General features: G+C 64.9%; 48 protein-coding genes (2 of these 48 cut by a window edge). 24 read left to right on the forward strand and 24 right to left on the reverse strand.

Features of this window, described 5'->3' with window-relative positions:
* The 5 genes in view from QMZ05_RS06255 to QMZ05_RS06275 are tightly spaced (at most 16 nt apart) and all read left to right on the forward strand, a layout consistent with a single transcriptional unit that may run on beyond the window.
* Window positions 1-804: the 3' portion of an ABC transporter substrate-binding protein gene (locus QMZ05_RS06255; protein ID WP_353699997.1), read on the forward strand. 450 nt of this gene lie to the left of the window's left edge; the window shows 804 of its 1254 coding nt (coding positions 451-1254); the start codon falls outside the window, past its left edge; it ends in the stop codon at window positions 802-804.
* 16 nt (window positions 805-820) lie between these two features.
* Entirely contained in the window at window positions 821-1690 is an 870-nt protein-coding gene (locus QMZ05_RS06260) for a branched-chain amino acid ABC transporter permease (RefSeq protein ID WP_353699998.1), read from the forward strand.
* Complete coding sequence (locus QMZ05_RS06265; protein WP_353699999.1) at window positions 1690-2676, forward strand: branched-chain amino acid ABC transporter permease; 987 nt, start codon at window positions 1690-1692, stop codon at window positions 2674-2676. Before QMZ05_RS06260 ends, QMZ05_RS06265 begins: the two co-directional genes overlap by 1 nt.
* Before the next feature lie 10 nt (window positions 2677-2686).
* On the forward strand, window positions 2687-3436 hold the full coding sequence (locus tag QMZ05_RS06270; RefSeq protein WP_353700000.1) for an ABC transporter ATP-binding protein: 750 nt from the start codon (window positions 2687-2689) through the stop codon (window positions 3434-3436).
* Window positions 3429-4133, forward strand: a complete 705-nt coding sequence (locus QMZ05_RS06275; protein ID WP_353700001.1) for an ABC transporter ATP-binding protein — start codon at window positions 3429-3431, stop codon at window positions 4131-4133. The genes QMZ05_RS06270 and QMZ05_RS06275 overlap by 8 nt, the downstream gene beginning before the upstream one ends.
* Before the next feature lie 251 nt (window positions 4134-4384).
* On the opposite strand, the gene QMZ05_RS06280 is transcribed toward QMZ05_RS06275, so the two are convergent.
* The 3 genes from QMZ05_RS06280 to QMZ05_RS06290 are packed head-to-tail and all read right to left on the reverse strand — an operon-like array spanning window position 4385 to window position 9490.
* A complete protein-coding gene (locus QMZ05_RS06280) occupies window positions 4385-6328 on the reverse strand; it encodes an alkyl sulfatase dimerization domain-containing protein (protein WP_353700002.1) in 1944 nt (647 codons plus the stop codon).
* A gap of 49 nt (window positions 6329-6377) precedes the next feature.
* Window positions 6378-8198 carry an NAD(P)/FAD-dependent oxidoreductase gene (locus QMZ05_RS06285; protein ID WP_353700003.1) on the reverse strand — a complete coding sequence of 607 codons (1821 nt, stop codon included), beginning with the start codon at window positions 8196-8198 and terminating at the stop codon, window positions 6378-6380.
* A gap of 47 nt (window positions 8199-8245) precedes the next feature.
* The gene (locus tag QMZ05_RS06290) at window positions 8246-9490 is read right to left on the reverse strand and encodes an acyl-CoA dehydrogenase family protein (RefSeq protein WP_353700004.1); all 1245 of its coding nucleotides are present in this window, start codon (window positions 9488-9490) and stop codon (window positions 8246-8248) included.
* 103 nt (window positions 9491-9593) lie between these two features.
* Between QMZ05_RS06290 and QMZ05_RS06295 the strand changes: the two genes are divergently transcribed.
* Both QMZ05_RS06295 and QMZ05_RS06300 read left to right on the forward strand, forming a co-directional pair.
* Complete coding sequence (locus QMZ05_RS06295) at window positions 9594-10382, forward strand: IclR family transcriptional regulator (RefSeq protein WP_353700005.1); 789 nt, start codon at window positions 9594-9596, stop codon at window positions 10380-10382.
* A gap of 45 nt (window positions 10383-10427) precedes the next feature.
* On the forward strand, window positions 10428-11408 hold the full coding sequence (locus tag QMZ05_RS06300; protein ID WP_353700006.1) for a tripartite tricarboxylate transporter substrate-binding protein: 981 nt from the start codon (window positions 10428-10430) through the stop codon (window positions 11406-11408).
* Between the two features lie 7 nt (window positions 11409-11415).
* On the opposite strand, the gene QMZ05_RS06305 is transcribed toward QMZ05_RS06300, so the two are convergent.
* The 3 genes from QMZ05_RS06305 to QMZ05_RS06315 are packed head-to-tail and all read right to left on the reverse strand — an operon-like array spanning window position 11416 to window position 15326.
* On the reverse strand, window positions 11416-12519 hold the full coding sequence (locus QMZ05_RS06305) for an ABC transporter ATP-binding protein (RefSeq protein ID WP_353700007.1): 1104 nt from the start codon (window positions 12517-12519) through the stop codon (window positions 11416-11418).
* A 15-nt stretch (window positions 12520-12534) separates the two neighbouring features.
* Complete coding sequence (locus QMZ05_RS06310; protein WP_353700008.1) at window positions 12535-13560, reverse strand: extracellular solute-binding protein; 1026 nt, start codon at window positions 13558-13560, stop codon at window positions 12535-12537.
* A gap of 23 nt (window positions 13561-13583) precedes the next feature.
* Window positions 13584-15326: an iron ABC transporter permease gene (locus tag QMZ05_RS06315; protein ID WP_353700009.1), complete on the reverse strand. Its 1743-nt coding sequence runs from the start codon at window positions 15324-15326 to the stop codon at window positions 13584-13586.
* A 648-nt stretch (window positions 15327-15974) separates the two neighbouring features.
* Here QMZ05_RS06315 and QMZ05_RS06320 point away from each other — a divergent pair.
* From QMZ05_RS06320 to soxA, 8 genes are all read left to right on the forward strand, one after another.
* On the forward strand, window positions 15975-17375 hold the full coding sequence (locus QMZ05_RS06320) for an MFS transporter (protein WP_353700010.1): 1401 nt from the start codon (window positions 15975-15977) through the stop codon (window positions 17373-17375).
* Between the two features lie 153 nt (window positions 17376-17528).
* Window positions 17529-17978, forward strand: a complete 450-nt coding sequence (locus tag QMZ05_RS06325; protein WP_353700011.1) for a (2Fe-2S)-binding protein — start codon at window positions 17529-17531, stop codon at window positions 17976-17978.
* Window positions 17979-17988: 10 nt separating this feature from the next.
* Window positions 17989-20202 carry a molybdopterin cofactor-binding domain-containing protein gene (locus tag QMZ05_RS06330; RefSeq protein WP_353700012.1) on the forward strand — a complete coding sequence of 738 codons (2214 nt, stop codon included), beginning with the start codon at window positions 17989-17991 and terminating at the stop codon, window positions 20200-20202.
* A gap of 55 nt (window positions 20203-20257) precedes the next feature.
* On the forward strand, window positions 20258-21529 hold the full coding sequence (locus QMZ05_RS06335) for an NAD(P)/FAD-dependent oxidoreductase (RefSeq protein ID WP_353700013.1): 1272 nt from the start codon (window positions 20258-20260) through the stop codon (window positions 21527-21529).
* Window positions 21522-21971 carry a sulfur oxidation c-type cytochrome SoxX gene (soxX, locus tag QMZ05_RS06340; protein ID WP_353700014.1) on the forward strand — a complete coding sequence of 150 codons (450 nt, stop codon included), beginning with the start codon at window positions 21522-21524 and terminating at the stop codon, window positions 21969-21971. The genes QMZ05_RS06335 and soxX overlap by 8 nt, the downstream gene beginning before the upstream one ends.
* 8 nt (window positions 21972-21979) lie before the next feature.
* Entirely contained in the window at window positions 21980-22441 is a 462-nt protein-coding gene (locus QMZ05_RS06345) for a SoxY-related AACIE arm protein (protein WP_353700015.1), read from the forward strand.
* Window positions 22441-22761 (forward strand): thiosulfate oxidation carrier complex protein SoxZ, encoded by a 321-nt coding sequence (gene soxZ, locus QMZ05_RS06350; protein WP_353700016.1) that lies wholly within the window; start codon window positions 22441-22443, stop codon window positions 22759-22761. The genes QMZ05_RS06345 and soxZ overlap by 1 nt, the downstream gene beginning before the upstream one ends.
* The gene (gene soxA, locus QMZ05_RS06355) at window positions 22758-23531 is read left to right on the forward strand and encodes a sulfur oxidation c-type cytochrome SoxA (protein WP_353700017.1); all 774 of its coding nucleotides are present in this window, start codon (window positions 22758-22760) and stop codon (window positions 23529-23531) included. Before soxZ ends, soxA begins: the two co-directional genes overlap by 4 nt.
* Window positions 23532-23658: 127 nt before the next feature.
* Here the strand turns inward: soxA and QMZ05_RS06360 are convergent, their stop codons facing one another.
* Window positions 23659-24432: a ferredoxin--NADP reductase gene (locus tag QMZ05_RS06360; RefSeq protein ID WP_353700018.1), complete on the reverse strand. Its 774-nt coding sequence runs from the start codon at window positions 24430-24432 to the stop codon at window positions 23659-23661.
* Window positions 24433-24603: 171 nt separating this feature from the next.
* Between QMZ05_RS06360 and QMZ05_RS06365 the strand changes: the two genes are divergently transcribed.
* Entirely contained in the window at window positions 24604-25800 is a 1197-nt protein-coding gene (locus tag QMZ05_RS06365; protein ID WP_076862622.1) for an amidohydrolase family protein, read from the forward strand.
* Between the two features lie 667 nt (window positions 25801-26467).
* Here the strand turns inward: QMZ05_RS06365 and QMZ05_RS06370 are convergent.
* The 8 genes from QMZ05_RS06370 to QMZ05_RS06405 form a co-directional block, all read right to left on the reverse strand.
* A complete protein-coding gene (locus QMZ05_RS06370) occupies window positions 26468-26923 on the reverse strand; it encodes a MarR family winged helix-turn-helix transcriptional regulator (protein ID WP_353700019.1) in 456 nt (151 codons plus the stop codon).
* Between the two features lie 16 nt (window positions 26924-26939).
* Complete coding sequence (locus QMZ05_RS06375; protein ID WP_353700020.1) at window positions 26940-27644, reverse strand: ABC transporter ATP-binding protein; 705 nt, start codon at window positions 27642-27644, stop codon at window positions 26940-26942.
* Window positions 27641-28432 (reverse strand): ABC transporter ATP-binding protein, encoded by a 792-nt coding sequence (locus tag QMZ05_RS06380; RefSeq protein ID WP_353700021.1) that lies wholly within the window; start codon window positions 28430-28432, stop codon window positions 27641-27643. Before QMZ05_RS06380 ends, QMZ05_RS06375 begins: the two co-directional genes overlap by 4 nt.
* Entirely contained in the window at window positions 28429-30321 is a 1893-nt protein-coding gene (locus QMZ05_RS06385; protein ID WP_353700022.1) for an ABC transporter permease, read from the reverse strand. The genes QMZ05_RS06380 and QMZ05_RS06385 overlap by 4 nt, the downstream gene beginning before the upstream one ends.
* A 181-nt stretch (window positions 30322-30502) precedes the next feature.
* Window positions 30503-31669 carry an ABC transporter substrate-binding protein gene (locus tag QMZ05_RS06390; protein WP_353700041.1) on the reverse strand — a complete coding sequence of 389 codons (1167 nt, stop codon included), beginning with the start codon at window positions 31667-31669 and terminating at the stop codon, window positions 30503-30505.
* 76 nt (window positions 31670-31745) lie between these two features.
* Complete coding sequence (locus QMZ05_RS06395; RefSeq protein WP_353700023.1) at window positions 31746-32330, reverse strand: amino acid synthesis family protein; 585 nt, start codon at window positions 32328-32330, stop codon at window positions 31746-31748.
* A 16-nt stretch (window positions 32331-32346) separates the two neighbouring features.
* On the reverse strand, window positions 32347-33255 hold the full coding sequence (locus tag QMZ05_RS06400) for a UPF0280 family protein (RefSeq protein WP_353700024.1): 909 nt from the start codon (window positions 33253-33255) through the stop codon (window positions 32347-32349).
* Complete coding sequence (locus QMZ05_RS06405; protein ID WP_353700025.1) at window positions 33252-34700, reverse strand: 6-hydroxynicotinate reductase; 1449 nt, start codon at window positions 34698-34700, stop codon at window positions 33252-33254. Before QMZ05_RS06405 ends, QMZ05_RS06400 begins: the two co-directional genes overlap by 4 nt.
* Before the next feature lie 276 nt (window positions 34701-34976).
* Here QMZ05_RS06405 and QMZ05_RS06410 point away from each other — a divergent pair, with 276 nt between their 5' ends.
* The 6 genes from QMZ05_RS06410 to QMZ05_RS06435 all read left to right on the forward strand — a co-directional run bounded on the left by QMZ05_RS06410 (window position 34977) and on the right by QMZ05_RS06435 (window position 43087).
* A complete protein-coding gene (locus QMZ05_RS06410) occupies window positions 34977-35444 on the forward strand; it encodes a (2Fe-2S)-binding protein (RefSeq protein WP_353700026.1) in 468 nt (155 codons plus the stop codon).
* Window positions 35444-38986, forward strand: a complete 3543-nt coding sequence (locus QMZ05_RS06415) for a molybdopterin cofactor-binding domain-containing protein (protein ID WP_353700027.1) — start codon at window positions 35444-35446, stop codon at window positions 38984-38986. The genes QMZ05_RS06410 and QMZ05_RS06415 overlap by 1 nt, the downstream gene beginning before the upstream one ends.
* Window positions 38987-39047: 61 nt before the next feature.
* Window positions 39048-40352: a nicotinate phosphoribosyltransferase gene (gene pncB / locus QMZ05_RS06420; protein ID WP_050426094.1), complete on the forward strand. Its 1305-nt coding sequence runs from the start codon at window positions 39048-39050 to the stop codon at window positions 40350-40352.
* Between the two features lie 45 nt (window positions 40353-40397).
* Window positions 40398-41693, forward strand: a complete 1296-nt coding sequence (locus QMZ05_RS06425; RefSeq protein ID WP_279710206.1) for an O-acetylhomoserine aminocarboxypropyltransferase — start codon at window positions 40398-40400, stop codon at window positions 41691-41693.
* A gap of 5 nt (window positions 41694-41698) precedes the next feature.
* Window positions 41699-42478, forward strand: coding sequence for an alpha/beta hydrolase (locus tag QMZ05_RS06430; RefSeq protein ID WP_353700028.1), 780 nt, complete (start codon window positions 41699-41701; stop codon window positions 42476-42478).
* Between the two features lie 390 nt (window positions 42479-42868).
* Window positions 42869-43087 (forward strand): hypothetical protein, encoded by a 219-nt coding sequence (locus QMZ05_RS06435; RefSeq protein WP_353700029.1) that lies wholly within the window; start codon window positions 42869-42871, stop codon window positions 43085-43087.
* On the opposite strand, the gene QMZ05_RS06440 is transcribed toward QMZ05_RS06435, so the two are convergent.
* The 3 genes from QMZ05_RS06440 to QMZ05_RS06450 form a co-directional block, all read right to left on the reverse strand.
* A complete protein-coding gene (locus QMZ05_RS06440) occupies window positions 43074-43298 on the reverse strand; it encodes a hypothetical protein (protein ID WP_128971638.1) in 225 nt (74 codons plus the stop codon). The two genes, QMZ05_RS06435 and QMZ05_RS06440, sit on opposite strands and share 14 nt — an antisense overlap.
* A gap of 55 nt (window positions 43299-43353) precedes the next feature.
* Complete coding sequence (locus QMZ05_RS06445; RefSeq protein ID WP_353700030.1) at window positions 43354-43596, reverse strand: transcriptional regulator; 243 nt, start codon at window positions 43594-43596, stop codon at window positions 43354-43356.
* Between the two features lie 94 nt (window positions 43597-43690).
* Window positions 43691-43900 carry a cold-shock protein gene (locus QMZ05_RS06450; RefSeq protein ID WP_353700042.1) on the reverse strand — a complete coding sequence of 70 codons (210 nt, stop codon included), beginning with the start codon at window positions 43898-43900 and terminating at the stop codon, window positions 43691-43693.
* A 420-nt stretch (window positions 43901-44320) separates the two neighbouring features.
* Between QMZ05_RS06450 and rpsU the strand changes: the two genes are divergently transcribed.
* Window positions 44321-44596, forward strand: a complete 276-nt coding sequence (gene rpsU / locus QMZ05_RS06455) for a 30S ribosomal protein S21 (protein ID WP_353700031.1) — start codon at window positions 44321-44323, stop codon at window positions 44594-44596.
* 373 nt (window positions 44597-44969) lie between these two features.
* Here rpsU and QMZ05_RS06460 read toward each other — a convergent pair whose 3' ends face one another.
* From QMZ05_RS06460 to QMZ05_RS06480, 5 genes are all read right to left on the reverse strand, one after another.
* The gene (locus tag QMZ05_RS06460; protein WP_353700032.1) at window positions 44970-48323 is read right to left on the reverse strand and encodes an adenylate/guanylate cyclase domain-containing protein; all 3354 of its coding nucleotides are present in this window, start codon (window positions 48321-48323) and stop codon (window positions 44970-44972) included.
* A 306-nt stretch (window positions 48324-48629) separates the two neighbouring features.
* On the reverse strand, window positions 48630-49676 hold the full coding sequence (locus QMZ05_RS06465; RefSeq protein ID WP_353700033.1) for a trypsin-like peptidase domain-containing protein: 1047 nt from the start codon (window positions 49674-49676) through the stop codon (window positions 48630-48632).
* 289 nt (window positions 49677-49965) lie between these two features.
* Window positions 49966-50421 carry a hypothetical protein gene (locus QMZ05_RS06470; protein WP_353700034.1) on the reverse strand — a complete coding sequence of 152 codons (456 nt, stop codon included), beginning with the start codon at window positions 50419-50421 and terminating at the stop codon, window positions 49966-49968.
* Between the two features lie 8 nt (window positions 50422-50429).
* Window positions 50430-52031 carry a GMC family oxidoreductase gene (locus tag QMZ05_RS06475; RefSeq protein ID WP_353700035.1) on the reverse strand — a complete coding sequence of 534 codons (1602 nt, stop codon included), beginning with the start codon at window positions 52029-52031 and terminating at the stop codon, window positions 50430-50432.
* 124 nt (window positions 52032-52155) lie between these two features.
* Window positions 52156-53379 carry a cytochrome P450 gene (locus tag QMZ05_RS06480; protein ID WP_353700036.1) on the reverse strand — a complete coding sequence of 408 codons (1224 nt, stop codon included), beginning with the start codon at window positions 53377-53379 and terminating at the stop codon, window positions 52156-52158.
* A gap of 234 nt (window positions 53380-53613) precedes the next feature.
* Between QMZ05_RS06480 and QMZ05_RS06485 the strand changes: the two genes are divergently transcribed.
* Window positions 53614-55248, forward strand: a complete 1635-nt coding sequence (locus tag QMZ05_RS06485; RefSeq protein WP_353700037.1) for an NAD(P)/FAD-dependent oxidoreductase — start codon at window positions 53614-53616, stop codon at window positions 55246-55248.
* Between the two features lie 197 nt (window positions 55249-55445).
* Here QMZ05_RS06485 and QMZ05_RS06490 read toward each other — a convergent pair whose 3' ends face one another.
* On the reverse strand, window positions 55446-57671 hold the 3' portion of the coding sequence (locus QMZ05_RS06490) for a carboxyl transferase domain-containing protein (protein WP_353700038.1). Its footprint extends 1077 nt past the window's final position; 2226 of the gene's 3303 nt are visible here — the last part of the coding sequence; the start codon falls outside the window, past its right edge; it ends in the stop codon at window positions 55446-55448.

A 57671-nucleotide genomic window follows, 5' to 3' on the forward strand; every position in this document is an offset into this window, starting at 1 on the left:
ATCATCACCGGATCGAGCTCCGACCAGCTCAACAAGGGACGCAGCTACACCTTCACGCCGTTCGCGCGCGCCTCGCAATTCGCCAAGGCGCAGCTGCAGATGGCCAAGCTCGTCAGCGATCAGGCCAAGGTCGCCGTCATCTTCGAGAACACCGCGTTCGGCACCTCGACCTCGAACGGGCTGAAGGAGCTGGCGCCGGGCGAAGGCGTCGAGATCGTGATGTTCGAGCCCTACTCGGCCGGCTTCACCGATGCCAGCCCGCTGATCAACAAGGTCAAGGCCTCCGGCGCCAATACGCTGTTCTCGCTGTCCTACCTCAACGACCTCATCCTGATCGTGCGCACCGTGAAGCAGGTCGGGCTCGACATCGCGATCAATGGCGGCTCGGGCGGTTTCGTGATGCCGGATTTCTACAAGAATGTCGGCAAGGCGGCCGAAGGCCTGCAGGGCGTCGCGCACTGGAACCACGACGTCAACGCGGACGCCCAGAAGGTCAACGCCGAGTTCAAGAAGCGCACCGGCGAATTCGCCTTCGAATATGCCGGCGGCCTGGTCGCGCAGACCTTCATGCTGGCCGATGCGCTGGAGCGCGCCGCCTCTGCCGATCCGAAGAAGGTGCGCGAAGCGCTCTCGACGCTCGACGTCTCCTCCGGCTATGCGGCGATGGCGCCGGGCGGCAAGGTGAAGTTCGGGCCTGACGGCAAGAACGTCTATGGCCGTCCGGTCGGCGTGCAGTGGCAGAACGCCGACCTCGCCAGCATCTTCCCCAAGGAAGACGCCCGCGCCCCGTTGATGAAGACCTGAACCGCGGTCGCATCGCATGTGGGAGACACTGGCCCAGGCTGTGATCAACGGCCTGCTCATCGGCGGCATCTACGCGCTTGTCAGCATCGGAGTCACGCTGATCTTCGGCGTGGTCAAGATCGTCAATTTCGCTCAAGGCGAGTTCGTGATGATCGGGATGTACATCTCGTTCTTCCTCGCCACCCAGTTCGGCATCGATCCGCTGGTCTCGCTTGTTGTCTCGATGCCGGTGCTGTTCCTTGCCGGCGTCCTGATCCAGCATTTCCTGATCCGCAGGGTGCTCGGGCCGAACGACATGCCGCAGATCTTCCTGACCTTCGCGCTGTCGCTCTTGCTGCTCAATCTCTCGCTGATGCTGTTCAGCGCCAATTACCGCACCGTCCATACCTCTTATTCGGATGAAGCGTGGCACATCGGCGGACTGTACATCCCGGTGGCGAAGCTGATCGCCTTCGCGGTCGCGATGGCGCTGAGCGGCCTGCTCTGGGTGTTCCTGCACACCACCGATCTCGGCCGCGCCATGCGCGCTGCGTCGCAGAACCGCGACGTCGCGATGCTGATGGGGATCAATCCGAACCGCGTGTTCGCGGTGGCGTTCGGCACCGCGCTGGCGCTCGCGGGCGCCGCCGGCTCGCTCTTGATGCCGTTCTATTCGGCCTATCCGTTCGTCGGCCAGGTGTTCGTGCTGATGGCGTTCGTCGCCGTCGTCATGGGCACGCTCGGCAATGTGATGGGCGCGCTAGTCGCGAGCCTGATGATGGGCATCGCGGAATCGCTCGGCATCCAGTTCGTCGGCGCCGATTCCGGCCTGATCGTGGTGTTCGGGCTGCTGCTGCTGACGCTCGCCTTCAGGCCGAGCGGTCTCGGCGCCAGAAGAGGCCGCTGATGCAGACCTCAGGCAAAATGAAATGGCTGTGGCTCGTGATCGGGGCGGTCGTGATGCTCGCTCTGCCGCAGCTCGTCACCTCGTCCTTCGCGATCGACATCTTCATCCGCATCCTCTTGTTCTCCTTCATCGGCGTCGCCTGGAACCTGATGGGCGGCTATGCCAAGCAGCTGTCGCTCGGGCACGCCGCCTATTTCGGGCTCGGCGCCTACACCTCGACCATCATGCAGGTGAACTACGGCATCTCGCCCTGGATCGGGATGGTCGCCGGCGGCGTGGTCGCGATGCTGGCGAGCCTGCCGATCGGCTGGCTCTGCTTCCGCCTGCGCGGCCCCTATTTCACCATCGCGACGATCGCGACCGCCCAGGTGCTGATGCTGATCTTCCTCAAATTCCGCGATTTCGCCTGGGGCGCGGAAGGCACCACGATCCCGAATCTCGGCAGCGCGCCGCTGATGATGCAGTTCGAGGAGAAGTCGTCCTATTACTATGTCGTGCTCGGACTGCTCGCGCTCGGGCTATGGATCACCCACAGGATCGAAAAATCCTGGATGGGCTACTACCTCGTCGCGATCGGTGAGGATGAAGATGCCGCCGAAGCAGTCGGCGTCAACGCCCCCAAGATCAAGCGCGACATCTACATGATCAGCGCGTTCCTGACCGCGCTCGCCGGCACCTTCTACACCCAGTACATCTACTTCATCGATCCGGCGACCGCGTTCAGCTTCAACGTCTCGATCGAGGCGGCGCTGGTGTCGATCGTCGGCGGCATCGGCACGCTTTGGGGTCCGGTGATCGGCACCGTGTTGCTGGAGACCACCTCGGCGCTGCTACAAAGCTGGCTCGGCAGCTCGGTGGGCGGCATCCAGCTCACGGTGTACAGCCTGATCCTGATGGCTGTCATCCTGTGGCGGCCGACCGGGCTGATCGGGTTCGCGAGCGACGTCTATCACCGTTACATCCGGCGCAAGCCGGCGCGCGCCTGAGGTCGACCCGATGGCAGAAGCACTGGTCGTCAAGGGTCTCAGCAAGCGCTTCGGCGGCCTGCGCGCCGTGCAGGACGTCAGCTTCACCGTGCAGGAGAACGAGACGGTCGCGCTGATCGGGCCGAACGGCGCCGGCAAGACCACGAGCTTTCATTTGATCACCGGATTTCACCGGCCGGACTCCGGCTCGGTGATCGCCTTCGGTCATGAGGTCGTGGGCCTCAAGCCGCACGATGTCTGTGCGCTCGGCATGGCCCGCACCTTCCAGGTGGCCAAGCCGTTCGGCGCAATGACCGTGCTCGCCAATGTGATGACCGGCGCCTTCCTGCGCGACCGTCACATTGCCGCGGCACGCAGCAAGGCGCTCGAGGCGATCGAGTTCGTCGGCCTCGGTGCCAAGGAGCAGACGCGCGCCCGCGACCTCACCACCATCGACCAGCGCCGCCTCGAGATGGCCCGCGCGCTGGCGACGCAACCGAGGATCCTGTTGCTCGACGAGGTGATGGCCGGGCTCAATCCGGCCGAGATCGACCAGGCGGTGGCGCTGGTGAAGAAGCTTTCCGCCAGCGGCCTGACCATCGTGATCGTCGAGCATGTGATGCGCGCGATCATGGCGGTGGCGCGCCACATCGTGGTGCTGGACCACGGCCAGAAGATCGCCGAGGGCGCGCCGAAGGAGATCGTGGAGAATCCGGAGGTGATCCGCGCCTATCTCGGCTCCTACGTGCATCCGCCGGCGCCGGGAGACGCCCATGCTTGAGCTCTCCCGCGTCAGCGCCAGCTACGGTTCGGTCCCTGCCATCACTGATGTCAGCATCTCGATTGGCGAGGGCGAAGCCGTCGGCCTGCTAGGCGCCAACGGCGCCGGCAAGAGCACGACGCTGCGCGCGGTCTCCGGCCTCGTCAAACTGTTCGGAGGCAAGGTCACCTTCGACGGCGTCGACCTTGCGACGCTGCCGCCGTACCGGATCCCCGAGCTCGGCATCGCGCATGTCCCCGAAGGCCGCCAGGTATTCCCCGACATGACGGTGCAGGAGAATCTCGAGATCGGCGCCTATACACCGAAGGCCAAGGCGGATCGCGGACGCACGATGGAGCTCGTCTACAGCATCTTCCCTCGCCTCGCCGACCGCAGGAAGCAGCTCGCCGGCACCATGAGCGGCGGCGAGCAGCAGATGGTCGCAGTCGGCCGCGGGCTGATGCTGAAGCCGCGCCTTTTGATGCTGGACGAACCCTCACTTGGCCTCGCGCCCGTGATGACCGACGTGACCTTCGAGAAGATCGGCGAGATCCACAAGATGGGCACCGCGATCCTCCTGGTCGAGCAGAATGTCAGCCGCGCGCTGTCACTGGTGCAGCGCGCCTATGTCCTGGAAAGCGGCAATGTGATCATGCAGGGCACCAGCGCCGAGCTCGCCAACAACAAGCAGGTGCAGGCGGCATATCTCGGGATTTGAAGCGGCAATCGGCGACCTTCGCCGTCATTGCGAGCGAAGCGAAGCAATCCACCTCTCCACTCGGGGAAAGATGGATTGCTTCGTCGCTCCGCTCCTCGCAATGACGTGGACACGTCTGGCCACTCCGTCATCCTGAGGTACGAGCGGAGCGAGCCTCGAAGGATGAATCGAGCACCAGCCGGGCCGTCGACCCTTCGAGACGCGCGTTCCGCGCTCCTCAGGGTGACGGTTATGATTCCGCATGCGCGGCGTTACCTCACCACCGTCCGCTTCGGCTCGACGATCTCGAACATCCGCGGGAATTCATCCATCAGCATCATCAATTCACCAAGCCGCAGCGGCTCGCCGGATACCTTGACCTTGCCGGCGGCGACGGCTTCCGGGAACGTGGTCAGCCTGGCGATGACCTCGTCCAGCACGCTGCGCGCCAGCGTGAAGCTGGCGTGCGCATCCGCGGCCTGCGCGCCCTCGATGTAAGTCAGCGCCGAGTTCTCGAGGTTGAGGACGAAGGTCTCGCCCGTGTCGGTGAAGCTCCAGTTCAGCACGATGTGCTTGCCTTCGGCCTTGGGGCCGTTGAGGCGGATGCCGAGCACGTCCCAGAGCTGCCCGGTGCGCAGCGCAGCCAGCGTCTCGCGCGGCATCGGCGAGCGCGGCGGCGTCTTCGGCATGCCCTGCCGCAGCTCCTGCGCGCCGAACAGATAGGCGTTGCGCCAGGTCGAGCTCTCTGCGGCATAGCCCAATTGCTCAAAAGTATCGGCCAGCAATGCGCGGGCCGCCTGGTTGTCGGGCTCGGCGAACACGAGATGGCTGACGGCCTGCGCCACGAAGCGGAATTCACCCTTGGCGAAGTCAGCCGCGGCGCGTTTCAGGATCGCGTCGGCGCCGCCCATATACTCGACATACTTCCTGCCGGCCTCGACCGGCGGCAACGGATCCAGGTTGACCGGATTGGCGTCGTACCAGCCGAGATACTTCTGATAGATCGCCTTCACATTGTGCCTGATATGGCCGTAATAGCCGCGGCCGTGCCAGGCGCCCTCCAGGCTCTGCGGCAGCCGGATCGCCTCGGCGATCTCGGCCGCATTGAGCCCGTGGTTCATCAACCGGATGGTCTGGTCATGCGCGTATTTGTAGAGATCGCGCTGCTCGCGGATCATGGTGTCGATCCGCTCGCGTCCCCACACCGGCCAATGATGCTGGCCGCACATCGCCTCGGCCTTGCCACCCCACATCTGCAACGCTTCGCCGAGATATCTCGACCAGGCCAGCGCATCGCGCACATCGGCGCCGCGGAACGGCAGCAGATTGTGGAAATTGTGCGTGCAGTTCTCCGCGAGGTTCAACAGCTTGTAGCGCGGGAGGAAGAAATGCATCTCCGCCGGCGCTTCGCTGTTCGGCGCCATCTGGAATTCGAACTCGACGCCGTCGATGATACGCTTGTCGCCGGTCGCGATGATCAGATCGGTCGGCCGCAATAGCGCCACGCCGCCCGCCGCCATCGTCTTGCCGAGGCCGCAATCGACATGGCCGCGCACGCCCTTGGCGAGGAACGGCCCGAACTGATATTGCGCCCGGCGCAGCATCGCCGGCCCCGCGATGATGTTCTCGGAGACCGCGTGCTCCATGAAGAAGTTCGGCGCGATGATCGGCACGCCCGCCGCCAGCATGGCGTCGTCGAGCACGCCGCGCGCGCCGCCCCAATGGTCGGTGTGGGTATGGCTGAAGATCACGGCGGCGACCGGCCGCTTGCCGCGGTGCTGGAAGTACAGCTCCATCGCGGCGCGCGCGCCCTCGATCGAGGTCAGGGTGTCGACCACGATGACGCCCTTGTCGCCCTCGATCAGCGTCATGTTGGCGATGTCGAGCCCGCGCACCTGGTAGACACCCGGCACCACTTCGAACAGGCCGTGATGCATGTTGAGCCGCGACTGCCGCCACAGGCTCGGGTCAACCGTCGCAGGCGCCTTCTCCTCGGAGAGGAAGCCGTAAGGCTCCAGACTCCAGACCACCCTGCCCTGGGCCGAGGTGATGCGCGCGTTCTCGATGGTGCCGAGGAAGCCGCGCGCAGCGTCGTCGAAGTCTCTGGTGTCGGAGAACGGCAGCGCCTTCAGCGTCGCCTCGTGCTGCGCGATGACCGGCGCGGATGCCGCCTTCGGACCTTCGTGCGACGTCTCACCTGCGGTTGTCTGGGTCATACTCAGGCACTCCCTCGTTAGGCAGAAATCAGTCCCGATCGCGCACCGCTCAGCGGAATTGCACGCCTTCGAACTGGCCGCTGCGGCGCCACTCGTCGATATATTTGAAATAGGCGAGCGCGCCCGCTGGATAGCCGACATTGAGCTTGGCCGCGGGCCCGGGCTCGCGTCCCTCATTGTTGTAGTAGCCGGGCGTGCAATCGGGACCGCCGATCATCCGGCCGACCGCGGTCAGCAGCAGCTCGACCCAGCGGTTCTCGGCTTCCTTGCTGACTTCGATTTCCTTGAAGCCATTGGCCTGCGCGTGTCCGACCATCAGGGCAATGGTGCGCGCCGCTTCCGTCAGATTATGCGGCACGTTGGAGATCAGATCGGCGCCCTGCGTCGGCTGCACGAAGAACAGGTTCGGAAAGCCATGCACATGGATGCCATGCTTGGTGCGCATGCCCTCGCCCCAATACTCCGACAACTTGATGCCGTCCTGGCCCGTCGCGTCGAAGCCCGCCCGCCGCTTATACTCGGTGCCGACCTCGAAGCCGGACGCGTAGATGATGCAGTCGAGCTTGTACTCCTTGCCCGCGACGACGATCCCGTTCTCGGTGATCTCCTCGACGCCCTTGCCGTCGGTATCGACGAGATGGGTGCCGGGCGTGTTGAACGCCTGCAGATAGGCGTCATGGAAACACGGCCGCTTGCAGAGCTGGCCATACCAGGCCTTGAGGTTTTTCGCCGTGCCGGAATCACGCACGATGGTGTCGACCCGGTTGCGGATCTCCTCCATCTTCTCGAAGTCGGAATCCTCGAACGCCGCCCGCATATTTTCCACGCTGCGCTGCTCGCGCGGCAGCAGCATGATCTTGGCGCGGATCCGCTTCGACAGGTCAGTCCAGCCGTCCTGCACCAGATCTTCCTCGGCCGATCCACCGGCCTGGTTGGCGGTAAAATTCTCCAGCCAGCGCTGTTGCCAGCCCGGGGTCGCGATATCGGCAAACCACGTGGGATCGATCGGCCCGTTGCCGCGCACGTCGACCGACGACGGCGTGCGCTGGAACACGTAGAGCTCCTTGCAGGCGCGCGCGAGATGCGGAATGCACTGCACCGACGTCGCGCCGGTGCCGATGATGCCGACGCGCTTGTCGGCAAGCTTGTCCATCGGCGCGCCCCGGGGATCGCCGCCGGTGTAGTCGTAATCCCAGCGGCTGGTATGGAACGAGTGGCCCTTGAAGCGCTCGATGCCGGGAATGCCCGGCAGCTTCGGCACGTGCAGCGGGCCGGTGCCGATACCGACATATTGCGCGGTGAAAGCATCGCCCCGCGTCGTGCGGATGACCCAGCGCGATTGCGCCGCGTCCCAGTCGAGGCTCGTCACCTCGGTGTGAAACAGCGCATTGTCGTAGAGACCGAACTGCCGGCCGATCCGTTGGCAGTGCGCCAGGATCTCCGGCGCATGCGCGTATTTCTCCGACGGCATGTGGCCGGTCTCTTCGAGCAGCGGCATGTAGACCATCGACGCCGTGTCGCATTGCGCGCCGGGATACCGGTTCCAGTACCAGGTGCCGCCGAAATCGCCGCCCTTCTCGACAATGCGGACATCCTTGACGCCGGCCTCGGTCAGCCGCGCCGCCGTGGCGAGCCCGGCAAAGCCGCCGCCGATGAAGGCGAAGGTGACGTGATCGGTCTTCGGCGCGCGCTCGACGACCGGCGTGTAGGGATCCTCGAGATAATGCGCGAGCTGGCCCTTGATCTGGAGATACTGGTCATTGCCGTCGGGACGCAGCCGCTTGTTGCGCTCCTCTCGGTATTTCGAGCGCAGCCGCTCCTTGTCGATCACGGCGGGCTTTGCGTCTCGGGCTTGCTCGGTCATCGTCATCGGAAGGCGCCTCGTTCGGGGAAATTCGGTGGATACTCTAGCGCCGCTCAGGCGGGATGTGCAGCAAGATAGGGCGAGTTGGCGATCGACCAGTTCGGCATCGGCTCCATCCGGAAGATCTGCCGCAGATGCACCTCGTCGGGCCCGTCGCCGATCCGCAGCAGCCGTCCCCACGCCAGCGCCTGATGGATCGGCGTGTCGTCGGAGCCGCCCATCGCGCCGAACACCTGCATGGCGCGGTCGGCGACCTTCTGCAGCATCGCCGGCACCGCGACCTTGATCAGCGAGACGTCGCGCCAGGCGCCATGATGGCCGGCCTGATCGAGCCGCCAGGCGCAGCGATACGCGAGCAGCCGCGCCTGCTCCAGCTCGACGCGGGCCTCGGCGATCCAGCGCTGCACGGTGTCGTACTGAATCACGGTGCGGCCGAATGCGCTGCGCTCCGCGGCGCGCGCCATCATCAACTCGATCAGCAGCTCGCAGAGCCCGATCGAACGCATGCAGTGGTGGATGCGCGCCGGCCCGAGCCGGACCTGCGCGACCTTGAACCCCTCGCCCTCGGCGCCGAGCAGATTCTCCGCCGGCACCCGCACATTGACGAATTCAAGCTCGCCGATCGGCGCGACATGATCCTCGCAGCCCATCCAGCGCAGCCGCCGCACCAGCCGCACGCCGGGCGCATCCATCGGCACGATGATGCAGGAATGCCGGCTGGTGCGCTCGGCGCCGGCATCGGTCACCCCCATCACGATCAGGAAGCTGCAGCGCGGATGCGCGGCGCCGGTGATGAACCACTTCCGCCCATTGATGATGTAGTGGTCGCCGTCGCGCACCATCCTTGTCGCGATGTTGGTGGCATCGGACGAGGCGACATCGGGCTCGGTCATGCCGAAGGCGGAACGCGTCTCGGCGTTGAGCAGCGGCGCCAGCCAGCGCTTCTTCTGTTCCAGCGTCGCGCAATTCTGCAACGCGATCATGTTCGGCACATCGGGCGCCTGGCAGTTGAACACCTCCGGCGCCCAGAACAGCCGTCCCATGATCTCCGCCAGCGGCGCGTAGTCGAGATTGGAAAGCCGCGTGCCCGGCTCATCATCGGCGAGTTCAGGCAGGCCGAGATTCCACAGGCCGGCGGCGCGGGCTTTCTGCTGCAGCTCGGCCATGAAGGGCGGCGTGTCGCTCTGCGCGCGGACGTGGTCGAGCCAGGCGCGATGGCGCGGCAGCACCTCCTTCTCGAAGAAGGCCGACAGATCCCGCCGCCAACACTCCGATCGTTCGGACAGATCGAAATCCATACTGCCTCCCGCCCTTTGGGCGAGAGATAAGCCTATCTCGAAACGATTTGCAAATTCATTTCGATATATTGACATTTCTGTCTCTTTAGGACCAGTATTTCGTATGGCGGCATTGTCCTCGCTCGAACCCCAGACCGATCCGTCCTTTGCGACCACCCTGGCGCACGGGCTCGACGTGCTGGCCGCGTTCCGCAACCACACAGGTCCGCTCTCGAATGCCGAGCTTGCCGAGCACACCGGCCTGTCGCGGCCGACCGTCTCGCGCCTGACCTACACGCTGGAGCAGCTCGGCTATCTCAGGCGCGACCCCAAGGGCCGCTTCATGCTCGGGCTCGGCGTGCTCGCCGCCGCCTATCCGGTGCTGTCGTCGCTCAAGGTCCGCCAGCTCGCGCGTCCGCTGATGCGCGACTTCGCCGCCTACACCGGCGGCACGGTATCGATCGCGATGCCGTTCGGGCTCGACTTCATCTATGTCGAGACACTGCGCACCACCGACGCGGTGCCGCACGTGCCTGACGTCGGCTTCGTCTCCTCGCTGGCACCAACCGCGGTCGGGCGCGCGCTGCTTTCACTGTTCACCAAGAACGAACGCGACGCCTATGTCGCGCGCGTCAAGGCCGAACGTCCCGAGGAGCTCGACTATGTCGAGCGGCGCACGCTGCCGGACATCGAGCTCTGCAACGAGCGCGGCTTCGCCGTCTCGCTCGGCGAATGGCGGCGCGAGATCTTCGGCGTCGCCGCGCCACTGTATCGCACACCCGCCGGCGAATGCCTGTCGGTCAATTGCGGCATCCCCTCGTTCCGCTTCAGCGCCGAGCAGATCGAGCGCGAATGCGGGCCGCGCATCCTCGGCCTCGCCCGCAGCATCCGCTCGCTGGTGACGAATTACTAGAACACGCATCGCAACGAACGATGCGGCACATCTGGGGAGGGAGACGTGCGTGGCATCACGACCGCGATCGCCTTGCTCGTGGGCGTCATCACGGCGCTGAGCGGCAGCATCGATGCACGGGCGCAAGACAATTATCCGAGCCGGCCGATCCACATCATCGTGCCCTACCCTGCCGGCGGCATCGTCGATATCGTCGCGCGCGCGGTGACCGAGCAGGTCGGCCGCGACTGGAAGCAGACCGTCGTGGTGGAGGCGCGCCCCGGTGGCAACAGCAATATCGGCACCGCTGCGGTCGCGCGCAGCGAGCCGGACGGCTACACCTGGCTCGTCACCGGCCCCGCTTTGCTGGTCAACCCCGACCTCTACAAGGACGCCGGCTGGAACGCGGCCAAGGACTTCACATGCGTCGGCCTAGCGGTCTGGAATCAAAGCGTGGCGCTGGTGCATCCGTCGATGCCGGTGAAGACGATCGGCGAGTTCGTCGAGCTGGCGCGCAAGCAGCCCGGAGAATTCAACTTCGGCAATCCCGGCACCGGATCGTCGATCGACCTCAGCGCGCAAAAACTGTTTCAGGTCGCCGGCATCAAGCTGACCAATGTCGGCTACAAGGGCCAGCCGCAGGCGTTGATCGACCTGATGACCAACTTGATGCATTTCGAGATCGTTTCGCTCGAACTCGCGCTGCCGCACATCAAGGCCGGCAGCGTCAAGCCGCTCGCGGTGTTCACCGACAAACGCGTGCCCGACCTGCCCGACGTCCCGACGATCGCGGAAGCCGGCTTCGCGGAAGCCGCTTACGTTCCCTGGTACGGCATCTACCTGCCGGCCGCGACGCCGGCGCCGCTGCTTGCGAAGATCAATGCGGCGATCAACAAGGCGTTGCAGAACCCCGACGTGCAGCGCCAGCTGTCGCTCGCCAACATTCCGGGTAAGCCGATGTCGCTCGACGAGCTCGCCGCGCTGATGAAGGTCGATCGGCAGAAGCTGACGACAGTGATCAAGACATCTGGAATGGCGTTACAGTAGATTCAAGTCAGTCCTGCGATGCCGGCCCGGTGTCGCGATAGGCCCACAGGCATTCGCGCGGCAGCGCAACCTGGGCCTCGACGCCGACCTGATGGCGCGCGGCGGTGCCGAGCTCGATCGCTTCCAGCCGTTTGCCGAACAGCTCGATGCCGTAGGCGGTCTGCGTGCCCTGGTAGCGGCGGTCGAGCACCTTCGCCGAAAATGTGTTGGCGCCGTCGGGCCGGCCGATCGCGATATTCTCCGGCCGCAGCGCGACGCGGACCTTCTCGTCAGGCGCCAGCGCCTGAAACAGGGCCACCTCGCCCTGTCGGCCGTCGCCGAAATCGACCGTGCCGTACTTGCCGTTGCACGCGACGAGCGTGCCCGCGAGCTCGTTGGTCGCGCCGGTGAAATTGGCGACGAACAGATCGGCCGGGCGGTTGTAGATCACATCGGGCGTGTCCATCTGCAACAGCTTGCCGTCGCGCATCACGCCGATCCGGTCGCCAAGCACGACCGCCTCGGCCTGATCATGGGTGACATAGAGCGCAGTCATCCCGGTCTGCTTGAGGATGACGCGGAGATCGTCGCGCAGCCGCAGGCGCAATTTGGCATCGAGGTTCGACAACGGCTCGTCGAGCAGCAGCAATTGCGGCCGGTACACCATGCTGCGCGCCAGCGCGATGCGCTGCATCTGCCCGCCCGACAGCGCCACCACCGGCCGGTCGGCGTAATCAGACAGCCCGACCAGCGCCAGCGCCTCCTCGACCATGCGGGCGGCATCGATGCGCCCGATCGTTCGGTGCTTCAGCGGATAGATCACGTTCTGCCGCACCGTCATGTGCGGCCACACCGCATAGGACTGGAACACCATGCCGAGGTTACGCGCGCGCGGTGGCACCAGGACGCCGCGCGCCGGCGACGACACCACCCGCCCGGAAATGCTGATCTCGCCGCCGGTCGGGTGCTCGAGCCCGGCGACGCAGCGCAGCGTCGTGGTCTTGCCGCAGCCCGACGGCCCGAGCAGCACCACGATCTCGCCAGCCGGCACGCCAAAGCTGACGCCATCGATCGCCGGGCGGCCGATCGCAAACTGCTTCCTGAGATCGGTGACTTCGAGCGTTGCCGTCATCGCCTGCCTCGCCGCCTATTGCCGGTAACCAAACGTCTTGTCCCAGTCCGCGACCCACGCGGCGTGCAGCTTCACGTAGTCGTCGAACTTCGGATACCAGAGCTTGACCACCTTGGGATCGAAGCCTTCAGGAAATGCCGGCGGCTGCTTCAACGAGGTGAGATTGCCGAGCTCCTTGACCATGAAGGTCTGTCCTTCCTTCGACAGGCACCAGTTCAGGAACAGCTTTGCTGCATTGGGATGCGCGGCCGTCTTCGGAATGCCGCTGGCGTAGGGATTGACCGGAACGCCCTCCGGCGGAAAGAAGATCTCGACCGGCGCGCCGTCCTTCTTCTTCTGGTAGATCACATTGTAGAGCAGCGGCCCCATCGCGATCTCGCCGCGCACCAGCGAGTCGGCCATCGGCGCGCCGGAGGGATACAGCACCGGATGGGTGGCGGCCTGCTTGGCCCAGTAGTCCTCGCCGAGCACCTGGCGCTCGAACATGATCCGCGTCCAGGTGGTGCCGCCGGACTGCGCAAACACCTGGCCCGTCAGCTTGTCATATTGCGGCTTGGTCAGGTCCATCCAGGATTTCGGCGGATCCTTCACCAGCTCGGTGTTGTAGGCGATCGACCAGGCGATGGTGGCGCGCGGCCACAGCTTCGCGGAGACCAGCGCATCCTTGCTGTAATCGGCCGCGTTCGGCGGCGCGTAATCCTGAAACAGATCCTCCAGCGGCAGCATCAGCGCACGATCCGAGTGATCGACGATGTCGGCGATCAGCTTGCCGGCGGCGGCTTCCGTTTTGACGCGGGTGATGAGCTGGCCGCCGGGCGCGCGCACCATCTCGACCTTGATCTCGGGGAAGCGCTTGTTGAACAGCTTGATCACCTGCTGCTCGATCTCGGCGTAATTCGCGGTGTAGAAGACGAGCTTGCCTTCGGCCTTGGCGGCGGCGATCAGCTCGGGCGAGCCGAATTCGTCCGCTCGCGCCCGCGGCGCTAGCGCAAGTGTCGCTGCGCTCGCCAAGGCCAATTTGCAGAAGGTCCGTCTGTCCATCGCAATCCTCCCCTCGTTTATTGTTATCCGGTCCGTGCCGCGCTGCGCTGCGCGGATCCGCGCGACAACCAATTGGCGCCGCCGATCAGGACGCCGAGCAGCACGGTCTGCACCAGGCTGAACGCGGCGGTCTTGCCGACATTGCCGCCCTCGTAATAGTCGAGCAGCAGCACCGACATCACCATCGTGTTGCTGGTGTAGAGGAACAGCGATGAGCCGAGCTCGCGGATCGCCAGCACGAACAGCAGCGTCATCGACGCCAGCACGCCCGGCCGCGCCAGCGGCAACACGATCGACGTGATGGTGCCGAGCATGCCCCGGCCGCAGACCCAGGCGGCCTCCTCGAGCTCGCGATGGATCTGCAGGAACGAGGTCGACAGCGCCTTCACGGTGTCGGGCATGAAGCGCGCGATGAAGGCGAGCGCGAGAATCCAGATCGTGCCGTAGAGCCCGCCGGGCACGCCGATCCAGGCCCAGAGATAGGCGACGCCGACCACGAGCCCGGGGATCGCGACCGGCAGTGTCGAGATCAGGTCGATGGCGCCGCGTCCGGCGATGCGGGTGCGATGGATGGTGTAGCCGATCGCAAAGGCCAGCGCGCCGCCGACGACAGCCGTAATGATTCCGACCTCGATGGCGTTGTAGATTGATTTCAAGGTCAGCGGATTGTCGAAGATGCTCTCGAAATGCATCAGCGAGTATTGCCGCGTGTCGAACAGGCTGGCCGCGTCGCGGATGAACATGAACTTGCGGAAGGCCGCGACGATCAGCGCCAGCGATGGCAGCACCACGACGACGAGCAGATAGACGATCCCGAGCGCGAAGGTCAGCCAGCGCCACGGCCCGAGATCGAGGCTGCGCGGCCGGAACGCCTTGCCGGCGACGGTGGTGTAGCTGCGCCCGCTCAGCAGTTTCTGCTGCAGATAGACCAGCAGCCCCGTGACCACCATCAGGATGATCGCGACCGCGGCGGCGGTGTTGTAGAGCGGCGGCGACCAGTTGGTGAGCTTGAAGATGTAGGTCGTGAGCACATTCAAATTGGTCGGCGCGCCGAGCACGGCCGGGATACCGTAGATGCCGAGCATCACGATGAACGACAGCAGCATGCCCGAGACGATCGCCGGCATGATCAGCGGGAACGTCACCGTGAACAGGGTGACGAACGGGCTGGCGCCGGAGATTTCCGCGGCCTCCTCCAGGCTCGGGTCCATGTTGCGCAGCGCCGACGAGGTGAACATGTAGACATAGGGCGCGTAGTAGATGCCGAACACGAACACCAGGCCCCACATCGAATAGAGATCGATGCGGAGGTCCGAGCCCATCCACTTGAACATCGTGTTAATCAGCCCGGTCTTGGGCGAGCCGAGGATCGCCCAGGCCACGCCCGCCACCAGCGGCGGCGCGAACAGCGGCAGGATGCTGGCCGCGGCGATGAAGCCCTTGAACGGGGTGTTGGTGCGAACCACGATCCAGGAGAACAACAGCCCGATCGCGACCGCGATCAGCGTGCCGCCTCCGCAGGCGATCAGCGTGTTGAGCAGCGCTTCCCCCACATTCGGATTGGCGAGCACGGCAAGGAAATTGGCGATCGACAGATGGCTGAGGCTGAGACGGATGCCGTCGACCACCGGATTGGTGTCGGTGAGCGCGCCGAGCAGCAGCATCAGGACCGGATAGATGACCAGGAAGCTGAGGATCGCCAGCAATGCTGCGACCCAGAGGCCGGTGAATGCACGGCGCCGGGTTCCCTCGCTGGCGCTTCGCATGGCTTCGCTGCGCCGGTCGGCCTGTCCGTGCAATGCGCGCTTCCCCTCTTGCGGCGCGATCTGACGTCGCGCCTGCTTGTATACCAAGGGTAGTCGATCGCGCCTGTGACGCAAGCTATCCGAAAGTCGTCTGCGTGCGGTTGTGTGACACAGCACGGGAACATGAATTCGGCGGCGTACTGGATCGCCCGGTCGAGTGCCGGGCGATGACGGGCGTTGGTAGAGACAAGACTCTCTCCCCGCGTCGTCCCGGCGAAAGCCGGGACCCATACTCCGCGGCAGGTGTTGTGAAACGGACTCGTCGTTCCAGCTTCGTTCAACAATGAGCATTTGTGGTTATGGGTCCCGGCCTTCGCCGGGACGACAGCGAGCGTGGGTCTCGATTCAAGATGTCAAACAACGCGGTGTCATCACCCGCGAAAGCGGGTGATCCAGTATTCCAGAGGCCGCAGCGCTTGAACCGAAGGGCCGCGGCGTACTGGATCGCCCGGTCGAGCCGGGCGATGACAGTTTGGGTGGGGACGCAGTTTCGCATTCTCGTGCCGGCGCGTCCCCGGCAAAGCCGCTTCGCATACGCATCATGCAATGGCGCGGCTGGGGAACGGGATGCCGGCGTAGTACATGGCGATCCCGGAGACATTTTCAGGCATGCTCGAGAAGACCCCGATCACCGGCGCGGCAGCCGCGCCGATCACCGATGGATTGCCTTGGGAACGCCGCCGCTGGGCGGTGGCCGCGATCTTCACGGCGTTGGCGATGGCCTCGCTCGACACCGCGATCGCCAACATCGCGCTGCCCGCGATCGCCAACGATCTGCATGTCAGCCCTGCGGAAGTGGTCTGGGTCGTCAACGTCTATCAGATCGCCCTGGTCGCGACGCTGCTACCGCTCGGTGCGCTCGGCGAAATCGTCGGCCATCAGCGGATCTATCTCGGCGGCCTCCTGCTGTTCACATTGGCGTCACTCGGCTGCGCGCTGGCGTGGTCGCTGCCGAGCCTCCTGGTCGCGCGAACCCTGCAGGGGCTCGGCGCCAGCGGCCTGATGAGCGTCAACACCGCGCTGGTGCGCTTCGTGTATCCGAGCCGGATGCACGGCCGCGGCTTCGGCCACAATGCGCTTGTGGTTGCGACCGCGTTTACATTGGGACCAACTATTGCCTCCGGCATCCTCGCGCTCGGGACCTGGCCCTGGCTGTTCGCCGTCAACCTTCCCTTCGGTATCGTCGCATTGCTGATCGGCCTGAAGACGCTGCCGACGACGCCGCGCGCCAAACACACCTTCGACTTTCTCGGCGCAGCGCTGGCCTGCGCCTGCCTCGGCCTGTTCATCATCGGCATCGGCAGCGCCGCCCATAAGGCCGCGCCCGCGCTTGTCATCGCCGAGTTGGTCGGCGCGCTGGTGTTCGGTTGGATCCTGACCCGGCGGCATGCCGATCATCCGGCACCGATGCTGCCGATCGACCTGTTCCGCCGCCCGATCTTCGCGCTGTCGGCTGCGACCGCGGTCTGCTCATTTGCTGTGCAGGGCCTCGCCTTCGTCTCCCTGCCCTTCTACTTCGAGGACATCCTGCACCGCTCGCAGGTCGAGACCGGCTTCTTCATGACGCCCTGGCCGCTGGTGGTCGCCTTCATGGCGCCGATCGGCGGCCGGCTGTCGGACCGCTATCCGGCCGGCATCCTCGGCGGCATCGGCATGCTGCTGCTCGGGCTTGGCATGGTGCTGCTCGCGACCCTGCCGCCGGAGCCCAGCGTCGCCAACATCGTCTGGCGAACCATGATCTGCGGCATCGGTTTCGGCTTCTTCCAGACCCCCAACATGAAGGCGATCATGTCAAGCGCGCCGTCGCATCGCAGCGGCAGCGCCAGCGGTATCGTTGCAACCGCGCGGCTGATCGGGCAGACCACCGGCGCCGCACTCGCCGCGCTCTGCTTTGCGTTGGCCGACCGTGAGGGCGCGACGGTCGCGCTGGCGCTTGGTGCCGGATTTGCCGCGCTCGGCAGCGTCATGAGCTTCCTGCGCCTGGCCGTCGCCTCACCGCAAAAGACATGACAGGCATGTTGGGCGTGCAGTACGCGACCAAACACCACAGCATCAACTTTCTTCCGCGCTGCAAACGCATTTTCTTGATTTGAACCGTTCCAGTTTCAAGGCCAACATCGCGCTGGAGTCTGATCGGAGGATCGGACCATTCAGGGGACCGCGATGGCAAACCTCAAAATCAACGGCAAGACAATCAATGTAGACGTCGAGGACGACACGCCACTGCTGTGGGCGATCAGAGAGAATGTCGGACTGACGGGGACCAAATACGGCTGCGGCATTGCGCAATGCGGCGCCTGTACCGTGCATGTCGACGGCGTCGCGATGCGCTCCTGCGGCGTCACGGTCGGTGAAGTGGCCGGCAAGGATGTCATCACCATCGAGGGCCTCGCGGCGGGCGGCGCAATGCACAAGGTGCAGCTCGCCTGGATCGCAAGCGACGTGCCGCAATGCGGCTATTGCCAGAGCGGCATGATCATGGCCGTCGCGGCACTGCTGAAGGAGAATCCGAAGCCGAGCGACGACGACATCAACGACGCCATCACCAATATCTGCCGTTGCGGCACCTTCCAGCAGGTGCGCGAGGCGATCCATGCTGCCGCGAACGCGTGAGGAGGCAGCCATGAATCTGCAAGTCAACCAGCACGTCGTGCCAAAACTGAATCGCCGCGCCTTCGTGATCGGCACGGCAACCGCCGGCGCCGGCCTCGCGCTCGGCCTCGACCTGCCGTTCGGCGGCCCGGCCGTGGTGCGCGCGGCCGACGGCGCGCCTGAAGTCAACGCGCCTGAAGTCAATGCTTGGGTCGTGATCCGGCCCGACGACACCGTGGTGATCCGCATCGCCCGCTCCGAGATGGGCCAGGGCACGCTGACCGGCCTCGCCCAGCTCGTCGCCGAGGAGCTGGAATGCGACTGGTCGAAGGTCACGACCGAATATCCGACGCCCGGCCAGAGTGTCGCCCGCAAGCGCGCCTGGGGCGATTTCTCGACCGGCGGCAGCCGCGGCATCCGCACCTCGCAGGACTATGTCCGCAAGGGCGGCGCCACCGCCCGCGTGATGCTGATCCAGGCCGCCGCCAATGAGTGGAAGGTGCCGGCCACCGAGTGCAAGGTCACGAGCGGGGTCATCACCCACACGGCATCGGGCAAGACCACGACCTACGGCAAGGTCGCCGAAGCCGCCGCCAAGCTCGAGCCGCCGGCCGACGTCAAGCTGAAGGACCCGAAGGACTGGACCATCGCCGGCAAGGGCCTCAAGCGCCTCGACACCGTCGACAAGACCACCGGCAAGATGATCTACGGCATCGACGTCAAGCTGCCGGGCATGCTGAACGCGGCGATCAAGGACTGCCCGGTGTTCGGCGGCAAGGTGAAGAGTTTTGACGAAGCCAAGATATCAGGCATGAAGGGCGTCAAGAAGGTGGTGCCGGTCGGCGACAGCGCCGTTGCCGTCGTCGCCGACACCTGGTGGCACGCCAAGACCGCGCTCGACGCGCTGCCAATCGTCTGGGACGAAGGCGACAACGCAAAAGTCTCCAGCGAGACGATCGCGAAATGGCTTGCCGAAGGTCTCGACAATGCGCAGCCGGCCTATGTCGGCAACCAGAACGGCGACGCCAAGGCCGCAATCGCAAGCGCGGCCAAGAAGGTGGAAGCGGTCTACAGCTACCCCTACCAGAACCACGCCACGATGGAGCCGATGAACGCCACCGTGCTCTACACGCCTGATAAATGCGAGGTGTGGTGCGGCACGCAGAATGGCGAGGCGGCGTTCGCTGCGGCGCTCGAGGCCTCCGGCCTGCCGGCGGAGAAGGTCGACGTGCACAAGCTGATGCTCGGTGGCGGCTTCGGCCGGCGCGGCATGACCGACTATGTCCGGCAGGCGGTGGCGATCGCCAAGCAGATGCCGGGCACGCCGGTCAAGCTGCTGTGGTCGCGCGAAGAGGACATGCAGCACGGCAAGTATCACCCGATCACGCAGTGCAAGCTGACCGGCGCGTTCGATGCCGACAACAACCTGGTCGCGCTGCACTACCGGCTGTCCGGCCAATCCATCCTGTTCTCGGTGCGCCCGGAAGCGCTGCAGAACGGCATGGACCCCGCCGCATTCCAGGGCGTTGCGCAATCCGGCGAGGCCGCGATCGGCTATTCGGTGCCGAATTTGCTGGTCGAGCATTCGATGCGCAACCCGCACGTCCCGCCGGGCTTCTGGCGCGGCGTCAACGTCAATCACAACGCGATCTACATGGAATGCTTCATGGACGAGCTCGCCTTGGCCGCCGGCCAGGACCCGCTCGAATTCCGTCGCAAGCTGATGGGCAAGCACCCCAAACATCTCACCGTGCTCAACGCCGTGGCCGAGAAGATCGGCTGGAGCGCGCCGGCGCCGCAGGGCGTCTATCGCGGCATCGCGCAGGTGATGGGCTATGGCAGCTATGTTGCCGGCGCCGCCGAGATCTCGGTGACCGACGGCAGCAAGATCAAGGTGCATCGCATCGTCGCCTCCACCGATCCGGGCTATGTCGTCAATCCGGCGCAGGTCGAGCGGCAGATCGCGGGCTCCTTCGTCTACGGCCTCAGCGCGCTGTTCTATGGCGGCTGCACCGTGAAGGACGGCCGCATCGAGCAGAGCAATTTCGACACTTACAACTCGATGCGCATCAACGAAATGCCGAAGGTGGAAGCGGTGATGGTGCCGAGCGGCGGATTCTGGGGCGGCGTAGGCGAGCCGACCATCGGCGTTGCGGCGCCGGCGGTGCTCAACGCCTATTTCGCAGCAACCGGAAAGCGCATCCGCTCGTTTCCGCTGCGCAACCAGAACATCTCCTTCGCCTGATCAACCAGAAGCGGCGGCCCGACCGGCCGCCGCTTCCTTTTTCGGATTCTCGTGCATGGCCGTCACGCGTCATCCGACGCGCAGGGATGTGGTCCGTGGCGCCGCTGCCGTCGCAGCGGCCGCACTGGCACGTCCATCGCTGGCGCAAGCTGTACCGCGCATCGCTGTGATCGGCGGCGGCTTCGGCGGCACGGCCTGTGCGCGGGCGCTGCGGCGGCTCGATGCAAAACTCCAGGTCACGCTGATCGAGCCGAACAAGACCTTCACCGCCTGCCCGTTCAGCAACGAGGTAATCGCAGGCCTGCGTGAGCTCCCGGCACAGCAATTCACTTACGACAAGGTTGCGGCCGACGGCATCACGATCGCCGCGCAGGCGGCCACCAAGGTCGACGCCCAAGCGCGCAGCATCGCGCTCGCCAACGGCACGACGCTCGCCTATGACCGCCTCGTGCTGGCCCCCGGCATCGACATGCACTTCGATGCCCTGCCCGGCTACGACGAGGCCGCCGCCGAGAAGATGCCGCACGCCTGGAAGGCCGGCGAGCAGACCATGCTGCTGCGCAGGCAGCTCGAAGCCATGGACGATGGCGGCCTCGTCGTCATCGCGGTGCCGGCCGCGCCGCTGCGCTGTCCGCCCGCGCCTTACGAGCGCGCCAGCCTGATCGCGCATTATCTGAAGGCGAACAAGCCGAAGTCGAAAATCCTGGTGCTCGACGCCAAGGACAATTACTCGCAGCAGAAGCTGTTCGAGAAAGCCTGGACGGAGCTCTATCCCGGCATGATCGAGCGGATCGCACTGCCGCAGGGCGGCCGCGTGACGTCGGTCGATCCGGCGACGAACGAGATCGTCACCGACTTCGGCAACTACACCGCGGCAGTTGCCAATGTGATCCCGCCGCAACGCGCCGGCCGCATCGCCGAGATCGCCGGCGCCGCCGACCACACCGGCTGGTGCCCGATCGATCCGGTGACCTTCGCCTCAAAACTCGTGCCCAATGTCCACGTCATCGGCGATGCCGCGATCGCCGGCGGCATCCCGAAATCCGCTTCCGCCGCGGCGGCGCAAGGCCGGGCCTGCGCGGCCGCGATCATCAACACGCTCGCAGGCAAGGCGCCGGAGACGCCGCGACTCGACGGCGCCTGCTACAACACGGTTGCTCCAGGCTACGCCTTCTCGCTGAAAGGCATCTACCAGCCCAAGGAGGATCAGTATGCCGAGGCCGAGGTGACCACGAGCCCGGTCGACGCCCCGCGCGAGGTGCGCCAGCGCGAGGCCGATCAGGCGATCGAGTGGTTCAAGGCGATCACGGGAGAGGCCTTTGGCTAGGCGCGCTCTCGCAACGTTCCTCGCCGCGGGACTGTTTGCAGCCTGCGCGCCTGCCGACGCCGAAGAGCTGCGGCCTTACACCGTCGTGGGCGATACGATTCCGCAACCGCTGACGGGAACCAAAGGCGATTCGACCCGTGGCCGTGCGCTCGTGGTCGAGCGCTCCTCCACTTGCATCCTTTGCCACAGCGGCCCATTTCCCGAACAGGCGTTCCAGGGCGACCTCGCGCCGAACCTCGCCGGCAGCGGCGGCCGCTGGTCGGAGGGACAGTTGCGGCTCCGCATGGTCGATGCGGCGCATCTCAATGCGGAGACGATCATGCCGTCCTATTATCGCGTCGATGGGCTCGCGCGCGTCGGCGCTTCATGGCGCGGCAAGCCGATCCTGTCGGCAGAGCAGATCGAGGATATCGTGGCTTTTCTGGTCACACTGCGGAATTAGGACCAAGCATGACGAATTCTGAGCACACCCGGCGAACATTTTTCGGCCTTACCGGCGGTGCCGCGGCAATGGTGATCGTGCGCCCGGCCAACGCGGCGCCGGCGATGCTGCAGGCCGCGATCCGCAACGTCGTCGGCGAAGCCAATGTGCGCACCGGCAAGGTCAAGCTAGACATTCCGCCGCTGGTCGAGAACGGCAACACGGTGCCGATGACGGTCAGCGTCACCAGCCCGATGACCGCGGACGAGTATGTGAAGAGCATCCACGTCTTCAACGAGAAGAACCCGCAGCCGAACATCGGCAATTTCCATCTCGGGCCGCGCGCCGGGCGCGCCCAGGTCTCGACCCGCATCCGCCTCGCCGACAGCCAGAAGGTCACCGCCATCGCCCGGCTGTCCGACGACACGTTCTGGTCGGCGACCGCCGACGTCGTGGTGACGCTCGCCGCCTGCACCGAGGAGGCGATCTGATGCCGCCGGCCCTGATCAACGTGCCGAAGAAGGCCAAGCGCGGCGACGTCATCGAGATCAAGACGCTGATGTCGCATATCATGGAGACCGGCTATCGCCACACCGCGTCGGGCGACGTGGTGCCGCGCGACATCATCACCAGCTTCACCTGCCGCTTCAACGGCACCGAAGTATTCCGCACCGACCTGTTTCCGGCGATTGCCGCCAATCCGTTCATCACCTTCTTCACCACGGTGACCGAGAGCGGCAAGTTCGAGTTCGAGTGGATCGGCGACAAGGGATTTTCGGAGACCGCATCGGCTTCGATCACGGTCGAATGAGGATTGCGGCCTGCATCGCGCTGCTGACGGCAATGGCGGGCGCGGCGCTCGCCACGGAGATTCCGCCATCCGAGCGCCGCTCCGGCTACAGCTTCATGAGCGCGGACACCAAGGCGATGCAGGACGAGGACACCGACAATCCCGGGATGCTCTCGGTGCTCGACGGCGAGACGCTGTGGAAGCGCAAGGCCGGCAGCGCGGACAAGGCCTGCGCTGACTGCCACACTGACGCGCGCATCAGCATGAAGGGCGTCGCGGCGCATTATCCGGCCTTCGAGAAGACGCAGGGAAAGCCGGTCGATCTCGAAGGGCGGATCAACCTCTGCCGCATCAGTCATCAGCAGGCCTCACCCTTTGCCTATGAAAGCCGTGAGCTGCTGGCGCTATCAGCCTATATCGCGCAGCAATCGCGCGGCGTACCGATCGCACCCGGCGACGATCCGGAGCTGGCACCCTTCGTCGAAAAGGGCCACGCACTGTTCATGCAGCGGCAGGGCCAGCTCAATCTGGCCTGTGCCAACTGCCACGACGACAATTGGGACAAGAAGCTCGCGGGCAGCGCGATCACGCAAGCGCAGCCGACCGGCTATCCGCTCTACCGGCTGGAATGGCAGGCACTGGGATCGTTGCAGCGGCGGCTGCGCGCCTGCATCACCGGCATTCGCGCGCAGGCCTATGATTACGGCTCGCCGGAGCTGGTCGAGCTCGAGCTCTATCTGATGACGCGGGCGCGCGGCATGCCGGTGGAGACGCCGGCGGTGAGGCCTTGACTGCACACAGCCCCATCCACGTCATTGCGAGCGAAGCGAAGCAATCCATCGCTCCGCATACGCGGAAACATGGATTGCTTCGTCGCTATCGCTCCTCGCAATGACGAGGTCGGAGAATGCGCGAGGCTCAGCGCTCCGCGAACGCCTTCTCGACCACGAACTGGGCGGGCTCGCCGTGATTGCCCTCGACAAGGCCGCGGCCATTCAGCAGCGTGCGGGTGTCGGCGACCAGCGCCGGCGACCCGCAGATCATGACGCGGTCATGCGCGGCATCGAGCGCCGGCAGGCCGATATCGGTGAACAGCTTGCCCGAGGTGATGAGGTCGGTGATGCGGCCGCGGTTGCGGAACGGATCGCGCGTCACGGTCGGATAGTAGATCAGCTGGTCGCGCACCAATTCGCCGATCAATTCGTCCTGCGGCAGCTTCTCGGTGATCATCTCGCCATAGGCGAGCTCCTTGACGCGGCGGCAGCCGTGCAGCAGCACGACCTTCTCGAAGCGGTCATAGGTCTCGGGATCCTTGATCACGCTGAGGAACGGCGCGAGGCCGGTGCCGGTGCCGATCAGATAGAGGTTGCGGCCGTCCTCGAGGTTGTCGATCACCAGCGTGCCGGTGGCCTTGCGGCTGACGATGATCTCGTCGCCTTCCTTGAGATGCTGGAGACGCGAGGTCAGCGGACCATCCGGAACCTTGATCGAGAAGAACTCGAGGGTGTCCTCGTAATTCGCGCTGGCGACGCTGTAGGCGCGCAGCAGCGGCTTCTCGCCGACCTTGAGCCCGATCATGGTGAACTCGCCGTTGCGGAAGCGGAACGACGGATTGCGCGTGGTTTTGAAGGAGAACAGCGTGTCGGTCCAGTGATGAACGCTGAGGACGCTTTCCTGGTTGAAATTGCTCATCGCACCAATCCCTGATTTGTGCTGCGGCGGGGAAGGACTTGAACCCTGTTGACCGGCCGGATCGTTTGTATACGATCATTCGTATACAAACGAATAATCCGGCTTGATCGAAAAGTCAAGCCGGGCTCAAATTCCCGGGCAATTCCGGAAGAAAGCAGAAGGAAACCACCCATGGCTCACGACGCGCCCCAGGCCACCGGCCCCAGCAAGCTGGTGATCCGCAATATCGGGCTCTTGCTGTCGGGAGCTTTGGAGAAGCCGATCCTGGACGCCGATACCATCGTCGCCGAGAACGGCAAGATCACTGCGATCGGCCGCCTCAAGGACGTCGATACCGAAGGCGCCACCACGATCGTCGATGCCATGGGAACGACGGTCGCGCCCGGCCTGATCGACAGCCACGTCCATCCCGTCGCCGGCGACTGGACGCCGCGGCAGAACCAGATCAACTGGATCGACAGCTATCTGCACGGCGGCGTCACCACCATGATCTCCGCCGGCGAGGTGCACATGCCCGGGCGGCCGCGCGACGTGGTCGGGCTGAAGGCGATGGCGATCTTCGCGCAGCGCGCGTTCTGGACGCTGCGACCGGGCGGCGTGAAGGTGCATGCCGGCGCGCCGGTCATCGAATGCGAGATGGTCGAGGACGATTTCAAGGAAATGGCCGCCGCCGGCGTCAAGCTGCTCGGCGAGGTCGGGCTTGGTGGCGTGAAGGACGGGCCGACCGCACGCAAGATGGTCGGCTGGGCGCGCAAATACGGCATTCAAAGCACGATCCACACCGGCGGCCCTTCCATCCCCGGCTCCGGCCTGATCGACAAGGACGTGGTGCTGGAGGCCGACACCGATGTGGTCGGCCACATCAATGGCGGCCACACCGCGCTGCCCGACGACCAGATCCGCTGCATCTGCGAGGGCTGCAAGCGCGGCCTAGAGCTGGTACACAACGGCAATGAGCGCTCGGCGCTGTTCACGCTGCGCACCGCGCGCGAGATGGGCGATCTGCACCGCGTCATCCTCGGCACCGACGCCCCGGCCGGCTCCGGCGTGCAGCCGCTCGGCATTTTGCGGATGGTCTCGCTGTTGTCCTCGCTCGGCGAGCTCCCGGCTGAGCTTGCGTTCTGCCTTGCGACCGGCAACACCGCGCGAATGCGCGAGCTCGATTGCGGACTGATCGAGGTCGGCCGCTCCGCCGACTTCGTGCTGATGGACAAGGCGCAGCATTCGCCGGGCAAGAACATCCTGGAGAGCGTTCAGCTCGGCGATCTCCCGGGCATCGGCATGACCATCATCGATGGCATCGTCCGCACCCAGCGCAGCCGCAACACCCCGCCCGCAGGCAAGGTGCCGGAGATCGTGGCGAAGTAGACGGCACTTCCCTTCATCCTCCGCTGGAGGGGGAGGATCGGTTCGCATGAAATGCGAACCGAGGTGGGGTGACAGTCTTTCGGCTCGATCAGTGCCCGTGCGGAGAGATCACCCCACCCCGGCTCTCATCTCGCTGCGCTCGATGTGAGCCGACCCTCCCCCTCCAGGGGAGGGTAAGATCACCGCAACTTGCCGAGCAGCGCGATCAGTGTCTCGCTGATCGTGGCGAAGTAAGCGGCACTTCCCTTCATCCTCCCCTGGAGGGGGAGGATCGGTTCGCATGGAGCAACGCGGAATGCGAATCGAGGTGGGGTGACAGTCTTTCCACCCGATCAGTGCCCGTGCGGAGAGATCACCCCACCCCGGCTCTCATCTCGCTTCGCTCGCTGCGATCCGACCCTCCCCCTCCAGGGGAGGGTAAGATCACCGCAGCTTGCCGAGCAGCCCGATCAGCGTCTTGATGGTCGTCGCGAAGTAAGCCGCACTTCCCTTCATCCTCCCCTGGAGGGGGAGGATTGGTTCGCATGGAGCAACGCGGAATGCGAACCGAGGTGGGGTGACGGTCCCTCCGCCCGATCAGTGCCCGTGTGGAGAGATCACCCCACCCCTGCTCTCATCGAGCTTCGCTCGCTGCGAGCCGACCCTCCCCCTCCAAGGGAGGGTAAGATCACCGCAACTTCCCGAGCAGCGCGATCAGTGTCTCGCGCTCCTTGGCGTCGAGTGGCGCCAGCGTTTCCCTGGAAATAACCAGCGCATTCGGCGCGGCCTTGTCGGCCATCTGCTGGCCGGCGCGCGTGAGACTCACCAGCAGCCGGCGGCCATCATTGGGATCGGGCGCGGTCTCCGTCAGGCCGCGCGCGGTGAGGCGATCGATCACGCCCTTGATGGTTGCAACGTCCATCGAGGTCAGCCGCCCCAATTGGTTCTGCGAACAGGCGCCGACCTCCGACAGTTTCGACAGCGCCGCCCATTGCGTCGGCGTCAAATTGATGCCGATCTCGCGGGCGAAGATCACGGCGTGACGCTGCGACACCTGGCGCAGGATGAAGCCGATCTGCTCGTCGAGCACGTAGCCGGGCTTCGTCGCCTTGACGCTTCGCTTCTGTGCAGCAGTCCTCGCCATCGTTCCACCCCACCCTTTACAGCGACAGATGCGCGTCGCGGATATCCGGACGCGCATCGAGTTCCGCCATAGTGCCGCCAAAACAGATCCGGCCGCGCTCGATGATATAGGCGCGATCCGAGATCAGCCGGGCGAAATGCAGATTCTGCTCTGAGACGACGATGCTGACGCCCTCTTTCTTCATCGCCAGGATCGCATCGACCATCTGCTCGACGATTTTTGGCGACAGGCCCTCCGATGGCTCGTCGAGCAGCACCAGCGACGGATTGCCCATCAACGTGCGCGCAATCGTCAGCATCTGCTGCTCGCCGCCGCTCATGCGCCCGCCGGGCCGGCCGCGCATCTCGCCGAGATTGGGAAACAGCTTGAACAGCTTTTCGCGGTCCCATTGCGGCGCGCCGGCTCGCTTCGGCTGGCGGCCGACCTCGAGATTTTCCTCGACCGTGAGATCCGTGAAGATACGCCGCTCCTCCGGCACATAGCCGAGCCCGCCGCGCACGATCGCATGCGTCGGCAGATCGGAGACGTCCCTGCCCTCGAACATCACGCGGCCGGAGCGGTTCTCGACCAGGCCGACGATGGAGCGGAACGTGGTCGACTTGCCGGCGCCATTGCGGCCGAGCAGCGCGACCACCTCGCCCTCGCCGACCTCGAGCGCGATGTCGAACAGGATATGCGCCGGGCCGTAGAAGCTGTTGAGGTCGTTCACGGTGAGCTTCATGCCGATGCTCCCTCGCGGTGCCGGGCGTCGTAGAGCAGGCCTTCGCCGAGATAGATCGCCCGCACCTGGGCATTGCCGCGGACCTCCTCGGGCGAGCCTTCCGCAATCAACGTGCCGCGGTTGAGCACCAGGATGCGGTCGGCATGCTCGAACACCACGTCCATGTCGTGCTCAGTGAACAGCACGCCGATCGACTGCTCGCGCGCGATCCGCGCCGTCAGCCGCATCAGCTCGACGCGCTCGCGCGGCGCCATGCCGGCGGTCGGCTCGTCCATCAAGAGCAGCTTCGGCTGGTTGGCGAGTGCGATCGCGAGCTCGAGCCGCTTGACGTCGCCATAAGCGAGCTCGCCACAGGGCCGCTCCGCATAAGCGCCCATCCCGACCAGGTCGAGCAGCCGCCCGGCTTCGTCGCGGGCGTGGCGCGCGGTCGAGGCCCACAGATTGAACAGCTGCCCGCCATGCGAGACCAGCGCAACCTGCACGTTCTCGCGCACCGTCATGGTCGGGAATGTCGCCGCGATCTGGAAGGTGCGGCCGACGCCCATGCGCCAGATCACGCGCGGCTTCTTGCCGGTGGTCTCGGCGCCCAGCACGCGAATGCGGCCGCTATCGGGAATGTTCTGGCCGTTGAGCATGTCGAAGCAGGTGCTTTTTCCCGCGCCGTTCGGCCCGATCAGCGCCAGGATTTCGCCGGCGCGCAGTTCGAACGAAACCCCGCGCACGGCATGCACGCCGCCGTAGGATTTGGTCAGCCCCTCGACCGACAACAATGTGGGGACCATGCTCATTCGGCGCTCTCGATGCGGGAGGTCAGCAATGGCGACGATGCCGATGACGAGGATTTGCGGCGGCGATGCATGAAGGCTTCGAGCGTGCCGACGATGCCCTTCGGGAAGGCGACCACGATCAGCACGACGAAGCCGCCAAGCACCAGCTTGGAGAGATCGGTCTGGCTGACCAGCCAGATGTTGAGCGCCTTGTAGACGATCGCCCCGACCACCGCGCCCGACACCGTCTCGACGCCGCCGAGCAGCACCATGACCAGCGCATCGACCGACAACGAGATGCCCATATTGTCGGGGAACACGCTGCCCTTGAGATAGGCGAACAGCGCACCGGCAAGGCCGGCGACCGTGCCTGCGATCACGAAAGCGGTCCACTGGATGCGCTTGCCGTTGATGCCGACGGCTTCGCTGCGCAGCGGCGAGTCGCGCGTGGCGCGCAGCGCGAAGCCGAACGGCGAGAACACGATGATGCGCAGGATCACGACCGCGAGCGCGGCGATGCCAAGCGACAGCCAGTAGAAATGCGACGGGCTCGCCGCCCATTTCTCCGGCCAGACGCCGAGAATGCCGTTGTCGCCGCCGGTGACCGACACCCACTGGAACGCGATCGACCAGACGATCTGGGCAAAGGCCAAGGTCAGCATCGCGAAATAGACGCCGGAGAGCTGCACCGCGAAGAAGCCGAACACAGCGGCCCCTAACAGCCCGAGCAGCGGACCGAGCAGCAGGCAGGCGATCATCGGCAAGCCCGCCATCTTGGCGAGCAGCGCCACGCCATAGGCGCCGAGGCCGAAATAGGCGGCATGGCCGAACGAGGCGAGCCCGCCGACCGACATCAGGAAGTGCAGGCTGACCGCGAAGATCACGAAGATCGCGATCTCGGAGCCGACGGTGAGCAGGTAATTGCCGGCGACGAACGGCAGCGCGGCGGCGACGATGAGCACAGCGATCGCCGCAAGCCGTTCATTCGTGGTCAGCGGCCGCCACGGATTGACCGTCAGGCCAGGCGTGCGCCGCGCCGGCGCCTCCGGCTTGCCGAACAGGCCCCACGGCCGGACGATCAGCACCACCGCCATCACCAGGAACACCAGGATAATAGAGATCTTCGGGAAGATCAGGATGCCGAACGCGTTGAGTTCCGACACCAAGACCGCCGCGACAAAGGCGCCGATGATGCTGCCGAGGCCGCCGATCACGACCACGACGAAGACCTCGACGATGACGCGCAGGTCCATCGCGTGATTGACCGCATCGCGCGGGATCTGCAGCGCGCCGCCGAGCGCGGCGAGGAAGACGCCGAGCGCGAACACGCTGGTGAACAGCCATTTCTGATTGACGCCGAGCGCTGCGACCATGTCGCGGTCCTGCGTCGCCGCGCGCACCAGCACGCCCCAGCGGGTGCGCTGGAACAACAGCCAGAGCACGCCGAGCACGACCGGCCCGAGCACGATCAGGAAAAGATCGTAGCTTGGAATGTTCTGGCCGAAGAAATCGATCGCGCCCTTGAAGCCCGGCGCGCGGCGACCGACCAGGTCGTCAGGCCCCCAGATCAGCACCACGAGGTCCTCGACCATCAACGTGAGGCCGAAGGTCGCGAGCAACTGGAACAGTTCGGGCGAATGGTAGATCCGGCGCAGCAGCACCATCTCGACCAGCACACCGATCGCAGCAACCACCAGCGCCGCCACGACGATGCCGCCCCAGAAACCGAGCGCACCGGCGAAGCGCTCGGTCAGCGTGAACGCGACATAGGCGCCGAGCATGTAGAACGCGCCATGTGCGAAGTTCACGATCCGCGTCACGCCGAAGATGATCGACAGGCCCGATGCGACCAGGAACAGCGACGCCGCGCTGGCAAGACCGGTCAGGAACTGGACGACGTAGAAAGCCATGGGCGGTCCGCGTTGGAGATAACAAGCGTCACTTTCCTTCACCTCGCCCCGCCTGCGGGGAGAGGTCGAAACTCAAGCGCGAGCTTGAGTTTCGGGTGAGGGGGACTCTCCGCGAGCACAACTCCCCGAGACAGCCCCTCACCCCAACCCTCTCCCCGCAAGAGCGGGGCGAGGGAGAAGATCAATCCTTCGGCCGCAGCTTCTCGATCTCGGCATCGCTCGGCAGGTAGTCCGAACCCTTGCGATAGGCGGTGTCGACCATGATGCCCTTGCCGTCCTTCAGCGCGGTCTTGCCGGTGAAGGCGCCAAGCGTCGACTGGTGATCGGTCTTGCGGAAGGTGATCTCGCCGAACGGTGATGGCATCGAGATGCCTTCGGCCGCCGCGATCAGCTTCTCCGGATCGCTCGAACCGGCCTTGGCGAGGATCGCCGCCGCGGCCTTGATAGTCTGGTAGCCGACGATCGAGCCGAGCCGCGGATAGTCGTTGTACCTGGCCTGGTAAGCCCTGAGGAACGCGTCATGCTCGGGCGTCTTGATCGAGTACCAGGGATAGCCGGTGACGATCCAGCCCTCCGGCGTCTCGTCCTTCAGCGGATCGAGATATTCCGGCTCGCCAGTCAGGAAGCTCACCACGGTGCGGCCCTTGAACAGGCCGCGGGTGTTGCCCTCGCGCACGAGCTTGACGAGGTCGGCACCGAAGGTGACGTTGAGGATCGCCTCGGGGTTCGCCGCGGCAGTCGCCTGCACCACCGGGCCGGCGTCGATCTTGCCCTGCGGCGGCCACTGCTCATCGACCCACTGGATATCGGGCCGCTTTTCCGACATCAGCTTCTTGAACACCGCGACCGCAGACTGGCCGTACTCATAGTTCGGCGCGATCGTCGCCCAGCGCTTTGCGGGAAGTTTTGCGGCTTCTTCCACAAGCATTGCCGCCTGCATGTAGTTCGACGGCCGCAGGCGGAACGTGTAGCGGTTGCCTTTCGACCAGGTGATCGCGTCGGTCAGCGGCTCTGCGGCGAGGAAGAACACCTTCTTCTGGTTGGCGAAGTCAGAGACGGCGAGTCCGATATTCGAGAGGAAGGTGCCGGTCAGCATCGCGACGTTCTCGCTCGACACCAGCTCGTTGGCCGCGGTCTGCGCATCGGCCGGCTTGCCGCCGTCATCCTTGGAAATGACGACCAACTTCTTGCCGTTGATGCCGCCGGCCGCGTTGATCTCCTCCACCGCGAGCTGCCAGCCCTTGCGATAGGGCTCGGTGAACGCCGGCAGCAAGGAATAAGAGTTGATCTCGCCGATCTTGATTTCGCTCTGCGCCACGGCCTGCGTCGTCATGGCGCTCGTTGCCATGGCCGCGACCGCGATCGCCAATCCCGCCCCTACGAAATAACCACGCATCCCGTCCTCCAGTTTTTCTTGAAAGAGATTATCGCAATCCGTCTTCGCCTTTGACCTCGTCAACCGTTAGCCCGCCGACGCGCGGCAGCGGCCGTCCGCTGTCGGTCACCGCGACCGCGACCATGATCTCGTTGGCCCGCGGCGCGTCGTTGATCTGGACCTCCATGCCGTCGAAATGGCTGCGCACGAAGGCGGCATCCTTGTGCCCGAGCGGAATGTCCAGCGTGGTGCCGGGGCCCGAGCGCTTCTTCGACGATGGGATCAGCGCCGCACCTTTGGAGAGCACCTTGCGCACCGGCGCGCCCATCTTGGGATGCAAGATCGCGGCCGCGTGCTCGAGCTCACCATTCTCGCCGACGGCGGCGGCCTTGCCGTAGCTGTGCGCCTTGGCGCCATCGATGCCGAGCGCAGCGACGGCTCGCTTAGACAGCAATTCGCCAAGTTCTTCGCCAATCGCGATCAGCGGCGACAAATCCTCGACATAGCGGCCGGCAAAGGGGTTTTCGATCACGGCAATCGCCGCGGCGCGGCGGGTCGGCGGTGCGATGGCCTTGCCCATCTCCAGATGGGTCTCCTCGACCACGGTGACGATCTTGCGAATGACGGCGCTCATTGTGCCTCGCTCCCGGTCATGCCTGCAGCATGTTGTTTATCGTTGGTCCCTGAAACGCATGCGACGCCGGCGCCCCAAACCCAGTTGCACCAACAATTCGCGTTTCGCCCAGTAGACGCAATGCCGCGCCCTCGATCAATCCCGACGTCAGGAGCATGCGTGCCTGCGCCGCCCCCGCTTCCAGCGCCTGCTCGATCTCGTGTTCCGCCAAAGGCCCGACATCGCGCGTCACCAGCCGTGCACCGAGGTCGCTGTCCGGCTGCAATTCGCTCGCCGGAACGCGCAGGATCGCGGGGTGATTAGGCAAATCGACCGCATTCGCGATCACGGTCGCCGCAGCATCCGCCTGCGATGCCGTCCGTGCCAGGACGGTGACAGCATCGGCGATGCCGAGTGAGAAGCTACGGCCATGGCGGCCGCTGGTCGCGATGCCGCGGACCGGCATCTCGGCATCGACCGAGATGGTATGCATCACGCCGTGCCGGTCCGGCCGGTCCATCAGGCCGACCGCGAACTGTTCGCCATCGCCGAGATGCAGGGCGATATCGCCGCCATTGTTGACATAGGCGCGGTCGAGCGTCGCCACCTGCAACATTGCCCCGAGGATTTCCTCGGCGACCGAGCCCGCGACCGCCGCCATCGGCGTGATGAAGCAGTCGGCGGCGAATGGGGCGACCGCCGCATGCATGCGCCGCGCGACCACGCCTTTCAGCGCGCAATGATCGGGACGCGCCGCACTACGAAGTTCGGCAAGCTCCATGCAGAGTTCGTCAAGCAGTCCCGTGAAGCGATCCGCGGCCGCCTGATAGGCGGATCGAACATCCGCATCCCTGCCCTTGGCTTCGATGACCAGATCAATGGGACCGTCCTGCAAATGCAGCCGCTTGCCGTCAGGAAGAAGCGCGATTTGCGGGAGCCTTCTCATGCGCGCCGCCCGGGCAGATACGGCATCGGCCGAACCTCGGCGCTGTCCCGCAGCGACGAAAGCGGCCGGACATAGTCCATATGACCGCCGAGCGCCGCGTAATCCGACAGCCGCATCGTGAACTCGATCGGCGCCACCAGCGCCGGGGTCGGCACATAGCCGAACGCACCGGCCGGCATCTGCGTGACATCGACCATGAAGGTGATGCCACCGCCCGGCCAGACATAGACCGGCGCGCCGCCGCTGGTCACCCGCGTCAACGCGTCCTTGACCGAGCGGGTCAGCCGCACCGGATTGTCGGTGACCCCTGCGCGCAGCGATCCGCCCGCGCCGCCCATGAACAGCACGGTGCACAGCGCCGGCTCGCAATTCTCCTGGATGCGCTCGACCGAGAAGCGGAGGTCCGCCGGCATCTCGGTCTCGACCGGCTTCAACGCCTCGTCCAGCACGTAGTAGGACGCATGTTCACCTGTGGTCGAGACCATCAGCATGGTGAGTCCGGGCCGGGCCTCCTTGGCATTGAAGGGCCCGAGGATCGACAGCGGATCGGAGATGTTGGTGCCGCCCCACCCCGTGCCGGGATCGGCGACCTGGAAGTAGCGGCCGGGCGTCGAGCGGCGGCCCTTCATCTTGATGCCGGTGTCGGCGATGTCGAGCAGCTTGCCGGCCTGGTGCTCGCTGAGCACGCCGGTGATGTGGTCGTCGACCACGACGACCTCATCGACCTTGCCGTGCCACTGCTTGGCAAACATGCCGATCGTCGCCGAGCCGCAGCCGACCCGCATGCGCTCTTCCGCCACACCGTTGACGATCGGCGGCTTGCCCGCCTGCACCACGACGGTGGCGCCGCCATCGATCACGAGCTCCACTGCCTTGCAGTTGGAGAGATCCATCAGCGTGTCGCAGGTGACGCGGCCCTCCTTCTTGGAGCCGCCGGTCAGATGATGCACGCCGCCGAGCGAGAGCATCTGCGAGCCATATTCGCTGGTCGTGACATGGCCGACCGCCTCGCCGTCCGCGCGCACGGTCGCGGTCTCCGGGCCGAGATAGCGATCGGTGTCGATCTTCACCTTGACGCCGCAATAGGAGAAAATGCCCTCGGTCACCACGGTGACCATGTCGACGCCGTCGACTTCCGATGACACGATGAAGGGCGCCGGCTTGTAGTCCGGATAGGTAGTCCCGGCGCCGATCGCGGTGACGAAAAGGTCGGGCTGCCGGACGATCTTGCCGTCCCAGTCGCCGCTCACCTGGAACGGAACCAGCTTGCCGCCATGCGAGACGGTGCGCTCCAGCACGACATGCGGATCGACCCGCACCAGCGTGCCGTCGTGATTGGCATAACGATCACAGGCGCCGGCCGCGCCCGGCTTGATGTAGCACATCACCGGACAGGCATCGCAGCGGATCTTGTCGCCGGCGGCGACGGTCATTGTGTCAGCCATCGTGACCAAGCCTGGACTTGTGGTGGCGGTCGATCATACTGCGCTTCCGCCTCCCTGCCTATATCGTTCGTATACGAATGATCCTGCGCGCGAGCCTCAAGCCTGTCAAGCGGCCTTTGCAATCAAACCCTGCCCTACGCTTGCGCACCCTGTTCATAAAGCGTGCACTCGCTGCAGCGCGGCATGCCGCCGCTTGCACGTTTGTATACAAACGTTATCCTCGCCCGCGATTGGACGCTGACGTTGCAGCGCAAACATCAGGGGAGAACCGGGGCAATGCGCCTGACCGTGAACGGCAGGAATCATGATGTCGATGCCGAGCCCGACACCGCATTGCTTTACGTGCTGCGCAACGACCTCGCATTGAACGGACCGAAATACGGCTGCGGGCTCGGCGAGTGCGGCGCCTGCGCGGTGCTGATCGACGGCGTCGCCGCGCGTTCCTGCGTGATTCCGATCGAAGGCTGCACGGGGCGCAGCATCGTCACGCTCGAAGGCCTCGGCACGCGCGAACATCCCGATCCGGTGCAGGACGCCTTCATTCACGAGCAGGCCGCGCAGTGCGGCTATTGCCTCAACGGCATGATCATCACCACCAAGGCGCTGCTGACGCGCAATCCAAATCCGTCCGAGCACGAGGTGCTGGAAGCGCTGCGCTACAATCTCTGCCGCTGCGGCGCGCATATCGAAATCATCCGCGCCGCGATGCGCGCCGCCGGCCACACGCTCGAGGCGCGCGATTGATGGCGGACGCACGGCCTCCAGAGCAACGCAAGCGCGGCTCGCTGTCGGTCGTTCGCCCGGCGGTGCTCGGCGCGGAAGGCGCGTTCGAGACCTTCATCACCATCACATCAGACGGTTCGGTCAACGCCTATAACGGCCATGTCGATCTCGGCACCGGCATCCGCACCGCACTCGGACAGATCGTCGCCGAGGAGCTCGACGTCTCCTTTGCCCGCGTGGTCGTGATCCTCGGCGACACCGCGGTCGTGCCGAACCAGGGCGCGACGATCGCGAGCGAAACCATCCAGATCACCGCCGTTCCCCTGCGCAAGGCCGCAGCGCAAGCGCGGCATTTTTTGCTCGCGCGGGCAACTGAGCGACTTGAGCTGCCCGCCAGTGAGCTCACGATCGAGGACGGCCTGATCCGCGGACACGACAACCGCAGCGTCAGCTATGGCGAGTTGATCGCGGACGAAACCATCCGGCTCGAGCTCGCCGACGACGTTCCGGTCAAGGAAGTGAGCGCCTATTCCGTGGTCGGCAAGTCGATGCCGCGCGTCGACCTGCCTGCAAAGGCCACCGGCGAGCTCGTCTATGTCCACGATGTGCGCGTGCCGGGCATGCTGCACGGCCGCGTCGTGCGCCCGCCTTATGCCGGTGTCGATGCCGGCCCGTTCGTCGGCAGCAGCCTGATCGCGGTGGATGAAGGATCAGTACGCGATATCCCCGGCCTGGTCGCAGTGGTGCGGATCGGCGATTTCGTCGGCGTCGTCGCCGAGCGCGAGGAGAATGCGATCAAGGCCGCCGCGCAGCTCAAGCTGAGCTGGAAACCGGGACCGGCGCTGACCGATCTTTCCGACATCGAGCAGGCGCTGCGCGCCAATCCCTCGACGCCGCGGCAACTGATCGACAAGGGCGACGTCGATGCAGCGATCAAGGCCGCGGCCAAGCCGATGCAGCGGACCTACGTTTGGCCCTACCAGATGCACGGCTCGATCGGTCCATCCTGCGCGGTTGCCGATTACAGCGAGGGCGCGATCCGGGTCTGGTCCGGCACGCAGAACTCGCACATCCTGCGCGGTGATCTCGCGCTCTTGATCCAGCGGCCGGAATCCGAGATCGACGTGATCCGGATGGAAGCCGCCGGCTGTTACGGCCGCAACTGCGCCGACGACGTCTCGGCCGATGCGCTATTGCTGTCGCGCGCGGTCGGCCGCCCGGTGCGGGTGCAGCTGACCCGCGAGCAGGAGCATGCCTGGGAGCCGAAGGGCACCGCGCAGCTGATGGACGTCAATGGCGGGCTCAATGCCGACGGCAGCGTCGCCGGCTATGACTTCTCCACGCGCTATCCCTCGAACGGCGCGCCGACGCTGGCGCTGCTGCTCACCGGGCGGATCGCGCCTGAAGCGGCGGTGTTCGAGATGGGCGACCGCACCGCGATCCCGCCCTACGACTACGAGAACATGCGCGTCGTCGCCAACGACATGCCGCCGATCGTGCGCGCCTCCTGGTTTCGCGGCGTCTCGGCGCTGCCGAACACGTTTGCGCATGAATCCTACATCGACGAGCTCGCGGCGGAGGCCGAGGTCGATCCGATCGAGTACCGGCTGCGCTATTTGAAAGACAAGCGCGCCATCGATCTCGTCAACGCAGTCGCCGAGCGCGCCGGCTGGACGCCCCGGCCGGTGTGGAAAGAGCCCGAGGCGGACGGCGACATCGTGCGCGGCCGCGGCTTTGCCTATGCGCTCTATGTGCACAGCAAGTTTCCGGGCTACGGCGCGGCTTGGTCGGCGTGGATCGCCGACGTCGCCGTCAACAAGGCGACCGGCGATGTCAGCGTGACGCGCGTCGTCGCCGGCCAGGACTCCGGATTGATGATCAATCCCGAGGGCGTGCGGCATCAGATCGAAGGCAACGTCATTCAGTCGACCAGCCGCGCGCTGATGGAGGAAGTCTCCTTCGAGCGCGGCGCGGTGGCGGCGCGGGAATGGGGCGCCTACCCCGTCATCACATTCCCTGAGTTGCCCAAGATCGACGTGCTGATGCTGCCGCGGCAGGACCAGCCGCCGCTTGGCGTCGGCGAATCCGCTTCGGTGCCGAGCGCCGCCGCGATCGCCAATGCGATCTACGACGCGACCGGCGTCCGCTTTCGCGAGCTGCCCTTCACGCCGGAGCGCATATTGAAAGGCTTGCGCGGCGAGCAGCCCGTTGCCCCCGCCCCGCTTCCGCCGCCTACGCCGACAGCTCCGCTCAACAGATGGCAGAACCCGTTTGCGAAACGTGGCGGCATCCTCGCCGGCATTGCCGCGCTCTGCGCCGCCGCGATCGGGATCGGCGCGGCCGTGCTGCCGTGGCGCGCGATCGCGCCGATCGCCCGGCCCGATGCTTCGGTCTATTCTGCGACCACCATCGCGCGCGGCAAGGAGCTCGCGGCGCTCGGCGCCTGCGCCGTCTGCCACACCTCGGAGCACGGCATCTTGAACGCCGGCGGCCGGCAGCTCGAGACGCCGTTCGGCACCATCTACACGACCAACATCACGCCCGATGTCGACACCGGCATCGGCGCCTGGTCCTACCCCGCCTTCGAGCGTGCGATGCGCGAGGGCATTCATCGCGACGGTCGCCATCTCTATCCGGCGTTTCCGTACACGCACTTCGCCAAGACCAATGATGCTGACCTGCAGGCGCTCTATGCCTATCTGATGGCGCAGGCACCGGTGCGCGCCGAGAGGCCGGCGAACGCACTCGCCTTTCCGTTCAACCTGCGGCCGCTACTCGCCGGATGGAATGCGCTGTTCCATCAGCAGCAGGTATTCCAGCCCGATCCATCGAAGTCGGCGACCTGGAATCGCGGCGCCTATCTGATCGAAGGCCTCGGCCATTGCAGCGCCTGCCACTCGCCGCGCAATGCGCTCGGCGCCGAACGGCAAGCGGCCTATCTCGCCGGGGGATTTGCCGAAGGCTGGGAGGCGCCGGCACTGACGTCGCTGTCGAAGGCGCCGATCCCGTGGAGCGAGGACGAGCTCTACGCCTATCTGCGCACCGGCGAGTCCCACCTGCACGGCGTCGCCGCCGGGCCGATGGCGCCGGTCGTGCGGGAGCTCGCCGCGCTGCCCGACCAGGACATCCGCGCGATGGCGGTCTACCTCGCCTCGTTCAACGCGACCACCGACCGGTCGGCCCACGATGCCATTGCTGCGAAACTCGAGGCTAGCACCGTGGTGACCACGGCCGCCTCGGCAGGTGCCCGGATCTATCAAGGCGCCTGCGCGGTCTGCCACGAGGTCGGCGGCCCGCCACTGTTCGGCAGCCGGCCGTCGCTGGCGCTCAACAGCAACCTCCATAGCGACGCCCCCGACAATCTGATCCAGGTGATCCTGCACGGCATCGCCAAGCCGGCCGTGACCGATCTCGGCTATATGCCGGCGTTCCGGGACAGCATGACCGACCGCCAGGTCGCCGAGCTCGCCTCCTTCCTCCGCAGCCAGTTTGCCCCCGGCAAGCCGGCCTGGACCGATGTCGCCGCCACGGTGGGCCGTATACGGCAGACCATAGCGCGCTGACCTGCCATGTTCCGCCCGATACCCACTGGGCGGGCGCCGCGGGGCAGGCTAAGGTTCCCGCATGACCGTGACAGATATCGCGACCCGGACCTATAACCACGGCTGGCGGCTCGACCCGATCGTGCGCAGCCTGCTGGACACCGATTTCTACAAGCTGTTGATGCAGCAGATGATCCGGGAAAGCTATCCGGACACCCGCACGACCTTTTCGGTGATCAACCGCTCAACCCATATCCGGCTCGCCGAGATCATCGACGAGGGTGAGCTGCGCGCCCAGCTCGACCACGCCCGCACCATCCGCTTCTCCAAGAAGGAACTGATCTGGCTCGCCGGCAACACGTTCTACGGCAAGACACAGATGTTCTCGCCCGATTTCATCAACTGGCTCTCGACCTTCCGCCTGCCCGAATACGAGTTGCACAAGGTCGACGGCCAGTATGAGCTGCATTTCCACGGACCGTGGACCCACACCACGATGTGGGAGATCCCGGCGCTCGCGATCCTCAACGAGCTGCGCTCGCGCGCGGCGACCAAGACCTACGGCCGCTTTGCGCTCGACGTGCTCTACGCCCGCGCCAAGGCCAAGCTGTGGACCAAGGTCGAGCGGCTGCGCAAGCTCGACGGCCTGCGGCTGTCCGATTTCGGCACGCGCCGCCGCCACGGCTTCCTGTGGCAGCGCTGGTGCGTCGAGGCGGTGAAGGAAGGCCTCGGTTCCTCCTTCACCGGAACGTCGAACGTGCTGCTCGCGATGGACAACGATCTCGAGGCGATCGGTACCAACGCGCATGAGCTGCCGATGGTGGCTGCTGCGCTCGCCAATTCCGACGAGGAATTGCGCTGGGCGCCCTATCAGATCCTCGATCAATGGCGTCATGCCTATGGCGGCAACCTCCTGATCGCGCTGCCCGACGCCTTCGGCACCAAGCCGTTCCTGCGCGACGCGCCGGAATGGGTCGCCGACTGGACCGGCTTCCGGCCCGACAGCGCGCCGCCGATCACCGCCGGCGAAGAGATCATCAAGTGGTGGAAGCAGAAGGGCCGCGATCCCAAGGAGAAGCTGCTGGTGTTCTCCGACGCGATGGATGTCGGCTCGATCGAAGAGACGTTCCATCACTTCAAGGGGCGTGTCCGCGTCAGCTTCGGCTGGGGCACCAACCTCACCAATGATTTCATCGGCTGCGCGCCCGACGGCTCCGCCGAACTCGACCCGATCTCGATCGTCTGCAAGGTGACGTCGGTCGACGGACGCCCGGCCGTGAAACTCTCCGACAATCCGGAGAAGGCGACCGGCATCCCCACCGAGGTCGAGCGCTATTTGCGCGTGTTCGGCAATGTCGGCCGTGTTCGCACCGCAGTTCACGTCTAGACCTGCAGACCAAATATCCTCATCGACTGACCTGACGAGTTTCGCATGCCCGCACCCAAGCCGCCTGCCTTCGAAACCCTGAGCCTGCATGCCGGCCAGCGCCCCGATCCCGCGACCGGCGCACGCGCGGTGCCGATCTATCAGACCACGTCCTACGTGTTCCAGGACGCCGACCACGCCGCGGCGCTGTTCAACCTCGAACGCGCCGGGCATATCTATACGCGCATCTCGAACCCGACCACCGCGGTCCTTGAGGAGCGCATCGCCGCGCTCGAATGCGGCGTCGGCGCGATCTGCACCGCCAGTGGCATGGCCGCGATGCATCTTGCGATCGCAACCCTGCTCAACGCCGGCGACCATATCGTCGCCTCCGCCTCGCTCTATGGCGGCACCATCAATTTGCTGGCGCACACGCTGCCGCGCTTCGGCATCACCACGACCTTCGTGAAGCCCCGCGCGCTGGACGAATTCCGTGCCGCGATCAAGCCAAACACGCGGCTCGTGATCGGCGAGACCATCGGCAATCCCGGCCTCGAAGTACTCGATATCCCCGCAGTGGCGCAGATCGCGCATGATGCGAAGATCCCGCTGTTGATCGACAACACCTTCGCGACGCCGTATCTGAGCCAGCCGATCGAGCTCGGTGCCGACATCACGATGAACTCGGCGACCAAGTGGATGGGCGGCCACGGCATCGCGATCGGCGGCGTCATCGTCGACGGCGGCCGGTTCGACTGGCGCGCCTCCGGCAAATTCCCGCAGCTCACCGAGCCCTATGCCGGCTATCACGGCATTGTCTTCGACGAGCAGTTTGGCAAGGCCGCCTTCATCATGCGCGCCCGCACCGAGGGCCTGCGCGACTTCGGCGCCTGCCTGTCGCCGACCAACGCCTTCCAGCTGCTGCAGGGCATCGAGACGCTCGGCGTCCGCATGGACCGCCATGTCAGCAACACCCATGCGGTGCTGGACGCCCTTGCCGCGAACAAGGCGGTCGACTGGGTGCTGCATCCGTCGCTGGAGACGCATCCCGACTACGCGCTGGCAAAGAAGCTCTTGCCGCGCGGCGCCGGCTCGATCATCAGCTTCGGCATCAAGGGCGGCCGCGCCGCCGGCAAGAAGTTCATCGAACAGTTGAAGCTGATCAGCCATCTCGCCAATGTCGGCGACGCCAAGACGCTGGTGATCCACCCCGCCAGCACCACGCATCAGCAGATGGACGCCGAACAGCTCAAGGCCGCCGGCATCGGTGAGGAGCTGGTGCGGCTGTCGGTCGGCATCGAAACCGCTGACGATATCATCGACGATCTCGGCCAGGCGCTGCGCGCCTCGCAAAGGACTTAAGCGCCATGCAGCTTTCAGTGAACGGGGCAGACACCTTCATCGCCACCGGCGGCAAGCCATTCGATGCATCGCTGCCGGCTGTCGTGATGATCCACGGCGCCGGCTTCGACTCTTCGACCTGGGCGCTGCACAGCCGCTGGTTCGCCCATCACGGCTATTCCGTGCTGGCGCCCGATTTGCCCGGCCACGGCCGCTCCGCCGGCAAGCCGCTGCCGACGATCGCCGAAATGGCCGACTGGATCGCCGCGCTGATCACCGCGGCCGGCGCGGCGAAGGCCCGGCTGATCGGCCACTCGATGGGCTCGCTGATCGCGATCGAGACCTCGGCGCGCCATCCCGACAAGGTCTCCGGCCTCGCCCTGATCGGCACCGCCGCGACCATGACGGTCGGCCCCGATCTCCTGAAGGCCGCTGAAGCCAATGACGTCACCGCGATCGACATGGTCTCGATCTGGGGCCTCGGCTTCAAGGCCGAGCTCGGCGGCAGCCTCGCGCCGGGCCTCTGGATGCACCAGGGCGCGCAGCGTGTGCTGCAAGAGGCGAAGCCCGGCGTACTCTACACCGACCTCAACGCCTGCAACGCCTACCAGAACGCGCTCACGGCCGCTGCCGCGGTCAAGGTGCCCGCGACCTTCGTGCTCGGCGAGCGCGACATGATGACCCCCGCCAAGGCCGGCAAGGCCCTCGCCGCGGCGACGCCGAATGCCCGGACCGTTGTGCTGCCGGGCGCCGGCCACATGATGATGGTCGAGCAGCCGGACGAACTGCTGGCGGCGCTGCAGTAGCAAAGCCGCGAACGCCTTCTCCCGCTGAGGGAGAAGGTAGCGCGCAGCGAGCGTCCCTAAAAATATCGAAAACAACCCCATGCAAAGGCGCAGGGCTGCCGCCGGCACCCGAACAAGCAACTTGACCAGTCGGGCAAATCAGCGATATATTCTATTATTCCGAACTACTGCGAACGCCTGCCGCCGCTGCAGTTCGCAAGGAACTGACAAGATGAAGCCGAACCGGGGCGCGCCTGTCGAGCTGCTCCTCTTGTCGACATTGCGCTCGCGATTCCTGTCCTGTCGGCACTGCTTGTCAGCGTTCTCAAGCTGGCCTGGCGACGCGCAATCTCGAAGCCTTCCCGCGCTCGCGCGGCGCGGCGGACAAACAAGCCCAGTCTGGAGGTCACAATGACCAGGAACGAAGCGAATTCCCGCCATCGGCGGGAAGCCGACAAAGCTTTCAAGGCTATCAACAATGCCAAACCGATGACCGACTACGCGAAGGCGGAGCAATCCTTTCGCGAGAATCGCGAGCGTCTGAAAGCCGAGCGTCTGGCCCGGGAAGCTGCGGCGAAGCCCCTGCGGGATAGCCCGGCATTATCGAAGCATCGACCTAAAGCATCGTGAGCACGACGATTCCGTCTTCGAGCTCTCCTAAAGCCAGGCGCGCTCGCGCGATCCTCTCGAACTCCGTCCGATATTTGTGCAGATAGTTGAACGCCTGCTTGTCGGTTTGGAACGTCGTCGTAAGCCGGCACATTTGTCGCGCTGCGCCCAGCGCGAGGGTGAACGTGATCGTTCCACCGCCGTCCGATTTTGCTCTGGGCACGGTCAGCACTCTCCCGGCTTGTAACTCTGTCCTCGGCAAATCCATCGACACTGGTCGAGGACGTCTATCGCAGCAGCTTTCTCGTGCGCTTCTTGGCCGGGGACGCCGGCGAGGCTGCCGCAAGGGTCGCGTCCGTAGCTTCCTTGGCCATGCGTAGCTCGCGGAGGCGCGCCATGTTCCTGCGCACTTCGATCGCCTGCCGTTCGACATCCGCGATTGCCCGCACGCCTTCTTCGGCGGCGAGGCGCTGACGATCGGCGCGCGCGATCGCTTCAGGTGACGGTACTGCCGATTTCCTGGCGCTCATCCTTCACCCGTTCAAGATAGGCAAACCCGCTCAATCCAGCGATCGAGCGGGCAGCATTGCCGCTTCAGTACATCCGTGAAACGGCGCGACGAGATCAAGCCAGCGAGAGATTTTCGGCGCTGACCTTGCCCCGCATCTTGTCAGTCTTGAGCTCGTAATTGACCTTCTGACCCTCGGCGAGACCCGAAAGGCCGGCGCGCTCGACCGCACTGATGTGAACGAACACATCGTTGCCGCCGTCGTCCGGCTGGATGAAACCGAAGCCCTTTTGGCCGTTGAACCACTTAACCGTACCTGTCGTCATTCTCTTCTCCAAAGCGCGCAAACGCATTTCGCGCGACAATCGCGCGGCGATTTCAACTTCGTCGATGTCTTTGGAAAAGGAGCCCGCGGGCGCGTTCAACAAGGCACAGCGGCTAATCGAATAAGGGTAATATACACGATAACGGCCATATTACAAGGAAGGCGGACAATTTGATTCAGCTCACGTTGCAGCTCCGTTCAGGGCAGTTCCAATGGGACTTCAGGTCTTTATCGTTTGACTTGTTATCGCGGGAGTGGTCACTTTCCTTTCCACTGAACCGCATCGCCGTGACGAGCAAAATTGCTCGTTCGAGGCTGGCGAGGAAATGCGCGGTCGCTCTCATTCTTCCATTCGCAACGAACTCCTGCGCAATTGGCTGCGCGCAGGATCGTCCCAATTTGCAGTCAGCGAGGAGATTTAATGCAGGTCGTAGTCCGCGATAACAATGTCGACCAGGCACTTCGTGTTCTGAAGAAAAAAATGCAGCGTGAAGGCGTTTTCCGCGAAATGAAGCAGCGTCGTGCCTATGAGAAGCCTTCGGAGAGAAAGGCGCGCGAAAGGTCCGAGGCTATTCGCCGGGCTCGCAAGCTCGCTCGCAAGCAAGCGATCAGGGAAGGTCTGCTGCCGGCGCCCCCGAAGAAGAAGCTCCCCGAACGCAAGCCGTCCCTCCCGCGAACTTCCGCGTCCGCGGGCTGAGGGAACAAAGCGACAAGTCACGCTGTCCCTGTCAGCCGATGCCACTCTCGTTGATAAGGAACAGCCGGTTGGCGCCGATGTTGAATCAGCGCCAGAAGCAATGAGGCACCGGAGCGACGCGCTATTATTTCGAAATTCTCAGACGCGATCCGTATCAATGACCAATGGCGGGTCGTGTTCCGGTGGATCGACGCGGGTCCAGAAGACGTGGGGATAATCGGCTATCACTAGCCAGGGCGTGTACTCATCAATCGAGGCGGCTCGGATCACGCGCGTTCGATGTCTGCTATGGCCCTGACAGGAGCGCGAAAGCGGACCTTGCCGTAAGTCCGAGAGGGGCCAATACCTGACTTCCATGCTCGCACGCGCAGCCTCATTCCGCCAGCTCGGCCAGCAAGGCTTGGGCCTGCTTCAAGTCCAACGTGTCAACGCCCTCGGTAAACCAGCTGTAGGCCGGAGCGAGCAGTTCTCGGGCCTTATCCCGCTTCCCTTGATCGCGCCACAGCCGCGCCATGCTCATCGCGGCGCGCAGCTCGAACGATTTTGCTCGCTGCTTGCGGGCGACTTCGAGAGCTTGAGTAAAGCTTGCTTCCGCTTCCTTTGCGGATGCTCCGAAAAGCAGTCGGAGTTCACCCTCAATTCTGAGTACGTCGGCGTGCCAGAGATATTCGCCTGTTTCGACTATCAGCTCCTTGGCTCTTCTGATCGCGCTCAGGCTATCCTGCATATCTCCCGCGCGTGCTTGCAGGATGGCAAGGAGAGAATGGTAGTGTGGTGAATGAAATCGAACTTGTTGTTCGGCGGCATGTATGCCCTGTTTCATCAGCGTAATGCCGTCTTCCAGCTGCTCTGCGTACCCGATCGCCCAGCCCCTCAGTATTTGACCGCAGCTGATGGCCCAGTGTGGCACCCGAGATCCGAGTCGCGCGTTCAAGTCTTCAACGTAGCTCTTGACGTCTTCCATCTTGCCGAGCAATGCGGATAACTGTGCGCCAGCGTAGATGCTAACCACGCCGCTGGTATTCGCGTGGTTGGCGTCCAGGGCATGCTTGATTGCCTTTTGGCGTGCTGCGATCGCTTGGTCGGGGTATCCCAAGACCCACAGGCTCAGTGCCAGATAGGCGAAACCTGACGCGTGCGGATCCGTAACGTAAAGCACGGAAAGAGACTGGTCCATTTCGTCCTTGTCGATTGCAAGGATCTCTTCCAACTGTGCTCTCGCCGCCTCGAACCCGCCAATTTCAAGCAACGAAACGCCCATGGCGCGGTGCGCGATCAGTCGCGCCAGGCGGTCGCCGGTGTGCGCCGCCAGCGCTTGGCAGCGCTCCGAATACTCTAGTGCCTTGGCGATCCTGCCACTCGCTATGCAATAGGCATACTGTCCGTAGAGGCTCGGCAACAGGCGCTGCGTGTCGCCTAATTTTTCACACAGGGCGATGGCACGATCGCGTGCAGCTCCGACGAGTGGGTTGCCATACCCGTGCTGAGCAGCCAAAGGCGTTCCCAAGGCGAGCTGGAAGTCGAGTTCCTGCCGGTCTTTCTGAGTCGAATCCGGCAGGGTCATCAACATCTCCCGGCCCCGTCCGAGATGACGCACAGCCTCCTCGTCGGCGGAGCGCTCCGCTGCACGCCGTCCGGCCTTCAACCAGTATGAGATAGCGATCTCGGCCTGTCCGGCCTTTGTGAAATGGTGCGCCAACAGCTCGGGATCGATGCTGCCATGCTCGGGAGAGAGCTGTTCGAGCACTCTGGCAATTCGTGCATGCAGCTCCTGACGGGGTGCCCGCAGCAGCGTGCTGTAGGCGGCATCTTGCACCAAGGCATGCTTAAAGGTGTATTCCGCGTCTGGCGGCAATCCGCGCCGGAAGATCAGTTCGGCGGATACCAGCTGATCGAGTGCTCCGTTCAGCTCAGCTGAGTTCCGCTGCGCTACGGACAGCAGCAGTTCGTACGAGAACTCCCGGCCGATGGCCGCGCCAACCTGAGCCACCTCTTTGGCGAGTGAGCCGAGCCGATCAAGCCGCGCCATCAGCGAGGCATGAAGGCTCGGAGGGACGGCGACAGATGGCGAGAGAATACTCGCAGCTGTTCGCTCAGCACCTTGCTCACCTGCCTCCAGCACCGCCTTGGTCATCTCCTCGACGAACAGGGGTATGCCATCAGTGCGCTCGATAATGTCCTGTCTGATGCCCGCGGGAAGCAGCGCGTCTCCGGACACCCGGTCGACTATGGCCTTGCTCTCGTCCTGGCCGAGGCGGTTCAGATGGACGACGGCGATATAGGGCTTTTCGGTCCACGGCGGGTCGAACTCGGGTCGGTACGTGATGATCAGCAGCACCCGGAGGTTTTTTAGGCGATCAATCGTACGACTGACTGCTTCAAGGCTCGTCGGGTCGATCCAATGCACATCCTCGAAGATCATCAGGACCGGACTGGCCTTGGATAGTGCATCGAGTTGGGCGGTTAACGCCTCAAACGTATTCTGTCGGCGTTGCGGCGCAGTTAATTTGAGGCTGGGATAACGTCCGTCATTCGCTAAAGAAAGCATTTCAGCGAGCAGCGCGGCGTCTTGTGGTGACGTAAAACTCCGAGCCAAAAGGGCGTCTAGTTTGTCGAGCCTTGCTTGCATTGGGTCCTCATGCGCAAACCCAGCCGCACGCTCCATCTGGCTAATGATCGGGTAAAGCGCGCTGTCTGTATGCTGCGGTGAGCAGAAATAGCGCAAGCGCGTGTGCGGCTCGGAAGCAAGTCGTTCAATCACCGCTGCCGTGAGCCGTGACTTGCCAATGCCCGGTTCGCCGGAAAGCAACACCACTTGGCCCTGACCGGCCTTTGCCTTCGACCAGCGCCCTAGTAGTAGGCCGAGCTCTTCTTGGCGCCCGATGAGTTCTGTCAGTCCGCCCGCGTGCAGGGCCTCGAAGCGCCCCTCGACTATAGAAGGGCGCAGTGCCGCCCAAGCCTTGATGCGGCCCGGGACACCTTTGAGTTCCCGCAGTCCAAGGTCCCTCAGTTCAAACAGATCGCCAAAGAGCCTTCGCGTGCTCTCAGCAATGACAACGGCGTTCGGCTCAGCCAGGGCTTGCAGGCGCGCGGCAAGGTTAGGTGTTTCGCCAATGATGCCGCGCTCCTGCGCTTCCCCTGATCCGATGAGATCGCCAACGACCACCAGTCCGGTCGCGATACCGACGCGGGTTTGCAGCGGAACGGACAATCTGAGCGCGCCAACTGCAGCAATCGCTTCCAATCCTGCGCGCACGGCGCGCTCAGCGTCGTCCTCGTGCGCCTGCGGATAGCCGAAATAAATGAGCACGCCGTCGCCCATGTACTTCGCGACGAAGCCCCCGAAGCGGCGCACGGCATCGGCGACGCACGTTTGATACGCCGAAATGATCTCGCGCAGATCCTCTGGGTCCATACGCGTGGACAGTGACGTTGAACCGACAAGGTCCGAGAACATCACGGTAACCTGGCGGCGCTCGGCAGTATTCTTGGCGGCTTTGTTGGTTGCCACAGGAGCGTCGGATAGCGGCGTTGGTGCGCCCGCTTCAGCGCGCAAGGCGGCAATGGCGTCGAGCAGCTTACGGCGATGTCCGACCAATCCGACGCCGAGGTCCTTCAAGTCCTCCGCCGTCAAGCTCGGCAGGACAGTGTCGTCGATCTCATTCTCACGGAACGCCGCCTCGTATCGTGCGAGGCCAAGCCTCCGCAGCCAATCGCCGAGGTCCATGACCGGCACCCCAGTTCGCCTAGCGCTGCATGATTCCCCAGGCGAGACAGTCTGTCTGGGGTACCGCTTCTTGAATGACCGGTTCGAGTCACAACCGGTGAAGCTCAGCACGAGCACAAATTTCCGCTTCGCCTCCAAGACCCGACATTTTGCACGTTATGAGTACACGCCCTGGTGTAGTCGGTCCACACGAATCGCGTAGCAAAAAAAAACGCTTACGCCACACCTCTACCCCCTCGGGGGCTGGCAAGCCACCCTCTCCCACCTCGGGAAAGGGTCAGGAGAGTTCCGTGGATCGCACCGTGCTTACTGCTTCGCTGGCTTCCTTCCGATCGGGTGGATCTCGATCGCGCGCAGGCGGCCGAGGCGGAGCACATCCATCGACAGAGTGCGGTCGATCCGGCTGTGATCGAGCGCGCGGATCAGGTCGTCGACACCGTTGATCTCGAGGCCGTCAAGCCGGATCACGACGTCGCCCGGCAGCAGGCTGGCGCGCGCGGCCGGGCTGTCCGGCTCGATCTGCATCAACAGCGCGCCCATCTTGTTCTCGACGCCGGCGAGCACCGCATGGCGCCGCGGCACCGGCGCGGTCTGGCCCGCGACGCCGATATAGGCGCGGCGGACATAGCCGTGGCGGATGATCTCCGACAGCACGAACTGCGCGGTGTTGCTGGCGACCGCAAAGCAGATGCCCTGCGCGCCGTTGATGATCGCGGTATTGATCCCGATCACCTCGCCCTTCGACGACACCAGCGGGCCGCCGGAATTGCCGGGATTGAGCGCGGCATCGGTCTGGATCACGTCCTCGATGGTCCGCCCGCTGACCGAGCGGATCGAGCGGCCGAGCGCCGACACCACGCCGGCGGTGACCGTCGATTCGAAACCGAGCGGATTGCCGATCGCGACCACGAGTTGGCCGCGCCGCAACGTCTTCGAGTTGCCGAGCGAGGCATAGGGCAGATCGCGCGCGCCATCGGCCCGCAGCAGCGCGAGGTCGGTGTCGGGATCGACGCCGAGCACATGAGCGTCGGTGACGAAGCCCTCGGTGTCGCGCAGGCGGATCTCCTTGGACGAGCCGACCACATGGCTGTTGGTCAGGACGAAGCCGTCGGGCGAGATCACGATGCCCGAGCCGAGCCCACCGCGCTCGCGCGCATTACGCACCTTCGGCCCGGTCTCGACGCGGACCACAGCCGGGCCGACGCGGTCGGTGACGTCGATCACGGCATTGGAATAGGCATCCAGCAAAGCCCGGTCATCAACGTGAGATGCGGCTTGGGCATCCGCTTGGGCAGCATCAGCCGTTCGCGGTGACGTCGTGTCATCGGCGGCATCTGAGGTAAAATCCAGCATGGCGAGAGTCCTTTGGTCTGCTCAGATGGTGACCGGCTCCCGCTGCCGCAAGTGGTTACGCCCGGCACCTGCCCGGCTGGCTAGGGCAAGATAAGTCTAGGATCGAAGCCGCTCGGCCGCGCGCTTGCTTCACCTCTCCCCATTGGGAGAGGTCGGATTGCGAAGCAATCCGGGTGAGGGCTCTTGCCCTCTCGATAGACCGTAATCCCTCACCCGATTTGCTGCGTAAATCGACCTCTCCCAAGGGAGAGGTGAAGCACCGCTGTCGGTGGAGGTCAGCCCAATCTCATCAGCCCTGGGGCGCCCGCCGCAGCGTGCCGCCGCGCGCTTTGACCGGATCGAGCAGCGACCAGTCGCCGTCCGGCAGCACATGGCCCTTCGGGAACGGCGCGCGCAGCTCGAGCCCGAGCGAGCGCAGCACGCGGTCGTCGCGGTAGTAGCATTGCAGCACCACGCGGACGAGCGTCGCCGCGGCAGCGCCGCCAAGCTTACGAAACTCCTGCGCCACCGCGTCGCGCTTGGCTTCGTCGAGCTCGGCGAGCGGCTTGCCCGCAAGCCTTGCCAGATGATCCAGCGCCTGCGCGACCAGCGCGGTGTCGCGGCCGAGCGTTGCCAGCATGTCGGCCTGGATCGCGGCATCGTCCGCGCCAGGCACCTTGTACTCGTCGCTTTCGGGAACGATCATCGCGGCGACGGTGCGGAGATCGGCGCGCTGGGCTGCGGTCAGTTGTTTTGCATCGGACATGGACGGTCTCAATCGAACAGATTGGCGAGGCGCTGCTTCATCTGGTCGGCGATGTAGAGCGCAAGGGCCTGGATGGTGGAGGTCGGATTCACGCCGCCCGAGGTGACGAAGATGCTGCCGTCGACGATGAACAGGTTCTTCACGTCGTGCGAGCGGCCCCATTCGTTGACCACGGAGCGCGCTGGATCGGTGCCCATCCGCGCGGTACCCAGCAGGTGCCAGCCGCCCCAGGGAATCGGATCGTTGATGCAGATGTCGGTGGCGCCCGCCGCATCGAGGACCTCGCGGCCGCGCGCCAGCGCATGGTCCATCATCTTCCGGCTGTTGGCTGAGATCGTGTAGTCGATCTTCGGTGCGGGAATGCCGTGGCTGTCCTTCAGCACGGGATCGAGCGTGACGCGGTTGTGCTCCTCGGGCAGGTCCTCGCAGATCGCGGAGACCGCAAGGCGATGCCCGTTGAGCCTGCGGAACACGCGGTGATGATCTTTGCCCCAGGGTAGAATGCCCTTCTGCTCGCTCGCGACCGCCTCGAACACCGGCCCGGCGCCGCGGCCGAACTGGATGCCGTAACCGCGAACGAAACCGCGCGACAGATCGGTGTCGTAGAACTCCTTGCTCCACAGGCAGGTCGGCGGCGCGCGGTTGCTATCGGTCGGCTCCTTCACGAAACCGTAGATCTGCGCATAGGGGTGGAACATCAAATTCTTGCCGACCAGGCCGGACGAATTGGCGAGGCCGTTGGGGAATTTTGCCGACACCGAATTGAGCAGCAGCCGCGGCGTGCCGACGCCGTTGCAGGCGATGATCACGACCTCGGCCGGCTGGAATTGCTCGACGCCATCCTTGTCGTAATAGACGACGCCGGAAGCCATGCCGTGCTCGTTGGTCAGGATCTCGCGCACCCGGCAATGGGTTTTCAGCTCGACCCCGGCGCGGATGGCGTGCGGCCAATAGGTGATGTCGGTCGAGGCCTTGGCGCCCTGCGCGCAGGCCGGCGTGCAGTGGCCGAGATTGATGCAGCGCGCCCTGCCCTCGTAATCCATCGTCGCCACTGTCGTGTCCGACGGCCACCAGTGCCAGCCGAGCTTGTTCAGGGCCTTGCCGAGCAGCGGGCCGGATAGCCCGAGCGGCTGCGGCGGCATCGGCGGATGCGACAGCGGCGACAGCGGGTCGCCCGACAGGCCCGAGACGCCCATCATGCGATCGTTCTCCTCGAAGAACGGCGTCAGCGCGTCGTAATCGACCGGCCAGTCGTCGGCGACGCCGTCGAGCGTCTTCACCTTGAAATCGGACGGATGCAGCCGCGGCCAGTGCGCGGTGTACATCACGGTCGAGCCGCCGACAGCGTTGAAGTTGACGACCTTGATCGGCGAATTGTCGTCATTGATCGGGTAATCTTCGGGCCGGCGGCGAACGTTGGGGCTGGTCGCCCACTCGCCGTAGAACTTCGCCTCCCAGTCGCGCCCGGTGCTCGGATATTCGGCAGGATTCATCCAGCCGCCCTGGTCGAGGCAGAGGATATGCATCTTGGTATCGGCGAGGCTCCAGGCCACCGCCGCGCCGGAGGCGCCGGCGCCGATGATCAGGACGTCAACGGGATCGTTCTTCATTCTTGTTTCCTGCTAGCTCTCCTTCGTCATTGCGAGGAGCGGAGCGACGAAGCAATCCACGCTTCCGCGCATGACGCACGATGGATTGCTTCGCTTCGCTCGCAATGACGGCTGGTGATGCGGCTCAATTCACGATTCTCACCGGCAAGCTTCGTATACCGCGGATGAAATTGGAATAGAGCCTTTGCGGCGGGCCCATCAGCTCAAAACGCAGATCACGCGCCAGAACCTCCTCCCAGAGGATGCGGAGTTGCTGCTCGGCGAGGCGGTCGCCGACGCAGCGGTGGACGCCGGCGCCGAAGGCGAGATGCTGGCGCGGCTTGGCGCGGTCGATGATGAATTCGTCGGCGTGCTCGATCTTGTCCTCGTCGCGGTTGCCGGAGATGTACCACATCACGACCTTATCGCCCTTTTTGATCTGCCGGCCGGCGAGCTCGACATCGTTGCGCGCGGTGCGGCGCATGTGCAGCACCGGCGTGTGGTAACGGATGGTCTCGGACACCAGGTTCGGGATCAGCTCCGGCCTTCCGCGGACCAGCTCGAACTGCTCTGGGTTCTCACACAGCGCCATCAGCCCGGCCGACATCGAGTTGCGCGTGGTGTCGTTGCCGCCGACGATCAAGAGCCCGATCGTGCCGATGAACTCGCGCGCATCCAGATTCCGCGTCGCCGGCGAATGCGCCAGCATCGAGATCAGGTCGAAGGTCGGAGGCGCATCGACCCGCGCGTCCCAGAGTTTGCGGAAATATTCTCCCATCTTGATCAGCTCGGCGGTGCGTTCGGCCTCCGAATGCACCACCGCGTCTGATGACTCGACGTTGGCGATCGCGACGTCCGACCACCAGGTCAGCTTGGCGCGGTCTTCAGAGGGAAAATCGAACAGCGTCGCCAGCATCATGTTGGTGAGGTCGACCGAGACCCGCTCGGCCCAATCGAAGGTCTCGTTGCGCGGCAGCGCGTCGAGCACGGTGGCGGTGCGCTTACGGATCAAGGCATCGAAATTGGCAAGGTTCGACGGCGCCACGATCGGCGCCACCGTGCGGCGCTGCGCGGTGTGGCCGGGCGGGTCCATGCGGATGAAGCTCGGCCGCTCCTGCCCCTTCGGCTGGTCAGCGACCTGGATACCGCCGAGCTCGGAAGCCGAGGAATAGTTCTGGTGATCGAGCTCGACGGCGAAGATGTCGTCGTAGCGCGTCACCGACCAATACGGGCCGTAGGGCGATGCCTCGCAATAATGCACGGGATCGTCGCGGCGGAGCTGTGCGAACAGCGGCCGCCAGGTGTCGTCCTGATAGAGCCGGGGGTTGCTGACATCGGTCGACGTCGGCCTGCGCAGCGCCTCTCCCATCGCCTCACTCCCGCTGGTTCCGTCGCCGCTTGCCGGGCGATCGCCTTGTCGCCCCGACGATAGCGGGTATCCCGCGGCCGAGTAAAGCCGCGGGGCGGACAGTCCGCCGCGCGGAATGCGCGCAGGCAGGCAGCCCCCGGCAAATCGCGATGGCTGCCCCGCACTTCGATGTTTGTCGACCGTGGCGAGACCGGTTAGCCTTGCCGGCAATCAACCCACAGGGAGCGACGACAGGTGGCCGCATCGCGCCAGGACAACAGCCCCGAGACGGCTGCGCTGGACTACGACGTCATCATCATCGGCGCCGGCCTCTCCGGCATGTACCAGCTCTACCGGCTGCGCGAACTCGGCCTTTCGGCGCGCGTGTTCGAGGCCGGCACCGGTGTGGGCGGCACCTGGTACTGGAACCGCTATCCCGGCGCGCGCTTCGATTCCGAAAGCTATTCCTACGGCTACTCGTTTTCGAAGGAGCTGCTCGAGGAATGGGAATGGTCGGAGCATTTTGCCGGCCAGCCCGAAACCCTGCGCTACTGCAACTACGTCGCCGACAAGTTCGAGCTGCGCCGCGACATCCAGTTCGAGAGCCGCGTCACGTCAGCGATCTACCAGGACGAGACGCGGAGCTGGCGGATCACGCTGGAAAGCGGCGCGCAGCATAGCTGCCGCTTCCTGATCACCGCGATTGGTCCCTTGTCGACGCCGACCCTGCCGCGCGTCGAGGGCCGCGACGATTTCAAGGGGCAATCGTTTCACACCGCGCGCTGGCCGAAGGAGAAGGTGGATTTCACCGGCAAGCGCGTCGCCGTGATCGGTACCGGCGCCACGGGCATCCAGACCATCCAGACCATTGCCGGCGAGGTCGGCCACCTCACCGTGTTCCAGCGCACCGCCAACTGGGCCGCCCCGCTGCGCAACGGCAAGATCGACGCGGAGACGCAAGGCAAGATCAAGGCCGGCTATGGCGAGATCTTCGCGCGCTGCAAGGAGACCTTCGCCTGCTTCGTGCATACGCCAGATCCGCGCGGCGCGTTCGAGGTCAGCGACGAGGTGCGTGAGGCGTTCTACGAGAAGCTCTACGGCGAACGCGGCTTCGGCATCTGGCAGGGCAATTTCAAGGATATCCTGATTGATCGCGCGGCCAATGCCACGATCAGCGATTTCGTCGCGCGCAAGATCCGCGCGCGCGTGAAGAACCAGGCGGTGGCCGAGAAGCTGATTCCGAAGAACCACGGTTTTGGCACGCGGCGGCTCCCGCTCGAAACCTTCTATTACGAGGTCTATAACCGCGACAATGTCGAGCTGGTCGATATCAAGGAAACGCCGATCGAGCGGATCACGCCCGAGGGCATCCGCACCACCGACAAGGACTACGGCTTCGACATCATCATCTACGCCACCGGCTTCGATGCCATCACCGGCAGTTTTGACAAGATCGATATCCGCGGTGCCGGTGGCGCGCGGCTGAAGGAGAAGTGGACGCACGGGCCGGAAACCTATCTCGGGCTGATGGTCGACGGCTTCCCCAACATGATGATGCTGATGGGCCCGCACACCGCGCTCGGCAACATCCCGCGCAGCATCGAATACAGCGTTGACTGGGTCACCGGCCTGCTCCGCTTCTCCAAGGATAAAGGCCTGACCTTCCTCGACGCCACGCCCGAAGGCACCGCCGGCTGGACCGATCACGTCAAGGTGCTCGGCGTCGGCCTGCTCTCCAACGAGGTCGATTCCTGGATGACCGGCATCAACGGCAACGTCGAAGGCAAGCAAAGGCGCATCGTCGCCCGCTACAGCGGCAGCGCGCCGGCCTATCGCGCGCGGTGCGATGCGGTGGCGGCGCAGGGGTATGCGGAGTTGAAGCTCGGCTGAACTGTCTCAGTGACGCGAGGCGCTCGCCCACGCTCCGCCGTCGTCCCGGCGAAAGCCGGGACCCATACGCCGCAGCAGATGTTGTTGATGGGACTCGTCGTTCCGGCATCGCGCAACAAGCACCATTGGTGGTTATGGGTCCCGGCCTTCGCCGGGACGACACCGAGTTTGTTACGCGAGTATACGCCTACACAGACTCACCACGCATCAATACACGGACGCTTCCGCGTCGTTCGCGGCTCTACCTTCGGCGCCGAGCGGAGGCCGGCCATGATCCAGTGCCTGGTGTCGGCGGGGTCGATCACCTCGTCGATCTCCAGCACCGAGGCGATCGAGACTGCCTTGCCGTTGGCGTAAAGCTCGGCGACCTTGGTCTGGAAATACTTCTCGCGCTCGACCGGATCGGCGATCGCTTCCATCTCCTTGCGGAAGCCGAGGCGGACATAGCCCTCGAGGCCCATGCCGCCGAATTCGCCGGTCGGCCATGCCACCGTGAAGAACGAGGCGTGGAAGCCGCCGCCGATCATCGACTGCGCGCCGAGACCGTAGCCCTTGCGCAGCACGATGCCGAACAGCGGCACCGTGATGCTGGCGCCGGTGACGAACATCCGCGCGACGTGGCGAACGATTGCGGTCTTCTCGGCCTCGGGGCCGACCATGAATCCCGGCGTGTCGCACAGCGAGACGATCGGGATGTCGAACGCATCGCACAGCTGCATGAAGCGCGCGGCCTTGTCACCGGCGGGCGCATCGATCGCGCCGCCGAGATGCTTCGGATTGTTGGCGATCAGGCCGAACGGCTTGCCTTCGATACGGATGAAGGCCGTGATCATGCCGACGCCGAAATCCCTGCGGATCTCCAGCACCGAGCCTTCGTCGGCGATCAGGTCGATCACGTTGCGGATGTCGTAGACCCGCAGGCGATTTTCCGGGATCGCGCGGCGCAGCAGCCGCTGGTCCGGCGCCTTCCAGTCCTGCACCGCGCCCTGGAAATAGGACAGGTATTTCTGCGCCACCGTCGTCGCCTCTTCCTCGTCCTCGACCAGGATGTCGATCACGCCGTTCGGCGACTGGAATGAGACCGGGCCGACCTCGGCCGGATGGTAGATACCGAGCCCGCCGCCCTCGATCATCGCGGGGCCGCCCATGCCGATCGAGGCATTTTTGGTTGCGATGATGACGTCGCAGACGCCGAGCATCGCGGCATTGCCGGCGAAGCAATACCCCGAGACCACGCCGACCACGGGCACGAGCCCGGAGAGTTTTGCGAACTGCACGAAGGACGGCCCGTCGAGGCCGGTCATGCCGAGCCGGTCGGTATCGCCGGGACGTCCGCCGCCGCCCTCGGCATAGAACACCAGCGGCATGCGCCACTGCTCGGCAAGGCCGAGCATGCGGTCGATCTTCTTGTGGTTCATATGGCCTTGCGTGCCGGCGAGCACGGTGTAGTCGTAGGAGATCACCATGCAGCGTGCGCCGTCGGCGCCGAAATCCAGGGCATTGACGGTGGCGACGCCCGCGATCAGGCCGTCGGCCGGCGTGTTCTTGATCAGGTCCTCGACCTTGCGGCGACGGCGTTGCGCGGCGATCGCGAGCGAGCCGTATTCGACGAACGAGCCCTCATCGACCAGCTGCGCGATATTCTCGCGCGCGGTGCGCTGGTTGGTCTTGCGGCGCCGCTCCACCGAGGCGGGACGGTTCTCGTCCAGCGTGATCGCCTTGCGCGCGATCAGCTCGGCGAGGTCGGGGCGGATATGATCGAGGTCGATCGCGGCCGCTTCTTCCGCGGCATGGCCGTCGACCTCGGCAGGTTCGAGGAACAGGATCGGCTCGCCATGCATCAGGGTGACGCCGATGCCGCCCGCGATCTTCGTCACCCGGCCGCCATGCGGCGCTGTGACGAGATGCTCCATCTTCATCGATTCCAGCACCGCGATCTGCTGGCCGGGACGGACCAGATCGCCCTCCGCGACCTCGATCGCCACGATCGTGCCCTGCAACGGCGCCGGGACCGGGAGCGAGCCTTCGGGAGCGGCTTCGGCGGTGACGGCCTTGGTCGTGGCCGCCTCGCTCACCTCGAGCAGCGGCGCAGCATGCTCATTCGCGGCGCCGACCAGCGCCGCCACATGGGTATCGATGAAATTGGTGCTGATCTTGTTCCGGCCAAAGCTCTGATGCGCCAGGATCGCGCCGAGCAGCGGGATGTTAGTGGCGACGCCGCCGATCCGGAATTCGCGCAGGGTGCGCGATGCCTTGTGTACCACGTCGGTCCATTTCGGGCTCGGCGAATGCACGATAACTTTTGCCAGCAGCGAGTCGAACGCTGCACTGGTCCGGTAGCCGGAATAGCCGAACGTATCGACGCGGACGCCGGGGCCGGACGGCAGGTCGAACACGCTGAGCGTGCCACCGGTCGGCTTCGT

This window comes from Bradyrhizobium sp. INPA03-11B, assembly GCF_040446015.1.
Lineage (GTDB): Bacteria > Pseudomonadota > Alphaproteobacteria > Rhizobiales > Xanthobacteraceae > Bradyrhizobium > Bradyrhizobium macuxiense_A.

Bases quoted from the DNA above. Each gene is read 5' to 3' on its own strand.
- QMZ05_RS06320 (WP_353700010.1), top strand. From the start codon at position 15,975: ATGCTCGAGAAGACCCCGATCACCGGCGCGGCAGCCGCGCCGATCACC.
- soxZ (WP_353700016.1), top strand. From the start codon at position 22,441: ATGCCGCCGGCCCTGATCAACGTGCCGAAGAAGGCCAAGCGCGGCGAC.
- QMZ05_RS06275 (WP_353700001.1), top strand. From the start codon at position 3,429: ATGCTTGAGCTCTCCCGCGTCAGCGCCAGCTACGGTTCGGTCCCTGCC.
- QMZ05_RS06365 (WP_076862622.1), top strand. From the start codon at position 24,604: ATGGCTCACGACGCGCCCCAGGCCACCGGCCCCAGCAAGCTGGTGATC.
- QMZ05_RS06280 (WP_353700002.1), bottom strand. From the start codon at position 6,328: ATGACCCAGACAACCGCAGGTGAGACGTCGCACGAAGGTCCGAAGGCG.
- QMZ05_RS06435 (WP_353700029.1), top strand. From the start codon at position 42,869: ATGACCAGGAACGAAGCGAATTCCCGCCATCGGCGGGAAGCCGACAAA.
- QMZ05_RS06465 (WP_353700033.1), bottom strand. From the start codon at position 49,676: ATGCTGGATTTTACCTCAGATGCCGCCGATGACACGACGTCACCGCGA.
- QMZ05_RS06385 (WP_353700022.1), bottom strand. From the start codon at position 30,321: ATGGCTTTCTACGTCGTCCAGTTCCTGACCGGTCTTGCCAGCGCGGCG.
- QMZ05_RS06305 (WP_353700007.1), bottom strand. From the start codon at position 12,519: ATGACGGCAACGCTCGAAGTCACCGATCTCAGGAAGCAGTTTGCGATC.
- QMZ05_RS06445 (WP_353700030.1), bottom strand. From the start codon at position 43,596: ATGAGCGCCAGGAAATCGGCAGTACCGTCACCTGAAGCGATCGCGCGC.
- QMZ05_RS06310 (WP_353700008.1), bottom strand. From the start codon at position 13,560: ATGGACAGACGGACCTTCTGCAAATTGGCCTTGGCGAGCGCAGCGACA.
- QMZ05_RS06295 (WP_353700005.1), top strand. From the start codon at position 9,594: ATGGCGGCATTGTCCTCGCTCGAACCCCAGACCGATCCGTCCTTTGCG.
- QMZ05_RS06265 (WP_353699999.1), top strand. From the start codon at position 1,690: ATGCAGACCTCAGGCAAAATGAAATGGCTGTGGCTCGTGATCGGGGCG.
- QMZ05_RS06415 (WP_353700027.1), top strand. From the start codon at position 35,444: ATGGCGGACGCACGGCCTCCAGAGCAACGCAAGCGCGGCTCGCTGTCG.
- QMZ05_RS06380 (WP_353700021.1), bottom strand. From the start codon at position 28,432: ATGAGCATGGTCCCCACATTGTTGTCGGTCGAGGGGCTGACCAAATCC.
- QMZ05_RS06285 (WP_353700003.1), bottom strand. From the start codon at position 8,198: ATGACGATGACCGAGCAAGCCCGAGACGCAAAGCCCGCCGTGATCGAC.
- rpsU (WP_353700031.1), top strand. From the start codon at position 44,321: ATGCAGGTCGTAGTCCGCGATAACAATGTCGACCAGGCACTTCGTGTT.
- QMZ05_RS06315 (WP_353700009.1), bottom strand. From the start codon at position 15,326: ATGCGAAGCGCCAGCGAGGGAACCCGGCGCCGTGCATTCACCGGCCTC.
- QMZ05_RS06375 (WP_353700020.1), bottom strand. From the start codon at position 27,644: ATGAAGCTCACCGTGAACGACCTCAACAGCTTCTACGGCCCGGCGCAT.
- pncB (WP_050426094.1), top strand. From the start codon at position 39,048: ATGACCGTGACAGATATCGCGACCCGGACCTATAACCACGGCTGGCGG.
- soxA (WP_353700017.1), top strand. From the start codon at position 22,758: ATGAGGATTGCGGCCTGCATCGCGCTGCTGACGGCAATGGCGGGCGCG.
- QMZ05_RS06475 (WP_353700035.1), bottom strand. From the start codon at position 52,031: ATGAAGAACGATCCCGTTGACGTCCTGATCATCGGCGCCGGCGCCTCC.
- QMZ05_RS06325 (WP_353700011.1), top strand. From the start codon at position 17,529: ATGGCAAACCTCAAAATCAACGGCAAGACAATCAATGTAGACGTCGAG.
- QMZ05_RS06430 (WP_353700028.1), top strand. From the start codon at position 41,699: ATGCAGCTTTCAGTGAACGGGGCAGACACCTTCATCGCCACCGGCGGC.
- QMZ05_RS06270 (WP_353700000.1), top strand. From the start codon at position 2,687: ATGGCAGAAGCACTGGTCGTCAAGGGTCTCAGCAAGCGCTTCGGCGGC.
- QMZ05_RS06345 (WP_353700015.1), top strand. From the start codon at position 21,980: ATGACGAATTCTGAGCACACCCGGCGAACATTTTTCGGCCTTACCGGC.
- QMZ05_RS06360 (WP_353700018.1), bottom strand. From the start codon at position 24,432: ATGAGCAATTTCAACCAGGAAAGCGTCCTCAGCGTTCATCACTGGACC.
- QMZ05_RS06395 (WP_353700023.1), bottom strand. From the start codon at position 32,330: ATGAGCGCCGTCATTCGCAAGATCGTCACCGTGGTCGAGGAGACCCAT.
- QMZ05_RS06260 (WP_353699998.1), top strand. From the start codon at position 821: ATGTGGGAGACACTGGCCCAGGCTGTGATCAACGGCCTGCTCATCGGC.
- QMZ05_RS06425 (WP_279710206.1), top strand. From the start codon at position 40,398: ATGCCCGCACCCAAGCCGCCTGCCTTCGAAACCCTGAGCCTGCATGCC.
- QMZ05_RS06480 (WP_353700036.1), bottom strand. From the start codon at position 53,379: ATGGGAGAGGCGCTGCGCAGGCCGACGTCGACCGATGTCAGCAACCCC.
- QMZ05_RS06470 (WP_353700034.1), bottom strand. From the start codon at position 50,421: ATGTCCGATGCAAAACAACTGACCGCAGCCCAGCGCGCCGATCTCCGC.
- QMZ05_RS06460 (WP_353700032.1), bottom strand. From the start codon at position 48,323: ATGGACCTCGGCGATTGGCTGCGGAGGCTTGGCCTCGCACGATACGAG.
- QMZ05_RS06450 (WP_353700042.1), bottom strand. From the start codon at position 43,900: ATGACGACAGGTACGGTTAAGTGGTTCAACGGCCAAAAGGGCTTCGGT.
- QMZ05_RS06390 (WP_353700041.1), bottom strand. From the start codon at position 31,669: ATGGCAACGAGCGCCATGACGACGCAGGCCGTGGCGCAGAGCGAAATC.
- QMZ05_RS06370 (WP_353700019.1), bottom strand. From the start codon at position 26,923: ATGGCGAGGACTGCTGCACAGAAGCGAAGCGTCAAGGCGACGAAGCCC.
- QMZ05_RS06335 (WP_353700013.1), top strand. From the start codon at position 20,258: ATGGCCGTCACGCGTCATCCGACGCGCAGGGATGTGGTCCGTGGCGCC.
- QMZ05_RS06290 (WP_353700004.1), bottom strand. From the start codon at position 9,490: ATGGATTTCGATCTGTCCGAACGATCGGAGTGTTGGCGGCGGGATCTG.
- QMZ05_RS06405 (WP_353700025.1), bottom strand. From the start codon at position 34,700: ATGGCTGACACAATGACCGTCGCCGCCGGCGACAAGATCCGCTGCGAT.
- QMZ05_RS06400 (WP_353700024.1), bottom strand. From the start codon at position 33,255: ATGAGAAGGCTCCCGCAAATCGCGCTTCTTCCTGACGGCAAGCGGCTG.
- QMZ05_RS06330 (WP_353700012.1), top strand. From the start codon at position 17,989: ATGAATCTGCAAGTCAACCAGCACGTCGTGCCAAAACTGAATCGCCGC.
- QMZ05_RS06410 (WP_353700026.1), top strand. From the start codon at position 34,977: ATGCGCCTGACCGTGAACGGCAGGAATCATGATGTCGATGCCGAGCCC.